At 43.1% G+C, this 57671-nt stretch carries 58 protein-coding genes, 1 pseudogene and 1 riboswitch (2 of these 60 only partly in view); of the genes and pseudogenes, 22 read left to right on the forward strand and 37 right to left on the reverse strand.

The window, feature by feature from the left end; all coding sequences use genetic code 11:
• The 7 genes from NEJAP_RS06505 to NEJAP_RS06535 form a co-directional block, all read right to left on the reverse strand.
• Window positions 1-513, reverse strand: partial view of an EAL domain-containing protein gene (locus NEJAP_RS06505; RefSeq protein WP_201349843.1) — the 5' portion only. Its footprint begins 1431 nt before the window's first position; 513 of the gene's 1944 nt are visible here — the first part of the coding sequence; its start codon is at window positions 511-513; its stop codon lies beyond the left edge, outside the window.
• A gap of 21 nt (window positions 514-534) precedes the next feature.
• Window positions 535-1251, reverse strand: coding sequence for a transglutaminase-like cysteine peptidase (locus NEJAP_RS06510; protein ID WP_329610939.1), 717 nt, complete (start codon window positions 1249-1251; stop codon window positions 535-537).
• A 73-nt stretch (window positions 1252-1324) separates the two neighbouring features.
• Window positions 1325-2308, reverse strand: coding sequence for a DUF3080 family protein (locus NEJAP_RS06515; protein ID WP_201349844.1), 984 nt, complete (start codon window positions 2306-2308; stop codon window positions 1325-1327).
• Between the two features lie 70 nt (window positions 2309-2378).
• Window positions 2379-3728 (reverse strand): MATE family efflux transporter, encoded by a 1350-nt coding sequence (locus NEJAP_RS06520; RefSeq protein ID WP_236591092.1) that lies wholly within the window; start codon window positions 3726-3728, stop codon window positions 2379-2381.
• A 125-nt stretch (window positions 3729-3853) separates the two neighbouring features.
• The gene (locus tag NEJAP_RS06525; RefSeq protein WP_201349845.1) at window positions 3854-5593 is read right to left on the reverse strand and encodes a PHA/PHB synthase family protein; all 1740 of its coding nucleotides are present in this window, start codon (window positions 5591-5593) and stop codon (window positions 3854-3856) included.
• A gap of 166 nt (window positions 5594-5759) precedes the next feature.
• The gene (locus NEJAP_RS06530) at window positions 5760-7262 is read right to left on the reverse strand and encodes a methyl-accepting chemotaxis protein (RefSeq protein WP_201349846.1); all 1503 of its coding nucleotides are present in this window, start codon (window positions 7260-7262) and stop codon (window positions 5760-5762) included.
• The gene (locus NEJAP_RS06535) at window positions 7259-7798 is read right to left on the reverse strand and encodes a PAS domain-containing protein (RefSeq protein WP_201349847.1); all 540 of its coding nucleotides are present in this window, start codon (window positions 7796-7798) and stop codon (window positions 7259-7261) included. The genes NEJAP_RS06530 and NEJAP_RS06535 overlap by 4 nt, the downstream gene beginning before the upstream one ends.
• 146 nt (window positions 7799-7944) lie before the next feature.
• On the opposite strand from NEJAP_RS06535, the gene NEJAP_RS06540 reads away from it, so the two are divergent.
• Window positions 7945-8190, forward strand: a complete 246-nt coding sequence (locus NEJAP_RS06540) for a glutaredoxin family protein (protein ID WP_201349848.1) — start codon at window positions 7945-7947, stop codon at window positions 8188-8190.
• A 28-nt stretch (window positions 8191-8218) separates the two neighbouring features.
• Here the strand turns inward: NEJAP_RS06540 and NEJAP_RS06545 are convergent, their stop codons facing one another.
• The 3 genes from NEJAP_RS06545 to NEJAP_RS06555 form a co-directional block, all read right to left on the reverse strand.
• Window positions 8219-9007 carry a TatD family hydrolase gene (locus tag NEJAP_RS06545; RefSeq protein ID WP_201349849.1) on the reverse strand — a complete coding sequence of 263 codons (789 nt, stop codon included), beginning with the start codon at window positions 9005-9007 and terminating at the stop codon, window positions 8219-8221.
• Window position 9008: 1 nt separating this feature from the next.
• Window positions 9009-10982, reverse strand: coding sequence for a transglycosylase SLT domain-containing protein (locus NEJAP_RS06550; protein WP_201349850.1), 1974 nt, complete (start codon window positions 10980-10982; stop codon window positions 9009-9011).
• 228 nt (window positions 10983-11210) lie between these two features.
• Complete coding sequence (locus tag NEJAP_RS06555; RefSeq protein WP_201349851.1) at window positions 11211-12002, reverse strand: 2OG-Fe dioxygenase family protein; 792 nt, start codon at window positions 12000-12002, stop codon at window positions 11211-11213.
• 200 nt (window positions 12003-12202) lie between these two features.
• On the opposite strand from NEJAP_RS06555, the gene NEJAP_RS06560 reads away from it, so the two are divergent.
• Window positions 12203-13183, forward strand: coding sequence for a hypothetical protein (locus NEJAP_RS06560; RefSeq protein ID WP_201349852.1), 981 nt, complete (start codon window positions 12203-12205; stop codon window positions 13181-13183).
• A gap of 68 nt (window positions 13184-13251) precedes the next feature.
• Entirely contained in the window at window positions 13252-15129 is a 1878-nt protein-coding gene (locus NEJAP_RS06565) for an ATP-binding cassette domain-containing protein (protein WP_201349853.1), read from the forward strand.
• 2 nt (window positions 15130-15131) lie between these two features.
• Here NEJAP_RS06565 and NEJAP_RS06570 read toward each other — a convergent pair whose 3' ends face one another.
• Complete coding sequence (locus NEJAP_RS06570) at window positions 15132-15575, reverse strand: universal stress protein (protein ID WP_201349854.1); 444 nt, start codon at window positions 15573-15575, stop codon at window positions 15132-15134.
• 105 nt (window positions 15576-15680) lie between these two features.
• Between NEJAP_RS06570 and NEJAP_RS06575 the strand changes: the two genes are divergently transcribed.
• From NEJAP_RS06575 to NEJAP_RS06595, 5 genes are all read left to right on the forward strand, one after another.
• Window positions 15681-16187, forward strand: coding sequence for a hypothetical protein (locus NEJAP_RS06575; protein WP_201349855.1), 507 nt, complete (start codon window positions 15681-15683; stop codon window positions 16185-16187).
• Window positions 16184-16417, forward strand: a complete 234-nt coding sequence (locus tag NEJAP_RS06580; RefSeq protein WP_201349856.1) for a DUF1653 domain-containing protein — start codon at window positions 16184-16186, stop codon at window positions 16415-16417. Before NEJAP_RS06575 ends, NEJAP_RS06580 begins: the two co-directional genes overlap by 4 nt.
• Entirely contained in the window at window positions 16417-17355 is a 939-nt protein-coding gene (rlmF, locus tag NEJAP_RS06585) for a 23S rRNA (adenine(1618)-N(6))-methyltransferase RlmF (RefSeq protein WP_201349857.1), read from the forward strand. The genes NEJAP_RS06580 and rlmF overlap by 1 nt, the downstream gene beginning before the upstream one ends.
• Complete coding sequence (locus NEJAP_RS06590; RefSeq protein ID WP_329610940.1) at window positions 17318-19384, forward strand: RecQ family ATP-dependent DNA helicase; 2067 nt, start codon at window positions 17318-17320, stop codon at window positions 19382-19384. The genes rlmF and NEJAP_RS06590 overlap by 38 nt, the downstream gene beginning before the upstream one ends.
• Before the next feature lie 137 nt (window positions 19385-19521).
• Complete coding sequence (locus NEJAP_RS06595) at window positions 19522-20547, forward strand: sensor domain-containing diguanylate cyclase (RefSeq protein ID WP_201349858.1); 1026 nt, start codon at window positions 19522-19524, stop codon at window positions 20545-20547.
• A gap of 404 nt (window positions 20548-20951) precedes the next feature.
• Here NEJAP_RS06595 and NEJAP_RS06600 read toward each other — a convergent pair whose 3' ends face one another.
• The 6 genes from NEJAP_RS06600 to puuE form a co-directional block, all read right to left on the reverse strand.
• Window positions 20952-21176 carry a hypothetical protein gene (locus tag NEJAP_RS06600; protein WP_201349859.1) on the reverse strand — a complete coding sequence of 75 codons (225 nt, stop codon included), beginning with the start codon at window positions 21174-21176 and terminating at the stop codon, window positions 20952-20954.
• Window positions 21177-21302: 126 nt separating this feature from the next.
• Window positions 21303-21914, reverse strand: coding sequence for a TetR/AcrR family transcriptional regulator (locus NEJAP_RS06605; RefSeq protein WP_201349860.1), 612 nt, complete (start codon window positions 21912-21914; stop codon window positions 21303-21305).
• A gap of 110 nt (window positions 21915-22024) precedes the next feature.
• Window positions 22025-22519 (reverse strand): ureidoglycolate lyase, encoded by a 495-nt coding sequence (locus NEJAP_RS06610; protein ID WP_201349861.1) that lies wholly within the window; start codon window positions 22517-22519, stop codon window positions 22025-22027.
• A gap of 42 nt (window positions 22520-22561) precedes the next feature.
• Window positions 22562-23563, reverse strand: coding sequence for an allantoicase (gene alc / locus NEJAP_RS06615; RefSeq protein ID WP_201349862.1), 1002 nt, complete (start codon window positions 23561-23563; stop codon window positions 22562-22564).
• 18 nt (window positions 23564-23581) lie between these two features.
• Window positions 23582-24094 (reverse strand): 2-oxo-4-hydroxy-4-carboxy-5-ureidoimidazoline decarboxylase, encoded by a 513-nt coding sequence (gene uraD, locus NEJAP_RS06620; RefSeq protein ID WP_236591093.1) that lies wholly within the window; start codon window positions 24092-24094, stop codon window positions 23582-23584.
• Entirely contained in the window at window positions 24091-25026 is a 936-nt protein-coding gene (gene puuE / locus NEJAP_RS06625) for an allantoinase PuuE (protein WP_201349863.1), read from the reverse strand. Before puuE ends, uraD begins: the two co-directional genes overlap by 4 nt.
• Window positions 25027-25233: 207 nt before the next feature.
• On the opposite strand from puuE, the gene uraH reads away from it, so the two are divergent.
• The 4 genes from uraH (at window position 25234) to NEJAP_RS06645 (ending at window position 28383) form a co-directional block, all read left to right on the forward strand.
• Window positions 25234-25587, forward strand: coding sequence for a hydroxyisourate hydrolase (gene uraH, locus NEJAP_RS06630; RefSeq protein WP_201349864.1), 354 nt, complete (start codon window positions 25234-25236; stop codon window positions 25585-25587).
• Between the two features lie 112 nt (window positions 25588-25699).
• Window positions 25700-26389 carry a GntR family transcriptional regulator gene (locus NEJAP_RS06635; protein WP_201349865.1) on the forward strand — a complete coding sequence of 230 codons (690 nt, stop codon included), beginning with the start codon at window positions 25700-25702 and terminating at the stop codon, window positions 26387-26389.
• A 96-nt stretch (window positions 26390-26485) separates the two neighbouring features.
• Window positions 26486-26670, forward strand: a riboswitch (FMN riboswitch).
• A 119-nt stretch (window positions 26671-26789) separates the two neighbouring features.
• The gene (locus NEJAP_RS06640; protein WP_201349866.1) at window positions 26790-27293 is read left to right on the forward strand and encodes a 6,7-dimethyl-8-ribityllumazine synthase; all 504 of its coding nucleotides are present in this window, start codon (window positions 26790-26792) and stop codon (window positions 27291-27293) included.
• A 109-nt stretch (window positions 27294-27402) separates the two neighbouring features.
• On the forward strand, window positions 27403-28383 hold the full coding sequence (locus tag NEJAP_RS06645) for a 2-hydroxyacid dehydrogenase (protein WP_201349867.1): 981 nt from the start codon (window positions 27403-27405) through the stop codon (window positions 28381-28383).
• A gap of 1 nt (window position 28384) precedes the next feature.
• Here the strand turns inward: NEJAP_RS06645 and NEJAP_RS06650 are convergent, their stop codons facing one another.
• Window positions 28385-28855 (reverse strand): DUF1294 domain-containing protein, encoded by a 471-nt coding sequence (locus NEJAP_RS06650; RefSeq protein WP_236591094.1) that lies wholly within the window; start codon window positions 28853-28855, stop codon window positions 28385-28387.
• A gap of 16 nt (window positions 28856-28871) precedes the next feature.
• Window positions 28872-29747, reverse strand: coding sequence for a sensor domain-containing diguanylate cyclase (locus tag NEJAP_RS06655; protein ID WP_201349868.1), 876 nt, complete (start codon window positions 29745-29747; stop codon window positions 28872-28874).
• Between the two features lie 188 nt (window positions 29748-29935).
• Between NEJAP_RS06655 and NEJAP_RS06660 the strand changes: the two genes are divergently transcribed.
• The 5 genes from NEJAP_RS06660 (at window position 29936) to NEJAP_RS06680 (ending at window position 33386) form a co-directional block, all read left to right on the forward strand.
• Window positions 29936-30154, forward strand: a complete 219-nt coding sequence (locus NEJAP_RS06660) for a hypothetical protein (protein ID WP_201349869.1) — start codon at window positions 29936-29938, stop codon at window positions 30152-30154.
• Window positions 30155-30323: 169 nt separating this feature from the next.
• Window positions 30324-31559, forward strand: a complete 1236-nt coding sequence (locus NEJAP_RS06665) for a cation:proton antiporter (RefSeq protein ID WP_201349870.1) — start codon at window positions 30324-30326, stop codon at window positions 31557-31559.
• A 131-nt stretch (window positions 31560-31690) separates the two neighbouring features.
• The gene (locus tag NEJAP_RS06670; RefSeq protein ID WP_201349871.1) at window positions 31691-32317 is read left to right on the forward strand and encodes a ferritin-like domain-containing protein; all 627 of its coding nucleotides are present in this window, start codon (window positions 31691-31693) and stop codon (window positions 32315-32317) included.
• Complete coding sequence (locus NEJAP_RS06675) at window positions 32314-32688, forward strand: c-type cytochrome (protein ID WP_201349872.1); 375 nt, start codon at window positions 32314-32316, stop codon at window positions 32686-32688. Before NEJAP_RS06670 ends, NEJAP_RS06675 begins: the two co-directional genes overlap by 4 nt.
• 14 nt (window positions 32689-32702) lie before the next feature.
• Window positions 32703-33386 carry an RNA polymerase sigma factor gene (locus NEJAP_RS06680; RefSeq protein ID WP_201349873.1) on the forward strand — a complete coding sequence of 228 codons (684 nt, stop codon included), beginning with the start codon at window positions 32703-32705 and terminating at the stop codon, window positions 33384-33386.
• Window positions 33387-33413: 27 nt separating this feature from the next.
• Here NEJAP_RS06680 and NEJAP_RS19415 read toward each other — a convergent pair whose 3' ends face one another.
• The 10 genes from NEJAP_RS19415 to NEJAP_RS06730 all read right to left on the reverse strand — a co-directional run bounded on the left by NEJAP_RS19415 (window position 33414) and on the right by NEJAP_RS06730 (window position 44237).
• Complete coding sequence (locus tag NEJAP_RS19415; RefSeq protein WP_201349874.1) at window positions 33414-33695, reverse strand: excalibur calcium-binding domain-containing protein; 282 nt, start codon at window positions 33693-33695, stop codon at window positions 33414-33416.
• 90 nt (window positions 33696-33785) lie between these two features.
• Window positions 33786-34388 carry a DUF2238 domain-containing protein gene (locus tag NEJAP_RS06690; protein WP_201349875.1) on the reverse strand — a complete coding sequence of 201 codons (603 nt, stop codon included), beginning with the start codon at window positions 34386-34388 and terminating at the stop codon, window positions 33786-33788.
• Window positions 34389-34441: 53 nt separating this feature from the next.
• Window positions 34442-34846: a DUF1801 domain-containing protein gene (locus tag NEJAP_RS06695; RefSeq protein WP_201349876.1), complete on the reverse strand. Its 405-nt coding sequence runs from the start codon at window positions 34844-34846 to the stop codon at window positions 34442-34444.
• Window positions 34847-34929: 83 nt separating this feature from the next.
• On the reverse strand, window positions 34930-35697 hold the full coding sequence (locus tag NEJAP_RS06700; RefSeq protein WP_201349877.1) for a nuclear transport factor 2 family protein: 768 nt from the start codon (window positions 35695-35697) through the stop codon (window positions 34930-34932).
• Between the two features lie 118 nt (window positions 35698-35815).
• Entirely contained in the window at window positions 35816-36346 is a 531-nt protein-coding gene (locus tag NEJAP_RS06705; RefSeq protein WP_201349878.1) for an OsmC family protein, read from the reverse strand.
• A 210-nt stretch (window positions 36347-36556) separates the two neighbouring features.
• Complete coding sequence (guaD, locus tag NEJAP_RS06710) at window positions 36557-37882, reverse strand: guanine deaminase (RefSeq protein WP_201349879.1); 1326 nt, start codon at window positions 37880-37882, stop codon at window positions 36557-36559.
• Window positions 37883-37896: 14 nt separating this feature from the next.
• Window positions 37897-38709 (reverse strand): xanthine dehydrogenase accessory protein XdhC, encoded by an 813-nt coding sequence (gene xdhC, locus NEJAP_RS06715; protein ID WP_201349880.1) that lies wholly within the window; start codon window positions 38707-38709, stop codon window positions 37897-37899.
• Window positions 38706-41102 carry a xanthine dehydrogenase molybdopterin binding subunit gene (gene xdhB / locus NEJAP_RS06720; protein ID WP_201349881.1) on the reverse strand — a complete coding sequence of 799 codons (2397 nt, stop codon included), beginning with the start codon at window positions 41100-41102 and terminating at the stop codon, window positions 38706-38708. The genes xdhC and xdhB overlap by 4 nt, the downstream gene beginning before the upstream one ends.
• Complete coding sequence (gene xdhA, locus NEJAP_RS06725; RefSeq protein WP_201349882.1) at window positions 41095-42636, reverse strand: xanthine dehydrogenase small subunit; 1542 nt, start codon at window positions 42634-42636, stop codon at window positions 41095-41097. The genes xdhB and xdhA overlap by 8 nt, the downstream gene beginning before the upstream one ends.
• 152 nt (window positions 42637-42788) lie before the next feature.
• On the reverse strand, window positions 42789-44237 hold the full coding sequence (locus NEJAP_RS06730) for a PLP-dependent aminotransferase family protein (protein ID WP_201349883.1): 1449 nt from the start codon (window positions 44235-44237) through the stop codon (window positions 42789-42791).
• A gap of 193 nt (window positions 44238-44430) precedes the next feature.
• On the opposite strand from NEJAP_RS06730, the gene NEJAP_RS06735 reads away from it, so the two are divergent.
• From NEJAP_RS06735 to NEJAP_RS06755, 5 genes are all read left to right on the forward strand, one after another.
• Window positions 44431-44601 (forward strand): DUF1127 domain-containing protein, encoded by a 171-nt coding sequence (locus NEJAP_RS06735; protein ID WP_201349884.1) that lies wholly within the window; start codon window positions 44431-44433, stop codon window positions 44599-44601.
• Window positions 44602-44682: 81 nt separating this feature from the next.
• Window positions 44683-45588, forward strand: a complete 906-nt coding sequence (locus NEJAP_RS06740) for a PhzF family phenazine biosynthesis protein (RefSeq protein ID WP_201349885.1) — start codon at window positions 44683-44685, stop codon at window positions 45586-45588.
• 152 nt (window positions 45589-45740) lie between these two features.
• The gene (locus tag NEJAP_RS06745) at window positions 45741-46337 is read left to right on the forward strand and encodes a CBS domain-containing protein (protein ID WP_201349886.1); all 597 of its coding nucleotides are present in this window, start codon (window positions 45741-45743) and stop codon (window positions 46335-46337) included.
• A gap of 172 nt (window positions 46338-46509) precedes the next feature.
• Window positions 46510-47667, forward strand: coding sequence for a type III PLP-dependent enzyme (locus tag NEJAP_RS06750; RefSeq protein WP_201349887.1), 1158 nt, complete (start codon window positions 46510-46512; stop codon window positions 47665-47667).
• Window positions 47668-47848: 181 nt separating this feature from the next.
• Entirely contained in the window at window positions 47849-51172 is a 3324-nt protein-coding gene (locus NEJAP_RS06755; RefSeq protein WP_201349888.1) for an EAL domain-containing protein, read from the forward strand.
• 15 nt (window positions 51173-51187) lie between these two features.
• Here the strand turns inward: NEJAP_RS06755 and NEJAP_RS06760 are convergent, their stop codons facing one another.
• From NEJAP_RS06760 to phnL, 8 genes and pseudogenes are all read right to left on the reverse strand, one after another.
• Entirely contained in the window at window positions 51188-51829 is a 642-nt protein-coding gene (locus tag NEJAP_RS06760) for a TatD family nuclease-associated radical SAM protein (protein ID WP_201349889.1), read from the reverse strand.
• Window positions 51830-51908: 79 nt separating this feature from the next.
• Window positions 51909-52751 carry an EAL domain-containing protein gene (locus NEJAP_RS19420; protein WP_329610952.1) on the reverse strand — a complete coding sequence of 281 codons (843 nt, stop codon included), beginning with the start codon at window positions 52749-52751 and terminating at the stop codon, window positions 51909-51911.
• Window positions 52740-53183, reverse strand: a pseudogene (locus tag NEJAP_RS19425) (diguanylate cyclase domain-containing protein); the annotation flags it as partial. The gene NEJAP_RS19420 and the pseudogene NEJAP_RS19425, both read right to left, overlap by 12 nt.
• 20 nt (window positions 53184-53203) lie before the next feature.
• The gene (locus NEJAP_RS06770; protein WP_201349891.1) at window positions 53204-54574 is read right to left on the reverse strand and encodes a PAS domain S-box protein; all 1371 of its coding nucleotides are present in this window, start codon (window positions 54572-54574) and stop codon (window positions 53204-53206) included.
• A gap of 161 nt (window positions 54575-54735) precedes the next feature.
• Window positions 54736-55518 carry a phosphonate metabolism protein PhnP gene (gene phnP / locus NEJAP_RS06775; RefSeq protein ID WP_201349892.1) on the reverse strand — a complete coding sequence of 261 codons (783 nt, stop codon included), beginning with the start codon at window positions 55516-55518 and terminating at the stop codon, window positions 54736-54738.
• Window positions 55511-56080 (reverse strand): ribose 1,5-bisphosphokinase, encoded by a 570-nt coding sequence (gene phnN / locus NEJAP_RS06780; RefSeq protein WP_201349893.1) that lies wholly within the window; start codon window positions 56078-56080, stop codon window positions 55511-55513. Before phnN ends, phnP begins: the two co-directional genes overlap by 8 nt.
• Complete coding sequence (gene phnM, locus NEJAP_RS06785) at window positions 56081-57217, reverse strand: alpha-D-ribose 1-methylphosphonate 5-triphosphate diphosphatase (protein WP_201349894.1); 1137 nt, start codon at window positions 57215-57217, stop codon at window positions 56081-56083.
• Between the two features lie 15 nt (window positions 57218-57232).
• Window positions 57233-57671, reverse strand: partial view of a phosphonate C-P lyase system protein PhnL gene (phnL, locus tag NEJAP_RS06790; protein ID WP_236591095.1) — the 3' portion only. The gene runs 272 nt beyond the window's last position; only the last 439 of its 711 coding nucleotides appear in the window; the start codon falls outside the window, past its right edge; its stop codon occupies window positions 57233-57235.

Below are 57671 nucleotides of genomic sequence, written 5' to 3' on the forward strand. Positions count from 1 at the left end.
GAGGTAGCTGAGAGAGAAGACCGCAATGAGGGATAATGATATAAACCAAAGCAGCGTTTTTTCGGCACCTTTCCACAGTTGTTCGTATGCATAGCCTGCGCGGCCCTGCACTTTTACCTTGCCTACTTTGCGCCATTGGTGGCTAATTTCGCGTTCCATTGACGGTGGCGTAAACTGTACGAGGCGCAAAAACCATCCAGGCACGCTTTCAGGAATAGGTGATGGTGCGTCTGAAACAAAAAGGGCGTTTCCTTGCTCATCGAGCACTTCAATCTTTTGATAGAAGCCGCTGTCAAAAATAGCATTGATAGTGGTCTCTATTGTTGCTGTGTCTTTCTTTGCTATATACGGGGCAAGATATAAGCCTAAGTGTGTAGCGGTATCTTGACCGTGGGACTCAAGCTGGTGAGATAACATCCCTTTTGAGCTGTCGGACATGATGTACAGAGTGCCAGACACCAAGCCAATCAGTACGGCGAAAACCGCAGCAATTAGTTGATTGAGTAATGACATATGGCGCTCCTTGGTTCTAAATTAATTAACATTAACACGGTTATTCTCTAGTCTTGATTTTAACTGTACCCATGGGCCCAAGCGGTCTGATGTACCTACTAGGGTTGTTCTTCGGCCTTTTTTAGATAGCCATAAATTGTCACCATTAAAGCTATATACATGTAAAAGGTCAGTCCTTTGTGAGGCCGGTTTTATTTCTGGGATTAAATTATCGAGTACGACGGGTATAGCGCTAGGGCTTTCGTAGTAAGTAAGCACCATATGCGCTTGGTTTAATTCTAATGCTTTAACGTAGGATATGCTGAGCTTGGTGATATCCACGCCCACTTCTTTGAGGGTGTAATATTTTGCAATAGAGAAGTCTTCACAATCGCCGCCATTACTGATGAGAAACTCAACGGGTGTTGCCCAGTAGTCCTTTTTCCCCCAATGTTTTATATCGTCTAAAAACCGTACTTGGTTAAAAAAATCATTTACTTGCCTTAGCTTTTCTTTTTCCGGCATATCGACTATTTCTGCAATTAAATTCTGCCATGCTTGTAGTCGTAGTTCTGCTTTAGCACCGTATTTATCCCCGAGTTTATGAATATAGGCATTGCTGAGTCGGATACTTATTTCGCTTAAAGCAAACATGGAGGTAGTTAAGCAGACTAAGGTAATGAATGCATAAACAAAACTGTTTGCTTTTGATGATTTGGACCGTCTTTTTTCAGCGATGTAAAAGCGGTTATTAAGCACGGTTAACCTTATGGTGCAGGAGTAATGCATGCAGCATGGTAGAAGAATGTGATTTTTTCAAGGTGAACGCTATTTAGTTAGAACGAGATGGCATTAATTGGCATTGTTTGAGGATGGTTTGCCAAGCATGAGTGTGTTTATCTCGTGCAGCAATATAGCGGTTCCATATACTGCTACTTGAGTCTTTCAAAAATACCTGAGCAACATAAGACTCAATATTGTTGGGGATAGGTAGCTTCTTTAATGTTATCTCATGAAGGGTAAACCATTGCTCACCAATGCGGTGTGTCTTGCTCATATAAGGCTGAATCTGGCGTGCATAATATTCGGTAAATATGTTCTTCAAAATATCCGCTTGTGGGTTTTGCATGCCTGGGAAACAGAGTGGTCTGCGTAATAATCGAGTGTTAATTATTTCGGCTACGTCATTGAGTGTTGCTTCTAGTAACAAGAGCGATTTTAGCAAAGGTGTGCCAAGTGGGGCGTGATAAATGGCAGCGAAACTTTCTTCTATCCTATCTAGAGAGAGTTTATCTGCAGAGGAGTCTTTATTTAATATATTTGTTACTGAATAGAGCTTATTTAAAGCCCTTAAGGCTTCGCTGTGACTAGACTTTTGTAAAGGAAGAGGTGGAAGGTTGAGTGCAAGTGATGCCTCGATTTCTTGTCCTGTGTAAAGCGCATTCCAGATTACTTTGGGTAGGTTTTGAGTTTTTATGGTATATACGGCTTTTATGCGGGCCTTTAATTCGTGGTCTAGTATTGGATCTTTCTCAAGAAGGGGTAAGCACTTTGTAAGTTTACGATAAAACTCTATTTCGTAGATCAATCGTTGGGAGGGTTGTGCAACTATTCCCAGTGAGCTGTTTCTTGATGCAATTAATGGCAACAAACCACAGTAACTAAAATCAAGCACATCGAGCATGCCTTCCCTAATATCTGTGGTGGTTTGATGGCGAAGTTTTTGTGGAGGTAGTGCCGGTAATTGACTTGCAGCAGTGGGAGCCTTTATTTCTTCATTAAGTACATTCGCTACGCGTTTGGTATAAGTCTGCATGAGCTGCCTCTCAGGAGTCTCGTTACCGCAAGCACTTAGTAGCAGTAAACATATGCAGTAAAAGCATGCGCTATATATGCGCATGTTGAGCAACTCTCTTTAGCCTGACGATCAACAGTGCAGCTGACACTGATAACCCTATTACCAATCCGTACCAAAACCCCGCTGCTCCCATTGCCGGCAGAAGTAAATCAGTTAAACCAAGTATATAACCCAGTGGTAAGCCTATTACCCAGTATGCTATGAATACTATTAGCAGCGGAATGCTCGTATCTTTGTAGCCGCGAAGGGCGCCTGCCGCTGTAACCTGCAGTGCATCAGATATTTCAAAGAGTGCGGCTATTAAGAGCAAGCTTGCAGCAAGCTCAATTAAGTAGGGCTCTGATGTAAATATCTGAGCAATTTTAGTGGCAAGGAGCCAGATAGTGATGCTGGTAAATGCGGCAATACTTGTCGTTACTAGTATGGCGGTTTTTGCACTAAACCAGGCATTTTTAGGCTCGTTAGCGCCCGATAGCTGGCCTATTCGAATGGTGCAAGCCATGGCTATGCTTAGGGGGATCATGAATATTAAACCAGAAAATGTCATTGTTATTTGATGGGCAGAAACAACGAGTGTGCCTAGTGGCGCGAGTAATAGTGCGATAACAGAAAACATGCTGGTTTCGATTAGAATAGCAAAACCCATAGGAATACCTAATTTCAGGTAATTAAGCAATTCGTGAGTATCTAGCCAGCGAGGGTTTGTTTCATTTGGTAGTTGCAGTTGAGGGTTTCGCTTAATAGCAGCTAAGCCACAGGCTAGCATTACCCACATTACTAATGCGCTGGCCCAGCCGCATCCCGCAGCGCCTAACTCTGGAAAGCTTAATTTACCAAAAACAAACAAGTAGTTAAGAGGAATGTTGAGAAATAGTGCAAGAAATGCAATCCGCATTGCAGGGCGTGTTTTTCCTAGGCCCTCAAAGTAGCTCCTCAGTAATTGATAAATCAGCAGCGCAGGGAACCCCCAAGAAATTGCTTGAAGATATTCTTGAGTTTTTGCAGCTAAAGATGTTTCAACTCCCATGAAATCAAGTATCCATGTTGTGGAGTTAAGTATAAATACGCTAATTATGCCTAGGGTAATTGCTACCCATATGCCTTGTCTGAATATACTGAGAACACCATGTGTTGTGTTTGAGCCTGAGGCAAAAGCAACTAATGGTGTTGTTGCCATGAGAATGCCAGTAGCTGCGAGGTAAATTGGTAACCAAATACTTGAACCGAGTGCGACAGCTGCTAAGTCGAGAGTGTTGTATTGTCCCGCGATCAATGTATCAACAAAGCCCATAGAGGCTTGGGCGATTTGTGTCAGCATAATGGGAAAGCCAAGAGCAAGAAGGGCTTTAACTTCCATCCAAGTACGGTGAAGTGTCACAGGTTAGTTCTCTTAAGATATAGGATCAGGCTACTAGTTTTAAATGTTGCTGATGACGGTTAGAAAGCAAAAAGCCTCTGCAGGGCAGAGGCTTTTAATGGTACAGACTATTCTACAAAAAAACCTTACTCGATACGCACTGCTACGAAACGCCCTGGAGCGGCTTCAATCACTTTGTTGTCTGCGTTTCCATAATCTGCAGGGGCAGTAACTTTCTTGCCACCACGTTTTTTATGCCATTCAGACCAGTTTGGCCACCAAGAGCCTTCAACACGTTCAGCTGTTTCTAGCCAATGATCAGAGCCCTTGCCTTGTTCACCTTTGACCCAATAGTTGCGGCGGTTTTTGGAAGCAGGGTTAATAACCCCGGCAACATGGCCGCTTCCGCCTAGCACGAACTCGACATTGTTGAAGTTCTCTGCTCCTGTGAAAGTACCTTTCCATGGCGCAATATGGTCGTCAATAGTCGATAGGAAGTAGCATGGGGTTTTAATGCGACCCAAATCAATTGGAGATCCACACATTGTTAGTGCGTCTTTCTCAACTAATTTGTTTTCTAGATACATGTTGTTGATGTAGTAAGTGTACATCTCTGCTGGCAGGTTAGTAGAGTCGCCATTCCAATAAAGGATATCAAATGGAGGCGGAGTCTGTCCTTTCAGGTAGTTGTTCACTACATATGACCAGATCAGATCGTTAGAGCGCAGCATGTTGAACGATGTTGCTAACTCTTTGCCAGATAAATAACCTTGATTATTGACCTTGTCCTCTAGCTTTTTAACTTGCTGTTCATCTAAGAACACGCAAAGGTCACCAGGGTCACGGAAGTCAGTCAATGTAGTCAAGAAAGTTGCTGATGCCACGCTAGTGTCTTTACGGTGTGCTAATACGGCTAATGCTGATGCAAGTAAAGTTCCGCCGATGCACCAAGCCACAGCATTAACTTTAGGCGCTGCGGTTATTTCTTTAACCTTATCAATTGCAGTGATAACACCTTTACCAACATAGTCATCCCAACTGATATCGCCTTGCTCAATACTTGGGTTAATCCAAGAGACTAAGAAAACAGTTTGTCCTTCATCAACACAGTATTTAACGTAAGAATTGTGTGCCTGAAGATCGAGAATATAAAACTTATTGATGCATGGAGGTACAATCAGAGTTGGCTTTTCAAATACTTGCTCAGTCGATGGTTTGTATTGAATAAGCTGGAACATGTCATTCTCAAAAACAACAGCACCTTCAGTCGTTGCGATGTTTTCGCCCAGTACAAAGGCGCTTTCATCGGTCATTGAAATACGACCTTTCTCAATATCGCCTAACAAATTCTGCAGACCGTCTACTAAGCTTTTGCCTTTTGTGTCCAACGCCTGCTGTAATACTTCAGGGTTAGTAATGGCAAAGTTGGTAGGAGACATCGCATCAATATACTGTTGAGTGTAAAACTCAAGCTTACGTTGTTCGCTTTCTGATAGGTTTGCATTGGATGCCATGTTCTGCAGCATGCCCGAACCTAGTAGGTAAGACTGTTTGATATGACTGAAAATAGGGTTTGTTGACCACTCGTCTGCATTGAAGCGACGATCACCCGGTGCTGGTGCAGCCGCTGGTGTTCCAGTCTGGCCAGATAGCATGTTTTTCCACATGTTCATCTGAGCCTGTTGGTAATCAGTGATTGCCTTTATCCAAACAGTTGGGTCTTCAAGAGAGCGTGTTGCTAGCTCGGACCAAGACTGTGTGAACTGGCTAAATACGTCATCCCCACCCGCACTGCTGTAGCTTGCGAGGAGCTTTTGAGTTTCCTGGTTGACGTAGTTGATGAACTCTTGAGGATTCGTAAGCTTGTCGTTACTATTTTTTTCCATGAAACTACCTTTTTGGCTGAAAGTCTGCGTGTTGCCCAGCTATTACCTAGGTGTTGATTCGACGTTATTCAGATTTACAGTTAACTATTTAAACTTTGATCAATTCATAACTGTCGTTCAGCATATCCTTGCCGCTACAAGGCTTGCAAGTAATGATAATAGAACTTTAGCCTTGCCTGTGGTTATGATGTTCATCAATCATACTGTCAATATATTGCAGAATCTTGTCACTCTCATTTTCTGCGCGTGCCATAGCGTTAATAATTTCTTGTCTGATGCGTGAATCACCAGCCCAATTGGAATCTCGAAGAGCAACAGCATTTTGTATTGCTAAGTGAACGGCGGCATGTGGTGCCTCTAGTTTGGAGTAGGCTGTGGTGTTACTGAAGAACTCGGCTCCAGCTCCTTCGTAATACCATTTACCTAAGCGGCAGTTGTGATGAGTAACCGATGTTGCGTCAATCTCATTTTGGCGGTCCATTGAGTGGTCTAAAGCAATGTAACCATTTTGTTTAAATATCACATGATCTGCTTTCACTAGGGAGCCAAATGCTTGGCTTTTCGTATGTGTTATAGCACGTAAGGTCTCATTAGCACTGCTTGCAAATGTATCAAACTGAGTTTTAAAGCCTGACACTATAATGCTGGCTTCTGCTGCCATTTTATTGGAGCTTTCTGCTTGATCAATCATTTCATGAACATGCATGCTGAAATCGGTAATGGTGGATGTAACTTCAACGGCTGCGTCTTTGGTGCGCCGTGAAAGGGCTTTTACTTCGTCAGCAACAACAGCAAAGCCGCGGCCTTGCTCTCCGGCCCTGGCGGCTTCAATCGCAGCGTTAAGTGCTAGTAGGTTAGTTTGATCTGCAATGCCGGTAATCATTGATAGGGAATCAGTGATTTTAGCACTGTCTTCGCCAAGCTTACTCACAACGGAAGCGATAGAGCTGATGGTCGAGGATATATTATCAAGCGCTGTTACCATTTTGCTTACAGCTTGCTGGCTGTGTTGGGCGGCGGTACCATTTTCTTGGACGATAGCCTCTACTTTTTTCATCTCCTCGCTGATCTGTAGTAGATCATTTTGTGTTTGACGCAGGTTAGTAATTAAGTGCCTACCATTTAGAGAATGTAGCTCTGAATGTAATGCATTAGCCGCCACTGTTTCAGTACCTTTTTTCATCTCAAGGAGGGCGAAATTTATATTGTTGAGGGACTGCTTCAGTAGACCGGGTAGGCCTTTATGTAATGCAGGCCTATCATATTCGCCTCGTGAGACATGGGTGAAGCAAGAGTCCACTTCCTTAAAGTAGGATTCTACTTTGTCGAGAAAGTCATTAACTTCCCAGGCTACTTTTCCGACTTCACCTAGTTTTTTTGTACGTGTTATGCGTGCGTGGAACTCACCATTGTTTGCTTGCTCCAGTGTTTGATGGATTTGTTGCAAAGCACTAAAAACATAACCGGTATTTACGAGTAAACGGTAAGCGATGTAGCTAGTAAGGAGAGGAGGAATAAGCCAAATGGCGTTTAATTCATAAGCATAAGTAATATAGAAGGAGCTACAAAGTGATATGGCAATAAAGCTAAAGCAATATGCTTTAACGCGGGCATCTAAGAACGGCGCACCAGAGCTGACACCAGATTGTTGTGGGCTGCGAATACTCATGCCTGCTCCTCTGTATCGTTCAGACTCAGCATTAAATGTGGATAGGTGGTATTAAGTGATGCGAGTTTTTCGTTAAGGTAGGCCAGTGAATTTGCTGCTGCATCCTTGGTGTTACTCTTTTTTTCTATTTCTAACATTTTTTGATATATAGGAATCATAGTGTTGATAGCATGTCGTAAGGGTTTTCTTCTAACGGAGTAGTAACCGCGCAATTGTCCCTTTGCATCATAATCTGGAGTAATGTTCGCAAATACCCAGTAATAGCTACCGTCTTTACATAAATTTTTCACATAACCAAAAAATTCTTCCTCTTTTTGCAAAGTATCCCATAACAGTTTAAATGTACCTCTTGGCATATCGGGATGACGAATGATGTTATGTTGTTTTCCTAGCAAAGCTGACTCAGGGTATCCTGCAGTACTCATAAATGTACGGTTAACGTATGTGACTAAACCTTTCGGGTCAGTTTTACTGACGATAAATTCATTGTCACTAAGTGAAACTTCATGGTCGATAGGTGTGATTTTTGGCTTCATAGACTGCGTCACTATAAAGAGATGGTTAGAGGTTGTTTGAATGTAACGATTCAGGCTTAATTATTCTGAGTGTCATTTATGTTTAATGGTAGCAGAGATGCCATAATCTGCATGGGAAATAACACAGACATTGGTATAAATAATTTATGCAAAATTTTGTTTTTCTGACGACTCAAGGTTGTCATTTATGTGAGGTGGCGGAGGGATTGCTGGTGGTAGGTCTTGATCCAGAGCGTCATCAGGTAGATGTTATCGATATAGCTTATGATGATGCGTTGCTGGAGAGTTATGGGGAGCGTATTCCTGTCCTTAAAAATGAAGGTACACAAGCCGAGCTCAGTTGGCCCTTTGATGCTGAGCAGCTAGAGCGCTTTGTCGTTTTAAAGGTGTAGGTTTTCTAGAAAACGGTAACTTTAAACGCTATATAGAAAAAAGGCGGCGAGTATTTGTCGTGGTTTGCGCAGCTAGTTGCTCTATAGATGTATGCCTTAAAGCGGCTACGCTTGATGCTATATGTTGCAGAAAGGCTGGCTCGTTTCGGCCTTTTTTGGCTTTGAAAGGCAAATCTCGAGGAAGTAGGTAGGGGGCATCGGTTTCAAGGAGTAGCCGATCATTAGGGATTTCTTTTACGAGTGATTTAAGTTCAAGTCCTCTACGCTCGTCACAAACCCACCCCGTAATACCAATATAACAGCCTAAATCTAAATAACTAAACAGGGCGTCTTTATTGCCAGTAAAGCAATGTAAAACTGCGCCTTCTAAATGTGATGCGAAAGGTTTGAGTATGTTGATTTGTGTCGATGTTGCTTCTCTATCATGAAGAAAGAGAGGGAGCTTAGCTGTTTTGGCTAACTCAATTTGATTATTTAGTGCCAGTACTTGCTCGTCAGGTGTTGAAAAATTGCGATTAAAATCGAGGCCTGTTTCACCGATAGCCACAACACAGGGGTGTTGGCTCAGAGCAAACAGTTCGTCAAGTACTTGGTCATTAAGTGAAGATGCATCATGTGGATGAACACCCACAGTAGCATACAAGTATTCGGGGTATTGTTGGCATAATGCCACTGCCTGCTCAGATGATGATAAAGATGTCCCTGTTAGCAGCATAGCTCTGATATGCGCGGCTTTGGCACGTTGAACAACGTCTTCAATATCATTACGAAAACGCTTGTCAGTCAGATTGACACCAATATCTATTAATTCAAACATGTCACAGTGTTGGTTTGCTATTTTTCATATTGATACTCAGAGCCAAGGAGTTAGGTTTAACTGAGCTGAGTAAACTTGCATTTCTGGCAGCCATTACGTCATAAATAACACTAAATGCTAAAACGTTTTGCACATAGTTACGCGTCTCATCAAATGGAATTGTTTCAATCCAAACGTCTAAGGGGACGTTACTACGTGCCTTTAACCATTTTTTAACACGATGCGGGCCAGCATTATAAGCTGCTGTAGCATAAACACGGTTTCCATTAAATGTACCGAGTACTTGTGCTAAATATGCGGTGCCTAATGAAATGTTAGTTCGTGGCGTGAACAGCTGGTTTACGCCGCTATACTTGATATCAAATTTCTTTGCTGTCATTTTTGCTGTAGCGGGCATTAGCTGCATGAGGCCACGTGCCCCTACGCGTGAGCGAGCATACTGATGCCATGCACTTTCTTGTCGAGCAACCGCTACTGCCCATGTCTGGTAGATTCCTCTCTCGTTAGCTAGCTCTTCAAATAGGGATTTGTGAGGGTTTGCAAAACGAATATCGAGGTCATCCCATGCTTTAATGCGAGCAGCCCCACGAATTGCCTGATCATACCAGCCCCAATCATATGCTACGTGAGCCATTGCGAGCTGGTCGTTGGTCGAGAGCTGTTTGCTCAAGCGATTCCACTCAACACGTGCAGCGTATTGATAATCTAATGCTAATAACTCTTTTATGCGTTTAAATGCTGCAAGCTCACTTAGTTTGTTTTTATGTGCAGTGGTAATACCAGAAGGTCGATGGTTCAAGTAAAAAGGGCTGTTGGTAGTTTCTGAAGCAAGGAAGCCGTAAAAGCTTCTTTCTTTAATTACTTCGCCGTAGTTAACCTGGTATTTTTTAGGATTAAGTCTATGTGTTGCTGTCTCTTTCCAGTAAACCCAGCGGCCTTCGTTTTTTAGATTGGTAGGAAGCTTATCTATTAGTGTCAGTGTGTCTTCCCAATCTTGCTTGGCAAGTTCTAAGCGTATGCGCCATTCCGTTAGCTTTTCATATGAATAGTTGGGGTCAAGTTTGGCTAACATTTGCACGGCATTGCTGCGAAACCCTTTGGCGTATCGCATGCCAAAATAACTATTGGTTTTATCAGTAACCTCTTGGCTAAGCGTTAGTCGCTCGCGATCACGAAGCCATAAATTAGCGGCTTTATTAATATCTTTGCGTGCGATTTGGCGGATAGCATAGGCTGCAATTATACCGTGCTGTGGTGTTTTTGCTTTGAGGAGTGTTGCATTTTCAATGAGGCTAGGTTTGTCTTTAACTGCCCAAAAAAGCTCGCTCTCTTTTTTATGAACGGGCTTACTAATAAATCGCGCTAAATATTTGGCTAATGCGAAATTCTTTTTTTGTATGGCTAGCCAAAAACGTTGATAAGCTAGCGAGGAAGTTAGTTTTCCCTGTGCCGTCCACTGCGCAAATAGTGGATCGCAGGCTGAGTGTTGAGAGTAGCCAACTAACCAAAGTCGTTGAGCGCTCACGAATGCTTGTTTTTTATGGCCAAGCTGTAATTGAGCGTTACCTAGTTGGCATTGGAATCGACGACTTTTAATTGGAAACGCTGCATAGGCTTTAGTGAACGCATTCCATTTTTTTTGTCGTAAAAAGTTGTTTAATCTGGCACTTTGCACATCATCAGCGAACGGGGTTGCTTTGTGTTCGTTGATGAAGTCGCTGACGAATGTATCATTAAGCTTGGCAATATCTCGCTTGATCTGTCTGGTGTGTAAGTAAGGAACTAAAGGGTAGTTTTTCAGTTGTGCCGTCAGCTTATCGGCTAAAGGCATATCCTTCTTCTCAAAGGCGGCTTTTGCTTGGGTGTATAGTTGACGTTCTGAGGTGTCTGCATGTACAAAATGAGCGGGTAAAATGGAGCCCAACGAGGCGCTAACGATTGTTACCGCAGATAACAAATTTTTAATTTTTAACATAGTGCTATCAGCCTACGGTTGAGTCATATGTGACTTAAGTGTAAAACAGCTTTTAGGAAAAGGGTAATGTATTGAGAGGTTTTTATCTTAAAGGTTCATTGAGATAAAGGTAGGGCAGTTAGAAGTTATGAATTATATCTGGCAGGTTTATTTTTGTTATATTGGTTTGAAACACAACTGAAATTTTTCGATTGTGTTTCAAACAGTAAAAGTGATGTTAGATTTAATTTAGTGGTTGTTTAATATTGCTTGTGGATAATACTCTTTAAGAATTTTATTTTGGAATTTATCATTAAATCGGCTGTTGATAATAATAATGAACCTTTCAAATGGTGTGTCATTGTTTATAGGGTGTATTTGTGAAACATTATGAAATACTTCGTTATCTCTTACATGAAGAATTTCCCCAGGCTCTAGAGTGACTTCAGCTATTGTGTGTTCTCCTGCTTTGTCTTTATATAAAGCATTATTTCCCCCTACAACGTTGTTGCGATTTAACACTAAAATACTGAGAAATTGACTACCGTCCTGATGAATGCCTTGGCCTTGCAATGGGTCCAGTGCTTGTTGACCTCTGATGCCATTTATTTGCATTAAAATAGGCTCTTGCGGACCTATGTTCCAAAGGCTTGCCCAGTTTTTGACAAACTCTTGAACGTCTTTGCGTTGCAAAAATTCTTGTTGTAATGGTGGGTAATAGCGTAATTTATCTGCCATTGTTGCTGCATCGTTGTACTGTCCCCCTTGTGCCATCGGGCATTCGTGTAACACGTGTAACTTGTTACTATCATCCAAAAAAAGCCAAGACATTCGCTTCCAGCGTGTATCAACATAAGGGTCTTTAGGTAAATCACTGAGGTAGCTTTGCCATTGAGCAAGATCAATATGTTCTTCAATATTGGTTTTACTCCAAGAACCTTGCGAAAGGTCGTGTGTAACACTAGGCTCCCAATAAGGAATTCCCCCCTGAATAGGAAATTCAAAAGGTAGGCGTAAATAAGAAGTGTTAGAGCTTTTCATTGTTGACTCCATTCATATTTAATGAGTTCGATAAGCTGGGTGGCTTATCTACAGATAACAATGAAAGTGTTACAGGGATTGAGTCAATACTATGGTTATTTTTATACGGCTTTTGCTTGAGGCAGCATGAAAAGTAATGAATATAATTGATCAGATACCATCTCGCTGTCATATAGGACTAGCAAATTAAGGGTAATTAAATGAAGTTGTTTATTTGCGAACTTGGCCGGGACATTTATCAAGTTTCGTTTACGCTATTTAAATTGATGATTCCGGTCATTATCGTCGTGAAGATTTTTCAAGAATTCGGTGCTGTTGAATATCTGGGGCTGGTTCTTGGCCCGATAATGTACAGCGTGGGTTTGCCCGAGTCTATGGGATTCGTTTGGGCAACGACAATGCTGACCAACATCTATGGCGGTATGCTGGTGTTTTTTTATACTCAGCAAGGGGAGGTGCTCACGGTAGCGCAAGTGACAATATTGTCTATTCTGATGTTGCTCTCGCATGCATTACCTATTGAAGCGCGAATTGCACAACAAGCGGGTGTTCGTTTACGGGTAACGTTATTACTAAGGGTGGGAGGAGGTTTGCTGCTAGGTTTTATTATGCACCACTTTTATAGCTTCTTTAGTTTATTACAGGAGCCTGTTAACTTAATGTGGCAGCCCGAGGTTCCTGAACCAGGCTTGCAGGCGTGGGTTGTTAGCCAAGTGGAAGGTCTAATTATGATCCAAGTTGTTATTGTGATCTTGCTGACTGCACTAAAGGTTTTGAAAATACTTGGTATAGAAAGCTTAATGGCACTGTTTCTTCGTCCCATTTTACGCTTAGTTGGCATTGGCCGAGAAGCAACAACTATCACCATAGTCGGCGTAACGTTGGGGTTATCGTTTGGTGGTGGGTTGTTAATAAAAGAGGCTCGTGCAGGACATGTAGCTAAACGAGATATATTTGCTTCAATGAGTCTCCTTGCTCTGTGCCATAGCATTATTGAAGATACGTTATTAGTGACGGTGTTGGGCGCTGATCTTTCTGGGGTTTTATGGGCTCGGTTGCTGTTTGCGTTTGTGTTTATCGGTGTGCTTACTCGGGTGTTGAGTAAGTGTCCTGACTCGTTTTGGCGAGCCCATCTTGTTAATAAGCATGTTGAACCATTAGAGCCTGCCGTACGGACCTAAAGAATCCGCTATATTGCTAACACTAAATTCGGTAAAATGCGGGCTCATTTTTTCGTATAGAGAACATCATGCCCCTGATTCGCCTTGATAAAGCCTCCGTTGCGTTTGGCTCACGCCCTTTACTTGCTGATGTAGGTCTTAATATAGAGCCTGGGGAGCGTATTGGTCTGGTCGGACTTAATGGGGCTGGTAAGTCGACCTTATTAAAAGTGATTACTGGACAGGTTCATCTCGATAATGGCGAATTATGGATTGATCCTTCTTGTCGTATCGCTGAGCTAGCGCAGGCCCTACCTGCCGCGGATGAGCGGAGAGTATGGGATGTTGTTGCTTCAGGTCTACAAGAAATAGTTGATATGCGAGCAGAATATGATGAGCTTTCATCTAATTCGGATGCTAAGTCTCTGGCAAAACTTGATCATTTATTGCATGAGATGGAAGCGGTAGATGGTTGGGGGTTAGAGCAGCGTGTTGAGCGTGTACTGACTCGTTTAAAGCTCAATGGCGAAGCGCTGATGTCTTCATTATCCGGTGGTTGGCGCCGCCGTGCAGCACTGGGTACTGCTTTGGTTCAAGAGCCCGATTTGTTATTACTGGATGAGCCTACCAATCATCTGGATATTGACACCATAGAGTGGCTCGAAAAACAGCTGCTAGAGTTTCGTGGCGGTGTGTTATTTATCTCGCATGACCGTGCATTGGTTGATCATCTGGCAACACGTATTATTGAATTAGATCGCGGGATTTTGACCTCATTTATCGGTAACTATTCGTCTTACACTGAGCAAAAGCAGATTTTGTTAGAGCAAGAGGAACGGCATAACGCTCTTTTTGATAAAAAATTAGCACAAGAAGAAGTCTGGATTCGTCAAGGGATTAAGGCTCGTCGTACTCGTAATGAAGGTCGTGTGCGGGCACTTGAGTCATTGCGCCGTGAACGCTCAGATAGACTTAGCCGCCAGGGTAAAGCAAGCTTTAATCTTGAGGCAGCACAGCGTTCAGGGAAACTGGTAGCTGAGCTTGAAAATGTGACTGTTGGTTTTCAAGGGGCTCCCGTTATCGATGGTTTTTCGGCCACGATTCAGCGCGGCGACAGAATTGGTTTGATTGGTCCCAATGGTGCAGGTAAAAGTACGCTGCTTAAGTTAATTTTGGGGCAGCTTAAGCCCGATAGCGGTAGTGTTTCTCATGGTACCAAGCTTGAAGTCGCATACTTTGACCAGCTGCGTGGGCAGTTAGATCCTGAAAAGTCAGTTATTGATAATATTTCTGAAGGGCGTGAAGCGATTGAGATAAATGGTCAACGCCGCCATATTATTAGTTATCTTCAAGATTTTTTGTTTGCTCCTGAACGAGCGCGAACACCATTAAAAGCACTGTCCGGTGGTGAGTGTAACCGTGTGCTGTTGGCGCGTTTGTTTAGTCAGCCGGCTAACTTGTTGGTATTGGATGAGCCGACAAATGATTTAGATGTAGAAACACTAGAGCTTCTAGAAGAAATTCTAATGGACTTTAAAGGCACGGTATTGTTAGTAAGTCATGACAGAGCATTTTTGGATAATGTTGTGACAAGTTCGTTTGTCTTCGAGAATGGTGGTGTATCCAGCTACATTGGTGGGTACCAAGATTGGTTAAGGCAGCGCCCAAGCATTGTTAAAGAGAAGTCGCCTGCTAAAACTGAATTGAGTCAAGCAGGAGCGGTACCCACAGCATCCGTTAAAAAGGCATCAAAGCTTAGTTATAAGCTACAGCGTGAGCTTGAGCAGTTGCCTGCACTATTAGAGTCGGCTGAAGCTGAGCTTGACGTGCTAATGACTGAAACAAGTGCGGCAGGCTTTTATGAAAGCGATCACTCTATCGTTACTGAAAAGCTTGCGCTACTGCAAGAGCAGGAGCGCAAGATTGAATTGCTGATGGAGCGCTGGGTCGAGCTAGAAGCAATGTAGTGTTATGTTTCTGGCTCATAAACGCGAACAGCTAATACATCGCAAGGTGCGCCGTGTAAGACGCTGTTTGCAGTTGAGCCTAGTAGCAACGCTAAACCGTGACGGCCATGGCTGCCCACAATAATTAAATCACACTCTTTATCTTCGGCCATGCGGTGGATTTCTGATTCAGTATGGCCGGTGATGACCTGTTGAGATTCAACAGGGTAATTAAGTTTTTCAGCAAAAGCTGAGAGTTTAATTCGAGCATGTTCGTCGAGTTGGTCCTGAACAGTGGTAAGGTCCATGGGAACATCACCTCCGTAAGCGAAGCTGAGGGGTTCGATAACATGGAGTACTGTTAATTCTGCGTGATTATTTTGTGCAATAGTACGTGTTTTCTCAATGAGCTGGTCGGATTCTTCAGACAGATCTACAGCTAAGAGAATTTTAGAATAAACGGCCATTGGGTTAATCCTCTTTATTGAATTTACTTCAGTCTAGCATACAGAAACATTATAAAATTGTGATAACCATCAATAGAATGTGAGTCGTTCAAAGGAAATTTCAAGATGAAAATCTTTATTATCGTTGTTGTTGTGATGTCCCTATTAGGCTCATTTATGTGGATGATGCCAACACAGCGAGAAAAGTTTCAGGCGAAACTGCGTTTGCGAGCAAAAAAAGAAGGTTTCATGGTGCAGCTCGTCAGGTTAACTGCGCCACGGGCGCAAGGTGAAATGGACGAAAAAGTGCAGAATACCCCTGCTTATCGTTTACCAAGAACGAACCTTGATAAAAGAGAAGTGAGTACCATGCTTCCTTGGCAAGTTTTTAGAGTATCGGCTATTGCTAATGAGGGGTTGCCAGAAGGTTGGTGTTGGAAACTGGGAGAAAGGGTGTTGTCTGATACTCAGTTAAACATATTAAATGAAGTTATCGAGCTTTTACCTTCGGATGTGGTGGCGCTAGAGTCTACTCCCGTTAATGTTACCGCTTTTTGGAGCGAACGAAGCGGTGAAGAGTCGCTCGATATGCTTAAAGTTGCTTTGGGAAAATTGATTGAGGGAAAAGTATGAGTCAGGATCTATCACTTAAGCCTTCTTTTAAGGCAGGAAAGTACCGTCATTATAAAGGAAATGAATACGAGTTAGTTGACCTAGTGAGGCATTCAGAAACAGAAGAATGGATGGTGCTCTATCGCCCTTTATATGGAGACGCGGGTCTGTGGGTACGTCCTTTTGACATGTTTTTCGAGAAGGTTACATTAGATAATGGCCAGCATGTGGAAAGGTTTGAGAAGTTATAATGAGTGGTAAATTGCACCCAAATAATCGTCATCAAGGCCGTTATGATTTAGCAGCATTGAGTGATACTTGCACCGAGCTTGCTACGTTCCTTCGATCAAACCCTAAAGGAGATCAAACGATCGACTTTAGCGACGAAAAGGCGGTGCTTTGTCTAAACAAAGCGCTGTTGATGCATTTCTATAATGTACAGCACTGGCAAATTCCTCCTGGTTACTTATGTCCTCCGATTCCAGGGCGAGCAGATTACATACACTACTTAGCTGACTTATTGGCAATTAGTAATCAAAAACAGTGTCCGACGGGTAAGAAAGTTCATGTGCTGGATATTGGCACGGGTGCTAATTGTATTTACCCAATTATTGGCAGCCAAAGTTATGGCTGGCAGTTTGTAGGGACTGATATTGATCCTGTAGCTGTGAAAACAGCGAGCTTAATTGTTCAATCGAACAATGCCTTAAACAAACTTATTAAAGTTAGGCAGCAAAAAGAGAGTGAGTATATTTTTAAAGGTGTTGTTAAGTCTAAAGATAGATTTGACCTAACACTTTGTAATCCTCCTTTTCATGCGTCAATGCAAGAAGCACAAGCGGCAAGTCAGCGTAAGTGGCAAAACCTTAACGCAGGCGGAAAACAAAATGCATCCAGATTAAACTTTGGAGGCCAGCAGTTCGAGTTATGGTGCCCAGGTGGTGAGTTAGCTTTTTTAGAGCGTATGGCCAAAGAGAGTGTGGATTATGCTGAGCAGGTTTGTTGGTTTACCAGTTTAGTGTCGAAGAAAGACAATGTTAAACCAATGCAGCAACTACTTAAGCGCTTAGGGGCTAAGCAGTGTGAAGTTATTCATATGAGCCAAGGACAGAAAATTAGTCGATTGATTGCCTGGAGCTTTCTGGATAAAGATGACCATCTTCAGTGGGCACAAGCATATTGGTCTTAATGTTTCGGCGTTACACTTTTTTGTGACGCTTCCTCCTTCTAAGTTTTGGGTATCTGAAATGCACTCGGATTTACATGCCTCATTAAAAGAAGTTTTTGGCTTTGATCAGTTTCGTTCAGGACAAGAGCAGACTATTCGACAGTTGTTAAAGGGGAGCTCTTCGCTAGCAATTTTCCCTACAGGCTCTGGAAAATCCTTATGTTACCAGTTAACGGCTATACACCTGCCGCATTTAACACTTGTTGTTTCGCCCTTGCTGGCACTGATGAACGATCAGCTATCCTTTCTTAAGCAACAAGGTATTGCTGCGGCGAGTATCGATTCAACCTTGACTGCAGAACAGAGCAGAGATGTTATGTCTGATGTCCGCTCTGGAAAAATTAAAATACTGATGGTATCTGTCGAGCGCTTTAAAAATGAGCGCTTTCGCAGCTTTATCCAATCCGTATCGGTATCTATGCTGGTGATTGATGAGGCGCACTGTATTTCAGAATGGGGTCACAACTTTCGTCCGGATTACCTAAAGCTTCCTGCTTATCGCGAAGAGTTGAAAATACCGCTGGTGTTGTTGTTGACGGCGACAGCGACCCGTAAAGTTAAGAAGGATATGGCAAAGAAGTTTGCTATTCATGAATCGGATATTGTTCAGACTGGTTTTTATCGCCCTAATTTGGATTTATCTGTTATACCTGTTAGTGCAGAGCATAAAGATGAAATGCTTAACCATGTGGTTAGCCAGCAGCAGGGAGCGGGCATTGTATACGTTACATTGCAGCACAGTGCAGAGCAGGTAGCGGAGTTTCTGCGCTCTAAGCAGGTTAATGCAATGGCGTATCATGCGGGTTTACCGAGTGATCTTCGACAGCAAATACAGTCTGATTTTATGCAGGGTGAAATTCAAGTTGTTGTTGCCACAATTGCCTTTGGTATGGGTATCGATAAATCAGATATTCGTTTTGTAATTCACTATGATCTGCCAAAGTCGATAGAAAATTATAGCCAAGAGATTGGTCGTGCCGGTCGTGATGGTTATCAGTCTAGATGCATAACATTGGCTAATTTGGATGGGTTAAATACAGTTGAAAACTTTGTATATGGTGATACTCCTGAATTGAGCGGTATAGATTATGTAATCAATAGTATTAGAAGTGAGTGCCAAAACAGCCAATGGGAGTTGCAGGTATTAGGTCTATCTAATGATAGTAATATTCGTCAATTGCCGTTAAAAACCTTATTGGTACAACTGGAATTACTCGGTGTGTTACGACCTCTTTATGCTTACTTTGCTGAATTCAAAATTAAGCTGTTGAAGTCTGAAGATGATATTTTGGCCTTGTTTTCAGGGGAGCGGCGAAATTTTGTAGCTGCTATTTTTGCCAATACAACCTTCAAGAAAGTGTGGGGTAACCCCAATTTTGAAGCGCTATTTGAAAGCTATCAATGTGAGCGTTCGCGTGTTGTAGTGGCCTTGGAGTACCTACAAGAACAGGGTTGTATTGCGTTAGAAACTAAACGTATCACTGAAGTATTTGCGGTAAACACTTCAGTGTTGTCTGAACCTGATCTGGCGATGACGCTGTATAATTACTTTATTGAAAAAGAGCAAAAAGAGATAGCCCGCATTGCCACCTTAGTTCGTTTTTTTGAACTACCGAGCTGTTTAAGTCATCATTTAGCGCTATATTTTGATGATGCTAATTCCCCTGAAAACTGTGGTCATTGCTCTGTATGCAAAGGGCAGATTGCTAAGTTGGCATACTCCTCTGCTGTTCAATGGCCTGAGGATATGCAGATAAGCCTTATCATAAATTCAATTGAGCAGCATTTAACTGAGAAAACATCAGGGCTCTCTTTGTTAGAGCGAAGCATTGCACTTTCGCAAGAAAATACTAGCCGGTTTTTAGCGGGTATTAGCGTGCCTATATTTAATCGCTACAAAACGAGGAAATTACAGGGGTTTGGTGTGTGTGTGCATATGCGTTATGAGGATGTGCGTAGCAAGGTACAAGCACTATGTTCGCTTTCATGAATGAGATTTTATCGATAACTCACGAATAATGGGGTATCTTTAAATTGAGTACGTGGATAACCGGTTGGTTATTCTTGTTTAAAACATGAAGCGTGCAAAAGGAAAGCATAGCGCCATATAGCACGGGGGTCGTATTAATGACGAACCCAGAGGATCAAAAGCCATCAAGTCATGATGACTCTATTAGGCTGCATTACATACTCGATATTATCATGGAAGGGGTATGGGAGTGGGACGCAAATACTGGCCAGGTGAAGCGTAGCCCGGGTTGGTATCGAATGCTTAATTATAGTCAGAACCTGTTTCCCGAGAACGTTCTTACTTGGGAAAAAGTGATACATCCTGATGATTTTGAAACAGTTATGCATCATTTTGAAGCATATACATCGGGAAAAACCAGCGTTTATGATATTGAGTATCGATGTATTAAAGGCGACGGTGATTTTCTTTGGATTCGAGATCAAGGAAGGATTGTAGAAAGGTCTTCAGAGGGAGGTGCGACTTTTATGGTAGGCGCTCATTCTGACATTCATGAGCTAAAATTGGCGCAAGCCCAACTGCAGGCGCAAAGTGGATTATTAGATCAGGGAAAGCTGACATTCGAACAAGAAGTTGAAAAGCGTACGGCTGAATTAACGCAGGTTAATTTGGAACTTGCTAAGAACCTTAAGAAAATTGAGCGCTTAAGAGATACCGATTACCTCACTTCTGTGTATAACCGTCATAAGTCAGAAACAGAACTCCTCAACGAAATAGCACGCTCAAAACGTTATCATTCTCCTTTGTCTGTTGCCTTATTTGATATCGATGAATTTAAAATAATAAATGATAGCTTCGGTCATCAAAATGGAGACGTAGTGTTACAAAAGGTTAGTCAGTTGGTCATTAATCATATTCGAGAAACAGACACGCTAGGGCGTTGGGGTGGAGATGAGTTCTTTATTATACTACCGGGTGTCAGCTTACTTGAGGCGGTCACGAGTATTGAAAAAATACGTAGTTTGATTGCATCAGAAAAGTTTGGTGAGAATTTAAGGGTAACGTGTAGCTTTGGAGTGACAGAGTATGGCGTAGGAGATACAGTTAGTACGCTTTATAAGCGAACAGATGTCGCGCTTTATAAGGCTAAGCATGCGGGACGTAATGTTGTGGTGCATTATTAAAAGAACCGACTCCCCTCAATAACTCAATGAGTTACCCCCAGAGGGGGCCGGCTGTGCAGGCTATAGATAAAGATAAAGGCTAAATAAACCTATCTCTCCTATCACGCTTAATAGATTCAAACAGCGCTTTAAAGTTCCCTACATCAAACCCTCGCTTCGCTTTACATCAAATAAGCTCAATGAATACTTGGCAAAGGTTTATACAAGGTATTTTGGATTCAAAGCGCGGTTTTGTTCTACTCCAAAGCAGGTACTGTTTTCCTAAAAGGTATGATCGTCGGCTAAGAGTGAGCATAAGTAGTTGTGATTACTCTTGCTGTTTTTTCGTCAGAATTAACCGCGGGAACAGTCGGTAAGCTATTGTAGAAAATTGCAGTAAGTTATTGGCTAATAATTGAAAAACGTCAGCGACGTGATATCTCGCGCATTAAGCTGCTAAGGTCAAGCCCCATCTGATCAGCCATTTTTTCAACATCGCTGGTCTTGCGTGGAGGAACTTTCATAGCGGCTTTTCGCTTTTCTATTTGACGCTTTTTCTCTTGGACTTTTACTTCGAGGTTTTGTTGAAGCTGATCAAGTTGCTCAAGGCTGAAAGAGCGTAGTATTGAAACAAATTCGTCGTCTGTCATTAGTAATAAAAACGCCTGTGTACAAAATAATGATGGGGCATCATTATGGTATTGGTTACGTTAAATCTGGGGGAATACGGGATGTATTCAATGCAATTCTAGCATAAGTAAATATTTTTACTTGATTTACGCTGAATTTAATCCACAGCCTTTCAATACTAGACGCGTAATTAGGGCTGCGGCTGTTTGATAATCTTGATTGTCTAGCTTCTTTTTTCCGGTAACTTTTCCAATTTGCCAGTCAAAATCAGCGTAAGTTTGGGTGGAAGCCCAGATCATAAAGAGTAGGTGTTGGGCATCAATAGGCTCCATTTTTTCTTCACTGATCCACTGATTAATACGAGCAGTCATTTGTGCTGTTTGTTGCATTAGTTTGTCAGAAATGTCTTTGGTTAGGTGAGGCGCGCCGTACATTATTTCACTGGCAAACACTTTTGATGCGTGTGGGTGCTCTTTTGAGATGCGGATTTTGGTACGAATGTATTCTTCTAAGGCAACAGCAGGGTCATCATATTGATCAAATGGCGCTGAGGCTTCCAGTAATGGTTCGATAATTGATTCAAGTACGCAGCGGTACAGATTTTCTTTACTTTGAAAATAGTAGTAAATATTCGGTTTTGGTAAGTCTGCTTTTTTGGCAATATCAATGATTTTTGTTGCAGCGTAGCCCTTTTCTGCAAACTCTATGCAGGAGGCTTCAAGGATGCGTTCACTGTTTATTTCGCGAATTCTGCTCATATATTCTTCTTATGTGAGATACCTTGGGGCGGTATGTCCATCAGTGCTCGTGAAGAGCATTGTTAGTTTCTCTATATTGAGGGTTATCCTAGCGGGCTTCTTGTGTTTGCTCAAGGAGACAATAAAATTGATTGCTCCTGTGAAAAGTAAAACTCATCACAGTTGTCGCCTGGGCCGGTACGATCGATAACTAAGAAGTCGTCGTTATCATGAAGCGCCAATATAGGGTGGTGCCAGACATTTCGCCGGTAATTAATGCCTTGTTTGCCGTGGCTGATGAAGGCTTTTATTTCTGTAGGGTCAATGGAGTCACTTTTGGGTGCTACAACGATGAGAAATGCCGAGTTCTGCATAGGAATAAATGCTTGGCTACCTAACGGGTGCTTTTCTAGCATAAGTATGGGGAGGGGCATGCTTAGTGATGTTGCTCTAAAAATACTAATAATGGCTGCTCCTTGCTCATCTAGGTCAATATTAGCAAGCTGGTGGTAGCGTTTAGTTGAACCATTATTAATAAGAAAGGAGTCTCGGTCTTTGGTTTCAATAACATCGCCAAAGGGAGCAAACGCTTCTGCCGTTAATGGTTGCGGTGTGAGTGTAATCATTGGTAGCTCTCATACTGTGGTGAGAAATTTATAACGAAATATCTAAGATGATGCTTTATGTAAGTGCCCATGCACGCGTAATCGACTAATGCCCCCGTCGGGGAATATATTGAGTTTGATGTGGCTTACTTTTCCTAAATCATTTAACTCTTTAGAAAATAGGTGCTCACTGTCCATTTGTAATTTTTGTGAGGGTAATAGTTCGCGCCAGAATAAACTCCTTGTTGCTATTTGATCATCAGTGCCACTTTCTACAAAAGCCGCTTGAATCGAACAACTATCAGGGTAATTGCCTTTAAAGTGGCATGTGTCAACTAACACGCGTTTTATATCGCATGGGTGTGCCAAGGCAACAATAACCCAGTCATTTCCTGGTACACGTCGTCTTGCTGTTTCCCAGCCATCACCCATATTTATGCCGCGGCCAGGATTTAGGATATTGCTTTTGTTACCGTAGTGCTCATCACTACATGCCAGAGCCCTAGCGCCGTTGGTTGCGGCCGCAAAATCAATCTCTTCATCACCATTATGATTACCCCAATCTCTATGTGGCACACCATAGAGTCTTAAGCGAGCAATACCTCCATCAGGGAAAATATTAAGACGAATATGGGTCCAAGGGCGTTCGTCATCAATCTGGAATAAATTATGGCTATTACCGCTCAAACTGACAGGGCTTAAAACGCTTTCCCATGTGGTGTGCTCATTAGGGGCTTTATCGGGTGAGAAGCAGGCTTCTAAAGACGCAGAAGGAGGGTAGTTGCCCGTAAAGTAAGAGGTATCAATATCAACACCTTTGAATACACCCGCAACGCCTAAGCGGACAATCGCGTAATCATATCCCTCAAAGCGTTTTCGGCGAGACTCCCATCCATCCATCCATTTTCCGTTGTCATCATAGACATCATCTTTCCATACCGGCGCTTCTGGTTGCAGCATGCGGTTGACTTCAGCAAACCAGTCGTCGGTAACAAAGGTGGCTATGCTTCCTAATCGGCTATCAGCAAGGTTTAGAAAATGGGTGAATTCAGTTGGTAGGCTCATCGGTGTTTCTCAGAAAGGTTATAGGGCTTCAAGTCGAAACAGTGCGATTTTGTTGATCTCTGTTATCGCCTGTTTAAATTCGGTGTCTATATCGTTATGGATACGTATTTCAAAGGCTTTTAGTATCTGTAAGCGATTACTTCCTTTCACTGCCATGATAAATGGAAAGTTAAATTTGTCTTTGTATGCCTTGTTCAGCTCTGTGAAGCGTGCAAACTCTTGAGGGTTACATTGATGTATGCCGGCTCCGGCTTGTTCGTCGGTTGAAGAGGCGGTTAGTTCATTGCGCATAGCCGCTTTACCGGCTAAATCTGGATGAACGTTAATCAATCTGAGTTGCTGCCGTTTAGAGGCGTTTATTAAAATATCAGACATTAATTGGTGCAGTTGCTGTATATCATCAGCATTGATCGATGGTAAGAGCATATAAGTGTGCTCTGCGATCCAAGGCGAGTGTTCGTAAATATCTTTAAAATGCTCTACAAATGAAGCTTTAGCCATTGTGCTGGGGTGTAGGGTGCTGAACTTCATGATACCGCCCTTTTTTGTGTTTTATGAGGCGGTTTGTAAGGGTGGTGCTCATACCAGTGGCGTGCAATGTCAATGCGGCGAGCATACCAGACCTTCTCAAACTGTTGTGTATAGGCAATAAAGCGCTTGAGTGCAGCGATACGTCCAGGACGGCCAATTAAGCGGCAATGAAGGCCTATAGATAGCATTTTGGGTGCGTCCTCACCTTCTTCGTAGAGTGTATCGAAGCTATCTTTCAGGTAATTAAAGAATTGCTCACCGCTGTTAAAGCCTTGGACCGTTGAAAAGCGCATATCGTTTGTATCGAGTGTGTAAGGAATCACTAAGTGCCCTTTGTCTTGATTTGCAACCCAGTAAGGCAGGTCATCATCATAGGCATCTGAGTCGTATAAAAAACCACCTTCTTGCATTACAAGTTTACGAGTATTGATGCTGTTACGGCCGGTGTACCAGCCCAAAGGGCGTTCACCGGTAATAGTAGTGAGAATGCTGATGGCTTTATCAAGGTGTACGCGTTCCTCTTCTGGGCTCATGGTTTGATAGTCGATCCAGCGATAACCATGGCTGCAAATTTCGTGATTAGCCGCGGCCATAGCTTTGATAACATCAGGGTGGCGTTCAGCGGCCATAGCAACCGCAAATATGGTAAGAGGGATTTGATGCCTCTTAAAGAGATCGAGGATTCTCCACACACCTGCACGGCTGCCGTATTCGTAGATAGATTCCATGCTGATGTGGCGTGCGTGGCGAAAAGGCTGAGCAGAAGGTATTTCAGATAGAAACGCTTCAGATTCTTCATCCCCGTGTAGTACGCAGCGCTCGCCACCTTCTTCATAATTTAAAACGAAGGACAGTGCGATTTTTGCATCGTTAGGCCAACGTGGCTGTGGTGGGCGTCCAGCATAGCCAATAAGATTACGGGGGTAGCTCATATCATTTACTCAGAATTATGGCTTTTGATAGATTAGTGAATGAATATTATCTAATTAATTGTATACAATAAAATGTGGAATATATAAAGTTATTAAGCGCTAAAAGTAGATTGTTTCTAGTAATAAATTGATTTTAAGTGAGGTATTTTAAATTTAGTAACTTGATTGTATACAATGTATTCATAAAATTTTTCTATAGGATTTACCATGGGGTATTTAACGACACATGTACTTGATACAGCACAAGGTTGCCCAGGAAGCGCAGTCCGAGTGCAATTATTTCGGCTCAGTGGTATTAGCCGAGTGCTAATAAGTGAAATGCTTACAAATACTGACGGTCGTACTGATTCTCCCATACTGCCAGAAGATGAGTTTTCAGTAGGCAACTATGAACTTGTGTTTGCCGTAGGTGATTACTTTAGGGCAAGAGGTGTTGAGCTTGCTGAACCCGCTTTTATTGATGATGTTTCAATTCATTTTGGGATAGCAGAGAAAGGCTCCCATTACCATGTACCGTTACTGGTATCGCCGTACAGTTATTCGACGTATCGAGGTAGTTAATTCAGTATCGTGCCTATGTATAAAAAAGGATCACGTTCCTTTTTATACTCTAATTAAGATTAAAAACTCGTATTTATACTGAAAAACTACTTTTTTAAGAGATTTTCGCTTTATGGCTTTACAAAATAGAGCTGCGCAAGATGAGGTGATTTATGGCCATATCTTCGATGCTATCTTAGAGCAGAAGCTTGCTCCAGGTACAAAGCTTAGTGAGGAGTCACTAGGAGATATTTTTGGTGTTAGCCGCACAGTGATTCATCGTGCGTTGTCACGTTTAGCGCATGAGAAAGTTATTGTTCTTCGTCCTAATAAAGGCGCAATGGTGGCCAGCCCAACGGTAGATGAGGCTAAGCAGATTCTTTTTGCCCGACGTGTTATAGAAAAAACAGTAATTGAGCTGGCGACAGAAAACGTAATTAATAAGCAGTTAGGTCCGTTGCGTAAACTCGTTAAGGAGGAACAGGATTGCTTTGCACGAGGAGACCGAGGCACAGGTCTCCGCTTATCTGGTGAATTTCATCTTCAACTGGCTGAAGTCTCAGGTAATAAATCGTTACATAGTTTTTTACGTAGTTTGGTGTCGCAGTCCTCATTAATCATTGCGCTATACGAAAGCGATACGCAAACCCATTGCTCTTATGATGAACACTTAGCATTGATTGACGCCGTGGCCGCAAAAGATAAGGAGAGGGCGCTACTGTTAATGGAGCACCACCTAGACCATGTTGAGCAAAAATTAACCTTGCATGATGAAAATACCAAAAGTGATTTAAAAGCTGTATTTTCTAATGTATTGGTATGAAAACGTCAGTTATAAGCCTAGATTTCCGTAATCATCGCTAAGTTTTGACTCCCCTTAATAAAAATCTTATAGTCGCTTGCCGGATGAGTAATCCGGTTTCGTTCTCGGGGCGGGGTGTAATTCCCCACCGGCGGTAAAAATAGAGGGTAGCGCACGTTACCTTATTGTTTAAGCCCGCGAGCGCCTTTTGTTTTAGTGCTTTATAGCCTGTTATAAAAGGGTCAGCAGATCTGGTGAGAACCCAGAGCCGACGGTTATAGTCCGGATGATAGAGAGCGTGTCAGACAAAACCACACTACTGTTAATTCAGTGAGTTGTTTAATGCCCGATAGATTTATATTGCGGGTATTAATTGCCTGTCCGTTCGCCCTGATTCAGCAAATTTTGATGGATTTTATCAATGAATCAGAGCTCAACGAATACACCAATGTTAGATGTAAAAAACCAACGTATCGCATTTATCCATGCTTCTTGGCATACCGATATAGTCTTGAATAGCCTAGAAGGCTTTCGGGCCGAAATGGCCGAGTGTGGTTATGATATCGATAAAATTGATGTTGTGGCCGTTCCAGGCGCTTACGAAATACCGTTGCAAGCTAAGCTATTAGCAAAATCAGGCCAGTATGCCGCTATTGCTTGCAGCGGGTTAGTGGTTGATGGGGGGATTTATCGCCATGAGTTTGTTGCTCAAGCCGTGTGTAGTGGTTTAATGCAGGTACAGCTTGAAACAGAAGTACCGGTATTAACGGCTGTACTAACGCCGCATCACTTTCACGATAATGAAGAACATGTGACGTACTTTTTGCGGCATTTTATAAAAAAAGGCCGTGAACTTGGTAGTGCCTGCGATAGTGCTATACGTTTGACGGCAGCGTCCAAGGCATTAGAGAGTACAAGAATCTAGATAATAAATAAGAGTTATTCATGTCCCGTTTGCTTGATAGAAATGCTATAGGGCATGGTGCTAAACAGTAGTAGTTATTAACCTGTAATACCCATAAGGAATACGATGTATGAATATAACGAAGGTGGAATCTGAGCCAAAATTAATTGCCTTCGTTAGTCGTGTTCCTGCTGCTGAAGTAGAGCAATGGATATTGATCTTAAATAAGCTGCTACCGGACAGCGACGTCTGTTTATTTGATAGTTTAACGCCGTTGCAAAAGCAGCAATGTACATTGGCTGTTGTGGCTAACCCAGACCCAGAAGAATTGCGCCAGTTACCTAATCTTAAATGGGTACACAGTACATGGGCCGGTGTTGAGCGTATGGTCGCTGAGCTTATGGTGGCAGGGAGTGGTGTATCATTTCCCATTGTGCGTTTGGTAGACCCTGCACTTGCGCAAACTATGGCAGAAGCGGTATTGGCTTGGACGCTCTATTTGCATCGTGAGATGCCTACTTATCGTATGCAGCAAGCTAATACTCAATGGGTGCAGCTGCCTTATATCGGGGCAAGTGATCGTACCGTTGCTATATTAGGTTTGGGCAAGTTGGGAGCACATGCTGCTAAGCGCCTGCAAGTTAACGGCTTTAGAGTGTTGGGCTGGAGTCGGCATAAAAAAACGCTTGAGAGCATTCAAACGTTTGCTGCTGAAGATGGGTTAGAAACCGTACTATCACAAAGTGATATCGTGATTAACTTATTGCCGTTAACCAATGAAACACGCGGCTTGCTTAATGCTAAGGTTTTTGGCCAATGTAAATGGGGTGTTTCTATTATCAACTTTGGCCGCGGCGCGACAGTTAATGAGGGGGACTTGATCGCCTCATTAGATGCAGGTCTTATTTCTCATGCTGTTCTTGATGTATTCGAAGAAGAGCCACTGCCGGCTAATCATCTTTATTGGGCACATGAAAAAATTACGGTATTACCGCATATTTCTGCGCCTACAAATATCAGTAGTGCCAGTAAAATTGTGGCTAACAATATACGTGAATATTATAAGTCTGGGTTGATACCTGAAGCAGTGGACCGCGCTTTAGGTTATTAAGTCATGACTTAAAATAGTAATTGATTTTCCAAAGCCATATTTGCACAAAATCTGGAAGCGATATATTGTCCACTAAATGTATAAGCTCTATATTAGCTGTATGCGCATAGCTATTTAAAAAAGAGTTGCCGTCTGCGCTATGTAACCAAATAAAACCACCAACATTTAGTACCACAGTAAACCATAAAACATTAATGAACGATTGCTTAGATGATTTGTGGCGTAAGGTTTGTTGGGCAAGCAGAGCACCAGGCCAGCCTCCTGCTAATGCAAAGAGGTGCAAGGTACTCTCTTTTGTTCTCCAGCGACCGTTGATGGCAGCCGACTTATCCAAAGCATAAGTGATAAAGGTGATGATACTCATTGCCAAGTAAATGGCTAAGACTAAAAAAGGCAAGGTGTATAAGGTAACAGAGGCCGTTACTAAAATAGCAAAAGCAATAAAAGCAGCAAAACTAAGTATTTTCATCATCGTGAGTTATCTGTGTTTATTGAAAGGTACCGGTGCCTTTGTGTTTGGCTTTATACATGGCGTCATCTGCAAAAGAGAGCAATGCATCAGAGGTGGTGCCGTTGTAGGGGTATGTGGCAATGCCTATACAGCAGCTGATATTTACTGTGTCATTATCGAGTTTGAATGTTCTACTGAGCGCTTTAATCAATATTTTTGAAACAGTAATGATATCTTCTCTTTTTCGTGTATTTTCTAGCAATAGTATGAATTCATCACCACCGTAGCGTGCCAATGTGTCTGATTTGCGAATTGATTTCATCATACGGCGAGCCGCCTCTTGTAAGACTTTGTCGCCAAATGCGTGGCCTTTGCTATCATTCACAATCTTAAATTTATCTAAATCAATATAGAGAAGTGTAAAGTTACTTTTGTTTCTTTCACACTGGTCAATTAAGTGCGAAATCCGTTCTAGTAACAAGTAACGGTTTGGAGTCTGAGTTAAGTGGTCATAGTGAGCAAGCTGTGTGAGATGTTCAGACTTTCTGATACGCTCAGTAATGTCTCTATTAATACCAAGTGCACCAATAATCTGATTGTTATCGTCGAGCAAAGGGACACACATAGACTCAATCCAGCCAGTTGATCCATCTTTTCGCCGCATTTTTACTTCGCCCGCCCACTTGCCAAACTCTTCAACAGCCGCAATAACTTCAGCGGTAATGTGTGCAGAGTCTTCGGGTACATGGAGAATAGAAACGGGCTCTCCGATAGCTTCCGCTTGAGAGTAACCGTATAGATCTTCGGAACCTTTGTTCCAGTCGGTGATAATACCTTGCAAGTCAGTAATGACGACAGAGTCAAAGAGGTAGTCGAACGCTTTTGCACGCTGCTCTTTCTTTTTTATATCCATTCTAAACAAACTCATTTAGCCGTGGTGACGCGATAAAAATAGGTAGATAGATAAGTAAACAGCATGATTCTCAATGTGAATATGATTGTAACAGTATAGATAAATATATTCGTAATCCAGCAAAAACGAAATGCCTTCTTTAGGCACTTGTGCCACACTGCGCGCTTTTTAAGCATTCTGAAATTTCTATGGAAACACAAATTGTATATGCCTTTGTGACGGGGCAGCAGGCAAACCGTTTTTTAAACGCGCTCAAAGTCTGGAGTGTTGCCGATGTGCAGGTAAAACTCTATCGCGGTGCCGATAAAGTTAAAGTGTCTTATTATTTTTCTGAAGACGGCTTTGATGCAACTAGCTCACAGCTTGATGAGTTGGCAGAGGTTTACGGTGGCAAGGAGCTGTTGTAATAATTAGCCGCACATCTGGAACGGTAGATTTTTAAGAATATAGCGCTTATTCTGATGATTATCGCCCTTTGAGTCCAGCTAGGGATACGGCGATAGATAAAATGGAATAGTTAGCAATGGAGTGACTGAGTAAAACTAAAACTGGATTAAAACCTCAGAGGGCTAGATTATGAGCGCCCATGATCAACCGCTTTTCTTCATGCTTGTCGGCATTTGTGCATTTCTTTTTTTCGTTGCTTGCCTGCGTCATTATAGTTCCCGTAGTTTTTTGCCGCCAGAATCATGGTTGCTATTGGCAGGTGTGGTTTATGGGTCGGTACAACATAATTACTTGCCTACTCTACCTGTTATCGAGCTCTCGCCTGAGCTGGTGATCTGGTTATTGCTACCCATTATTATCTTTGCTAGTGCTCGCAATACCTCAATCCCCGCACTCAAAAAGGATACGATACCTATCTTCTGCTTTGCAGGTTTAGGCGTTATTTTGACACTGTTTCTGATTGGTATTCCTCTCTCGTGGATCATGTCTATTCCCCTTACTGACAGTCTGTTCTTTGCGGCGGCAGTCGCTGCAACTGACCCTTCTGCCGTAGCGGCTATCTTTCAGCGCTTTCCTATTCCAGAACGATTAAATGTTTTACTCGAAGGTGAGTCTACTTTTAATGATGGAACCGCCATCGTACTGTTTAGTTTAATGGCGGCATTGGTGTTAACTGATGCGCCTCTCTCATTGGGGCAGGCGTTACTGCAATTTTCCTGGTCTATTGCGGGCGCTATTCCTCTTGGGTTAGCACTGGGTTGGTTGGCGGGGAAGCTAGTGCAGCACTGGGGAGAGCAGAACCGTTTTCCCGGTTTAACGCTGACATTGTTATTGGCATACGGCAGTTATTTGTTAGGAGAGGGCGTATTTCATGTCTCGGGTGTTATTACTGTGCTGTGTGCGTCTTTGGCATTTATTCGCAGTCGCCAGGCAGGTGTTCAGCCTAAAGAAGGTGAGTTGTTTACTTCCTTTTGGGAATATTTAGAAGTATTAGCGGGTAGCATTTTGTTTTTCTCACTAGGGACAGCGGCAGGGGCGCATGACTTTCCTATTAATTGGGCGCTTCCGGGTGTCATCATCGTATTGCTAGTGTCACGAGCGGTTATAGTTTATGGGGGTTCGTTATTATTAAGTGCATTACGCAAGCCGCTCCCTTTAGCGTGGCAGCATATAATGATGCTTGGTGGCTTGCGTGGTGCAGTGTCTGCTGCTTTGGTACTGATGATCCCTGCAGACTACATTTATCGGTTTGAGATGTTGTGCTTAGTTTTTGTTTTATGTCTTTATACGTTGGTGGTTCACCCGCCGTTGCTGCGTCTGTATTTGCAAAGAGTCAAGTTAGCTGAGACACAAGAGCAGAATTAGTGAATCTCTAGCACCTGACGCGGTGCCTTAACTTATTAAGAGAAGAAATAATTTCAAAAAACTGTCACCTTTTTCTGTGCGGTGCATCTTTATGGGTATAGATCATAAAGATGGCTAAACGGGAGAAACCTATGTCAGTTCAATTTTCCAAACCAAAAACTCTATTATCAGTCGATGTTTTACCTTCCGCTTCAACTGCTGTGCAAGAAACAACTAACCGTCGAAGTTTTTTACGTTCAGGAGGGCAGCTGACATTGTCAGCAATGGCTATTTCTATGTTGTCAGGCCTTAACGCTAAAGTGGCTAGTGCGTCAGATAAACAAACTATGATGGATATACAAATCTTAAATACAGCGATTGCTGCTGAGCATGAAGCGGTAGCCGCCTATCAAGTAGGTGCAGAAAGTGGCTTGCTGTCATCGGCTATACTCAATGTGGCAGTACAGTTTCAGGGGCATCATAAAGAACATATTGATGCACTTTCTAAAGCGGTAGGTTCTTTAGGTGGGGAGGCCGCAGGTCCATTAGCAATATATCAATTTCCAGTAGAAAAATTGAAAACTGAAACTGATGTATTAACTTTCGCCGCCTCTTTAGAGCGTGGAGCAGTGAGTGCTTATGCCGGTGCTATTCCTTTATTTGAACAACGAGAGTTGTCTAAAGCCGCTGCCAGTATTCTGGCTGATGAAGCCATGCACTGGGCAGTATTGAGACAAGTATTAGGGCTTAATCCGGTGCCGGGAGCTTTCTTTTCATGAGTGCTTGCCGTGCAGTGCTGGTATTTACATGTTGTGTATTTTGCAGCTTTAATATTAGTGCATACGCGGCACCGCCTCATTATGTTATGTGTATGGGGTGCCACTCTCCATCTTATAACCGCACAGGCCCTAAGCATTGTGGTGTATTTGGTCAGTTGGCTGCTCGTCAGGAAGGGTTTCAGTACAGTGAGGCATTAACAATGTCTCGACTGCGCTGGGATCGGCAGACGCTGGATAAGTTTCTTGAAAGCCCTGCGGCTATGGTGCCGGGTACTTCAATGACCTTTGCCGGTATAACTGATGCAAACGTGAGAACCCAGTTAATTGATTACATTGAGCTCCTCACAACTGATCATAATGATTGTCGCTAAGTAAGGTATGAACAATGGATTCTTCAGCACAAGCGTTACCAATGGATACTGCACTTTCAGGTCTACAAGAAGAAACTGATTTTGAGTTAATAATTCGGGTTCGATCAGGTTTTTCAGCGGCTTTTGAGCCATTAATGCGGCGTTATAATCAGCGTTTGTATCGATTGTCGCGTAGTTTATGTAAAAGTGATGCGGATGCTATGGATATTCTACAAGATAGTTACGTGATTGCTTATGAAAAAATAGCACAGTTTAGCGGCCCCGAAGGCTTTGCTGGCTGGCTATCTCGTATTGTACGCAATGAGGCGCTTATGCGAATACGTAGGAACAAGCTTGTTGATATTTGCTCTATCCAAGATCATGAGCCAGTTGAGTTGAATAACGAGGGGCCATCGGCTGTGTTAGCTCAGAGGCAGCTGGCAAAAATCATCGAGCAAGCTATTGACCAGTTACCTGACAGCTATTCGAGCGTATTTGTATTACGAGGTGTACAGCAGTTATCTACACAAGAAACTGCTGACTCGCTGGATCTACACATCGATGTGGTTAAAACACGTTTCTCACGAGCCAAAAAGCTTTTACGTAGCCACTTAGAGCAACACATTCAAGCGGCGGGGCTAGAAGTATTTGAGTTTGCCGGTGAGAACTGTGATGCGGTGGTTAGTAATGTCATGGGGCGGATAATAGAGCGCTCGTAAATTCTAGAAAGTAACTTTTAAGTACCACTACTTATTGAATTGCCTTTCGTAAGGAATACCATCATGGTCTCCATCCATTTTGGTACTTGGGCAATGGCGAATAAAATAGACAGCTTCTTCGTAGGATCTCATTTGTGAGCAATGTTGGCGGCCATCGCATGTATATGATGGCCTAGGAGCTGCCTTAGTTGTGCTTTTAATTGGTGAAAATGACGAAATGCTAGGAAGCGAGTTTGTTCCCATAATATTGTTTGAGTAATACTGCCACCCACCAAAACCAATTAGCCCAATAAACAATAATTTCTTCATTTAGTTACCTTCCTTGATTAATTTTCTAGGGCGCCTACATAGCCCTTAATTATCTGATTGTTCGCTGGCGAGTTGTTACTTATGAGTTTTCTATGAAGCCAGTTGTTTTTTGTCCGGCCGATAAAAGTAAAAAAGTAGCAGTGAGGTAATCGCGCCCAGCGTATCGGATAACATGTCTTTTTGAGCATCCCAGATGTCGCCTTGTGAGCCTAAAAACTCGACGCCTGCATCACCACCTTCGAGCGCTGCATACCACCACTCGATGATTTCGTATGCCGCAGCAACACTCATAATAAAGAATAGGCTAAATGTCATTGCTAATTTAAAACCACAGTAGCCTTTACGTAATAACCACTCAGCCATAGCGAAGGCATAAAAGCCAATAGTAAAATGGCCTATGCGATCAAAATGATTACGCTCGGCTCCTAGCTGCTCTGTTACCCAGCCAAAAGGAACATTCGCGAATGTGTAGTGTCCGCCTACCGTATGCCAAAAAATCCAGATAAAAACTAATCCATAAGCCAGGTTGCTGAAGCGAAACTTATGGAATGTGAAAACCAAAATTAGAAAGATAGCGATGACAGGGATAATCTCTGCGATCCACACCTCGCGGGAAACAGGGCTGATACCCAGTACAATAGAAAAAACCAAGTAGGTTCCAGCAAGTATATGCGGGAAATATTTACTAATCATTTATAGAGATCTCTGTAGTGAATGTTTAGGCATGATAATTAACGTAACTGTAACTACACGCCAAGCAATGGCAAGTGTCTGATTGCTTTATATTTTAAGGAAAGTTCAAGGCAGTGCCGTAGCGCGCTTTGCGGGAAAGGATCATTTACGTGCAACACAATTGCACGGTTGCCTCGAAATTCTAGCGTATCTGAATATAACTCTTTAAATGTGTCTACAAGTTTAGTTTTACAATTAAAAAAGACGAAGTACTGCTCAGGGTATTTTGGCTTCCAATCCAAGCGTACTGTGCTGCCACCTTTCACAAAATAACTAGGCTCTTCCCATTTAAGTGTTTCTTCCACGTCACCTAAATGATTATCGTGAATGATTGCTAGCATTAAAGCGCGAACCTCCATTAAAATTATCCTGATATGCTCAGGGTAGCTATTAAACTTTTCTTGAACCGCTGGCTGCATCTAAGGGTTTCCTATTTATATTCTTTGCTGCGTACGAGCTGTTACAAGCCTTCATCTTTTATAAGTGTTAATAGTTTACCAGCTCAGAATTTACCATTTTCGTTCTTCCACTCGCTGCGTGGGGGAATCGACTCACTGGTGTCCCAGTGTTCCACAATCTTGCTGTTCGCAATGCGATATAGATCATAGAATGATGTATGGACACCATCCCGAAACCCTTCGCAGGCTGCTAAGACAAAATTGCCCTCTGCCAATAGTTTGTGCGGTTTGTCGTATTGAATGAAACCAACGTCTTCTTTAGATTGCCTTGTGAGAGCAGCATGTAATGGGGATAACTCATCCGCGAGGTGAGGGCTATGTTCTATATAGGGCTGAGCATTAACAAAATACGACATTTTGTGGGTTTTATTATTGATTAACACTTCACTTATAAACGCACGAACGAGTTCTCGGTTTGATTCTGTCTTTTCAATATCAGTTAAAAGAGTTCCACCATCAACCATAGAGTGGCCTGATTGATTAGGGCCTTTTCGAAGCTGGATGTTGTCCCAGTGTTCCACGGTTTGATCACCTTCGAATCTAAATACTTCAAACCCAACTCTAGAGGTATCGAATTCATATTCCGTATGAGCAAATACGTATTCGCCATCTGAAAAAATTCGAACAATATTGACCCTCGGAGAGCTCTTGGATAAACGTTTGAATAGTGCTGCGAGACCTTCACTCCCTTCATGGGTCTGGGGGTTATGCTGAATATATTTATCAGGATTCACAACAGCAACTGATGCTTCGTCACCCGTTTCGATGCCTTTCAACAGGGTATGAATTTGTTCCTTTCGTTTTAACGTCATGGGCTGCTCCGGTTACTGACTAGCCGTTTATTTTTAATGAGTTAGATCCAAATTTCTATCTATTTTAGGGGGCAGGTTATCCACTTCTTTAGGGTTAAAGCTGACCCTGTAAAGAGGCTTAAGAAGCATTAAATACTGTTTCAATGGGTGGTGGGTTACGTAAGGTTTGCTGCACTACACAGCATCGTTCTGCGGCTACTTGTAGTTTTTGGAGCATAATAGGATCGGTGCCTTCTTTGGCACGTAGTTGTACTGAGCAGTGTATGTTTTGAAAACCGACAGGTACGTTTTTATCTATGCCCATCGTGCCACGTACATCGACCTTTGCTTCTACGCTTACGTTAAGCTGCTCTAATTCTATGTTCAATAAATTAGCGACCATACGGATGGAAGAGTCTTGGCATGCAGCGAGTGCTGCACATAACATATCACCAGGTGTTGGAGCATCGTGTAAGCCACCCAGCGCATGATGTACACCAATCGGCACATTTACACCGCAGCCTTGCATGGGTTCAACAATGGAGTGGAAAGGGTCGTTAGCATCAGGGCCGCAAGTGCGTGCATGGTCTGTCACTATGGCTGTTTCAGGAGATGTTTTGTATTGAGCACGTAGAGGTTGTTGGGCTTCGTTAACGCTGATTTTTTTCATGATGGATCCCTACTATATCGCTTGTTAAACGGTATTTAGCAGAAAGGACATCTTACACTCTTTCTATCGGCGACTATCTAAAACAGTAGACTAGCTATTATAAAACGCTGTTTTCAACCATAGCGCTGCACTGTTTTGGGTGCAAGACCTTGTGATTAATAGCTATGGTTGAGGTGTTGATAGCTGAAAAGTTAATGGTTAAAAAGGTAATCAGCCTCGAGTGTGTAAGGCTTTACCCATAGCGTATGTGGCTTTAATAGCGCGGTCGTCACCGAGCGTCATTAGCACAAATAAGCGTTCTTCAAGTGATGTTGCTTGTTTCATACGATAAGTCATTAATGGCGTGGAGTGGTAATCCAGTATAACAAAGTCGGCTTCAGTGCCGGGTTGCAATGTGCCAATTTTCTCTTCTAATTTAAGTGCGCGTGCACCACCCAGTGTAGCCAGGTAGAGCGATTTAAATGGGTTGAGTTTCTCCCCCTGCAATTGCATGACTTTATAAGCTTCATTGAGGGTTTGTAACATCGAAAAGCTGGTACCTGCACCAACATCAGTGCCAAGGCCTACTTTAATATTGTGTTGTTCTGTTTTAGCCAAATCAAACAAGCCGCTGCCTAAAAATAGATTGGACGTAGGGCAAAAAGCAAGGGCAGAGTCGGTTTCTGCTAAGCGCTTACATTCGTCATCACACAGGTGTACACCGTGAGCGAACACGGAACGCTCGCCTAGTAAATCAAAATGGTCGTATACATCTAGGTAACCGTTTTGATCAGGGAACAGCGCTTTAACCCATTCTATTTCTTGTTTGTTTTCGCTTAAATGAGTGTGCATATAAAGCTCTGGGTATTCTTTCAGCAGTTTTCCCGCTAACGTGAGCTGCTCGTCGCTGCTGGTGGGCGCAAAGCGAGGTGTAACGGCGTAATGTAGTCTGCCTTTGCCATGCCAACGTTCGATCAGGTTTTTGCTGTCTTGATAGCTGCTTTCTGGGGTGTCGGTAAGCGTGTCTGGCGCATTGCGGTCCATCATCACTTTACCAGCAATCATTCGCACGTTACGGCTTTGTGCTGCTTCAAAAAAAGCATCTACAGATTGTGGGTGTACTGTGCCAAACACCAATGCAGTGGTGGTGCCGTTGCGTAATAGCTCGGTTAAAAAGATCTCAGCTACGTTATCGGCGTAGCTTTTATCAGCAAACTTGTGTTCTTCAGGAAACGTGTAGTTATTAAGCCAATCGAGTAGTTGTTCGCCGTAAGAGGCTATCATGCCGGTTTGCGGGTAGTGAATATGTGTATCGATAAAGCCCGGTGTTATCAGTGCATTATTATAAACAGTGACGGGTGTATCGGCGGCTAATGTGCTGAGTAATGCTTCAGCGTGACCAACGGCCTTTATTAATCCATTTTCTACAACGAGTAGGCCGTCTTCAAAGTATTGATAGCTGGCATCTATGCCTACCTTTGCCGGATCTTCAAGAGTATGAATAATGGCGGCGCGGTATGCGTGAGCGTGCGAAGGGAAAACAGTAGTTTGTGTCATCGGTTTTGTGCCAGTTATGCTGTGTGTTGAGTTAAGTGGTTGGCTTTAGTTTTGCTACTTGTAGCGGCTGCTTGATAATGGGTAATGAATTCAGCAGCAATGGATACGGCAATTTCACCAGGTAGTTTACCGCAGACCTCGGCCAAACCTACAGGGCAATGTAACTGTGCAATGCTGTTCTCATCAAACCCTCTATGGCGCAGGCGATGCTCAAATTTGCGCCGTTTGGTATTTGACCCAATCATACCGATGTAACGATAGTCGTCTCGTTTGAGGATAGCTTCTACTAATGCTTGATCTAGCTGGTGGTTGTGAGTCATTACTAAACAGTAGCTAAAAACGGGTAAGTCAGGTACTTCATCGGCTGGCTCGTCACATAAGCAAAGAGTAGTATTAGGCGGTAGTTCTGCAGGGAATTGTTCTGCGCGGTTATCGATCCATGTGACTTTGCAAGGAAGGTTACCCAGTAAAGGAATCAACGCTTTTGCCACATGGCCTGCACCAAATAGAGCAACATGTAAAATCGGTGGGTTGATGGGTTCAAATAGCAGTTGGATTGCACCGCCGCAGCATTGTCCAAGGCTGGCGCCTAATGCATAACTCTCAAGCTGTGCGCTGCTGCAATGTTCGCTTAATAGCTGGCGGGCTTGTTTTATCGCCTTATGTTCTAGGTGGCCGCCACCAATAGTGTCGTAACTATCATCAGCAGTAACAATCATCTTGGTGCCTGCGTCTCGGGGTGTTGATCCGCGATTTTCAATGACAGTAATCAATATCGCTGCTATGCCTTCGCTGTTTAGGCGGTGGAGCGTATTCAGCCAGCTCATGGTGATTGCTCTGCTGTCATCTGCTTACGTAATGCTTCTACACCCATGAGAACTTTTTCAGGTGTGGCGGGGGCATCTATCTGCGGATGAATTCGATAATCGGAAAGGCTAGATACTGCATCTTTAATTGCCGACCAGACTGAAATCCCCAGCATAAAGGGTGGCTCGCCTACTGCTTTAGAATGAAAAACAGTGTCTTCTGGGTTTTTACGGTTCTCGATCAGTTTGACTCGAAAGTCTAGGGGGGTATCCGCAATCGCTGGAATTTTATAGCTGGCTGGGCTATTGGTGGTAAGCTTTCCTTGTTCGTTCCATACAAGCTCTTCGGTCGTTAACCAGCCCATGCCTTGAATAAAACCGCCTTCAACTTGCCCAATATCGATAGCAGGGTTTAGCGATGCGCCAACATCATGAAGAATATCGGAACGTAGTACTTTGTACTCGCCTGTTAAGGTATCAATAACGACTTCTGAGCACGCGGCTCCGTACGCGAAGTAGTAGAATGGGTGCCCGCTGGCTGTGTCCCGATCGTAGAAGATTTTAGGTGTTTTATAAAACCCCGTGCTCGAAAGTGACACTTGTGCAAAGTAGGCGAGCTGCACCAAATCATTAAAACTGATGAACTGTTCGCCTGCTTGAATCAGGTTGTTGTTGAATTTGACCTCACTAACATCAACGTCAAAATGCTCTGCAGTAAAGTCGATTAGGCGTTGTTTAAGGGTATGAGCAGCCGCTTGAGCCGCTTTCCCGTTAAGATCTGCTCCAGAGGACGCCGCTGTTGGCGAGGTGTTTGGCACTTTGTCGGTATTGGCGGCAGTGATTTGGATACGTTCCAAATCTACCTGAAACTCTTCGGCGACTATTTGAGCAACCTTGGTATTGAGCCCTTGGCCCATCTCTGTACCGCCGTGATTCAGGTGAATACTGCCGTCTGTATAGATATGGATGAGAGCACCCGCTTGATTCAAAAAAGTAGCAGTGAAGGAGATGCCAAATTTAACAGGTGTAAGTGCTATGCCTTTTTTTAATATTTGGCTGGATTGATTAAACAAAATAATCGCTTTGCGACGTTCGCTATAACTGGCGCTTTGCTCTAGATCAGAGGTTATCTCGTCTAGAAAATTGTCTTCTACTGTTTGGTGATAGTGAGTGATATTACGCTCGGTTTTTCCGTAAAAATTACGCTTACGAACGTCTAGTGGGTCTTTACCTAAATGGCGAGCGATATGATCCATCACGTTTTCAATTGCTACCATGCCTTGTGGTCCGCCAAAACCTCTAAAGGCAGTGTTGGAGGCTAGGTTAGTTTTGCAACGGTGGCCGGTAATTAACGCATTTCCTAAATAATAGGCGTTATCAGCGTGGAACATGGCACGATCAATGATGGAGCCAGATAGATCGGGTGAGTAGCCACAGTTACCTGCCAGTTGTATATCGATACCCTGTATCCTGCCGGTATCATCAAAGCCGACATCATATGCGATATAAAAAGGGTGTCGTTTCCCGGTCGCTAGCATGTCGTCAATGCGAGGTAGGCGCATCTTTACGGGCTGCCTTGTGATGTTTGCAACCACCGCAGCCATACACGCAGGGCCTGCGGCTTGAGTCTCTTTTCCACCAAAGCCACCGCCCATGCGACGTATATCAATAATGACTTTATTCATGGGTAGGCCGAGCACACTGGCGACTAGTTTCTGTATTTCAGTGGGGTTTTGTGTGGAGCAATGTACCAGCATGCCACCATCTTCGGTTGGCATCACGGAAGAGACTTGGGTTTCGAGGTAAAAATGCTCTTGCCCACCAATATGCAGTTCACCCTGTAAGTGGTGAGCTGCATCATTAAGTGCTTTGCTCGCATCGCCGCGCGTGTGTTGGTGGCTATCTTGTATAAATTGTTTGTTGTCGAGTGCTTGTTTTACATCTAACACGGCGGTGAGCGGTGTGTATTCAATAATGGCGGCGTTGGCCGCCTCACGAGCGATATCAAGTGAGCTGGCAGCAACCGCAAGTATCGGCTGGCCTAAGTATTCGACTACGCCATCGGCCAGTAATGGGTCCCCGGGAAACACTGCCCCAATATCTAGGTTGCCGGGTATGTCCTTTGCGGTGATGACACAGGATACCCCAGGTATTTGATAACAGGGGGCTGTATCTATTTTGCTAATAGTTGCATGAGCTTGCTCGCTAAGGCGTGCATATAAATGCAGTTGGTTTGGATATTCTAAGTGATCATCGACATACAGGGCTTCACCGCTGACGTGCCTTGTTGCACTTTCATGTGGGATCTTTTTACCTACGCCGGTTTTTAGATCTTGCTTAAACTGTCTCTCCAGTTCTACTTGCGAAGTGTTGTTGACGGCTTCTGTATGATTAGACTTAATATGGTTAGACATAGTCAGTCACCCTCGTTGGCAAGCTATTAGGCTGCGACTCTATCCAGCACTTTAATAGTAAGTTGCGTGCCGCTTGCGAACGGTACTCTGCACTGGCGCGAAAATCAGAGAGAGGTGTGAAGTCTTGGTCTAAGGCATTCATTGCCGTTTCAATACTGGCTTTATTCCATGGCTGGTTGAGTAATGCTTGCTCGCAATAACTGGCCCGTTTAGGAATGGCCGCCATGCCACCGAAGGCGATGCTAGCCTCAGTAACCTGGCCATTTTTAAGTTGGATATGAAAGGCACCACAGACGGCAGAAATATCATCATCGAGGCGTTTGGAAAGCTTATACACCTGATAGATTGAGCCTGCTGGTTTACGAGGAATAATAATTTTCTCGATGTATTCGCCAGCGACTAAATGGGTTTTACGGTAATCGATAAAAAAAGCTTCTAATGGCATGCTGCGTACAGCACCCGCGTGGCGTAGTTGTAAGCTGGCTCCTGCGACAATGAGCGCAGGTGGAGCATCTCCTATGGGAGACGCGTTAGCTATATTTCCCCCGAGTGTTCCTTGGTTACGAATCTGCAATGAAGCGAATCGCTCCAAGAGCTGGCCCAAATCAGGATATTCGTCGCACAGTACTGGATGGCATTGGCTTAGTGGTGTTGTCGCGCCTATTTCAATCGTGTTTTCACTTAGGTTAATACGCTGTAGCTCTTCGATTTCCCCTAGGTAAATGAGGGTGTCGAAAGAGATTTGTTTCTGTGTAATATCAAGTACTAAGTCAGTACCACCCGCTAGCAAATGTGCTTTTGGGTGTTGTTGCAATAACCGGTCGAGCTGGGATAGTTGAGTGGGTGAGTAAGCGTTTTTGACTGCGCTCTTTTTATTTGTGCTTGGGGTGTTGTAACTAAGAGTATCGCACTGGCCGGGTTGAATGCTTTTTAATGTAGCGATGGTTTGTTGCTGCTGGAGGTCAAACTGGTCGAGTTGTTGATTCTTGCTGATCTCTTTTGCCGCATTGATTATGGGCTGGTAACCCGTACAGCGGCACAAGTTCCCTGCGAGTGACTCTAATGCTTTGGCTGGGTTAAACGGCTGCACTGTGCTTTTTTTGTCTATATGACTTTTAAGCGTGTTGTTTTCATGTAGGAGGTTACTATTGTGGTTTTTTTGATAAGCGAAGAGTGACATTACAATGCCAGGTGTGCAAAAACCGCATTGGGAGCCATGATGGTCCACCATTGCTTGCTGTACGGGATGTAGTTGATCACCATGCTTAAGGTCTTCGACGGCGATTAATTGTTTTCCGTTAAGAGTAGGGAGTAAGGTAAGGCAGCTATTGATGGAGGAGTATATGAGTTGGTCATTCTTTACTTCTACCAAAACCACTGTGCATGCGCCACAATCCCCCGACGCGCAACCTTCTTTGGTACCCGTGCGCTTTTTTGTGGAGCGTAGTGTATTGCGCAAGTAATTAAGTACCGTGGTGTTAGGGTCAATGTTGCAAACCGCTTGCAGCGTATTGTTGAGCAAAAAACGAATCACTGATCACTCCTGCTGTTTTATTAAGTGCGTAATCATGTGTTCCTAGTCCGGCGGTGCTACCTAGAAAACTATACCTAGAATAAGAATAATCTCTTTCTGACTTTTGGGTCAAGTTGTTGGCGCTTGAACACTATGTGGAACCTCTTATGTTTTTATATCGTTATCATATGCGGCTGTTGTTTTAGCTCTGAAACCATTTCATGAATGGTGGATGCGATCAGTTTTATGGCGTTTTCATTTTTCTCAGAGGATTTATCGGTAAAGTTTAGGCGCATGCAATTCCGATACTTACCGGAAGCGGAAAACAGCACGCCTGGAGCGATACTCACTCCCTTGGTCATGGTGCGTTCGTTTAAGGTTATTGTGTCTATATCATCAGGTAGTTCTACCCACAGTAAAAAGCCTCCTTGGGGGTAACTAATTTTTGTTCCCTGTGGAAAGTACTTTTCAACCCAGCCAATCATCACATCTCTGCTTTGGTGATATTGCGCGCGTACTTTCCTTATATGTCTCTCGTAACCTCCTTGGGCAATAAACTCGGCAATACCTAGTTGAGTTATTGTTGGCGTGCTGGCCGTGACGACGTATTTCATGTGCATGACTTGGTTGCCATAACGACCAGGGGCAACCCAACCGATTCTAAAACCCGGAGCAAGCGTTTTTGAAAATGAAGAACATAGCAAAACGCGCCCCTCGGTATCAAAAGACTTAATAGTTGGTGGACGAGGCGAGGTATAGGACAAATCGCCATAAATATCGTCTTCAATAATGGGAATATCATAACGAGCAGTTAACGCTAATAAGCGTTTTTTATGTTCAACTGGCATGGTGTAACCCAGTGGATTGTTGCACGTTGGTGTTATTTGAATTGCCTTGATGGGCCATTGCTCTAGCGCTAATTCTAGAGCTTCAATACTAACGCCTGTTTCTGGGTGAGTTGGGATTTCTAATACTTTTAAACCATGTGCTTTGATTGCTTGCATCGAGCCATAAAAGCTTGGCGAATCTACAGCAACGACATCCCCCGGTTTTGTAACGGCTCTAAGGCTTGAGGACAGGGCTTCTTGGCAGCCTGCGGTAATAATGATGTCATCTGGGTGCAATCGACAACCCGAATCAACCATTAAGCGTGCTACTTGCAGGCGCAAGCCGTCGGATCCCCTGAGTGCTTCATACGATAGCATGCTACCGTGGGCATTTTTATTGAGGTCAGACAGGATACGCGTGAGTGGTTTTAGTGTAGGTGCATTAAGATCAGGTATAGCGCGGCTTAGTTGTACTAAGTTTGGTGTAGTACTGGCACTTAGCAAGCTTAATACCTCTTCCCACTGCGATACTTCGATTGGTCTTTGTGTAGGGCGTGACAAGTCAGGAAGTTGCTGTGGGGCTTTTTGGCGGTTAATAACATAAAAGCCGGACTTAGGGCGAGACTCTGCCCAGCCTTGATCTTCGAGTAAGCGGTAGGCTTCTTGTGCTGTAGAAATACTGACTTCATGAGCCAAGCTTAATGCACGAATAGAGGGAAGCTTTTCACCGGCCTGATAAAAAGATTGCTCAATACGCTCTGCAATAGCATGCGCTACTTTCTCATAAAGCTTCATTTTTTTAGCCTTTTTTTATTAGTTAATAGCACTGCGCCTGCAATAAAGCATGCATGACAGATTTTGCTGAAAATAACCAATACAGTTATCTGTGCTCGTTATCTGTGCTGGTAAAAAATAATTAACTCTGAATCTGTAATGGTTTCAGTTTACGGCATAAGATATTTATCAGCAACAACAGGAGGGTGTAGCGATGATTATCATTGAAATATTTAGACGGCTTTTACAACGGTTACGTGAGCTACAGCAGCGCCAGCACTCACGTCGTGAACTGGCCACTTTAGATCGAGATGCCTTGAAAGATATTGGTGTAAACCGTGTCGATGCTTTATTAGAAGCGAATAAGCCTTTTTGGCGCAGTTAACTAATAGCTGCTGCATAGGGTTAAGCGCTTATGATATGCCTGGCACAGTGGTTAATGTTTGTAATGGAGAAGGAGTAAAAAATGAAAGGGTTAGAATACTACACGTTGGATGTTTTCACGGATCGTCCTTTTTGCGGTAATCCTTTAGCGGTTTTTACGGACGCTAGTGGTTTATCAGGTGAACAAATGCAGAGTATTGCACGTGAGTTAAACCTTTCCGAAACTGTTTTTATTACAGAAAAAACAGGCCTGAACCGCTGGGGCATTCGTATCTTTATGCCCCAAGGTGAAATCCCTTTTGCTGGACACCCGACTGTGGGTACCGCTATTTTATTGGAAAAGTTGGGTTGGCTAGAAGCTGTTAATGGTGAATATGAGTTAATCTTGGATGAGGAAGTAGGGCCTGTCCCTGTGAAGTACTCAACAAATAGTCATGGCCAAACGCTGGCTCGTTTTGCAACAGCAGTGTTGCCGCAGGTGAGTAATAGTCATCTATCAGTTGATAATGCAGCAAGTTTGCTTGGCTTGGGGGTAGAGCAGGTCAAGCTATTTCCTTATGTTGCCAGTTGCGGAGTGCCTTATCAGATAATAGAGCTTAAGGATGTTGCTGCTGTATCACAGGCTACATTAGATATGTCGCAGTGGGCTACATTACTCTCGAATGATGATACGCCTGATCTATGCATCTTTAGCTACAGTGGTGACAGTGCAGATATCCGTATGCGCATGTTTGCTCCCATCGCCGGTATAGCAGAAGATCCAGCAACTGGCAGTGCGGCCGCTGCGTTGGTGGGTAGTATCGCATTAATTAAAGAACTCCAGCATGATACTGGCTGGATGATTGAGCAAGGTGTTGAGATGGGACGTTCAAGCCTAATAGGGACTCACGTTAAAGTTGGCCCTCATGGCGTGAATCAGGTTGAAGTGTTTGGTAATGCTGTTTTGATGTCTCAAGGGGTATTTTTTAGCGGTAATGAGCGGGCCTAGCTTATTAGATCGATTGGGTATGGATTGGGTATGAATAGTGAGGGGGGATTTAAGGGTAGCAGAGAAGTCAAAAAGATGACCTTTCTTTAAAAGCTGGCTATGCTGTTACTAATAGACTTCAAATTCTAAAAATAACAGGAAGGAGGTCGGCGATGTTAGAAACCTTTCGTCATATTCGTTTACAGGAGATTGCTGATGTATCGCACCTCCTTTCTCCGGAGCAGATGCAAGCTCCTATCAGTTTAAATAGCGCTGCTGTTGATGTAATGACAGATTTTCAAAGTATAAAACCTGTTTCCATCTCCCAAGAAACACAGATAGATGAAGCGCTTGAGTGGATGAAAAATCAACATGTCAGGTTGCTTTTCGCGACCGCTGACGAGGGCACTTTTAGTGGGGTTGTTACTGCTCGCGATATCATGGGTAGTCGTGTAATGTCTTATATGCAGACTCATGGTTTATCCAGGGAGTTTATGTTGGTAAAGCATGTTATGGCAGCCAAAAGGCAGTTACAGGCATTGACCTATGAGCAGTTACAGCACTCAAAAATTGGTGATGTGATGCTTACTCTGAAAGACTCGGGTGAGCAGCATATTCTGGTGATTGATGTAGGCTTGGCTCAAGTGAAGCGAATTCGCGGTATTATCTCTGCAAGTGATGTCTCTAGAAAACTTAAAATTGGTTTTGAAATAATGTACGAAGCTAAGTCTTTTGCTGAAATTGAGAGAGTAGTAACGCGTGGCGGCTGAATTTTATTTCAACTATTGCTATCACCCGTATTTAATTTATACTCGCGCAAAATGCTAACCATTCGCTTGGTACTGAGCGTAGTAGGCACTAGAAGTTAAGCCCGTAATGGTTACCCATTATGGGCTGTTTTCGTATTAACCCTGAAAAATTGATGGTGAGGTGACGAAAGAAGTGAAACATCCAGAACATTTATCTCCAGAAAACTGGAATAAAATCAAAGCATTTGCTGACAATAAGGAAACCCCTTTTATTGTTGTAGATTTGAATACTGTACGTGAAAAGTATTTAGAGCTTGTGCAGGGATTTGACTATGCGCGTGTATATTATGCGGTGAAGGCTAACCCGGCTGAAGAAGTGATTAAGTTGTTGGGTGAGCTGGGTTCAAATTTCGATATAGCGTCTGTTTTTGAGTTAGACCGTGTTCTTAAATGTAATGTCTCACCTGATCGTTGTAGTTATGGTAATACCATCAAAAAACGTAAAGATATTGCCTATTTTTACGAGAAAGGGGTAAGTTTATTTGCCACTGATTCAGAGGCTGATCTTCGCAATATTGCTGAATATGCGCCTGGCTCACGTGTTTATATTCGCATTCTAACAGAAGGCGCTGAAGGCGCTGACTGGCCCCTCTCGCGTAAGTTTGGTTGTAGTCCTGAGATGGCTATTGAGCTGGCAGCTTTGGCAAAAGAGTTGGGTTTGGATCCTTACGGTGTTTCTTTTCATGTGGGTTCGCAGCAGCGTGAAATTGATACATGGGATGGCGCGATTGCTAAAGTTAAGGTTGTCTTTGAACGACTTTATAGTGAACACGGCATTGCGCTAAAAATGATCAATATGGGAGGAGGGTTCCCAGCGCAGTACATTCAGAAAACCAATGAATTCAGTACTTACGTTGAAGAAATTACACGTTTTCTGACAGAAGATTTTCCGGATCTTGTTCCCGAAGTTATTTTGGAGCCGGGTCGATCATTAGTGGGCGATTCTGGTGTGATTGTTTCTGAAATAGTTTTGATTTCACGAAAATCACAAACCGCACTTGAACGTTGGGTTTATGCTGATGTTGGTAAGTTTAACGGACTCATTGAAACTCTAGATGAGAGTATTAAATACCCTATTCACACAGAACGTGATGGTGAAGAAGAGGCGGTTGTTTTGGCTGGTCCAACATGCGATAGCATGGATATTATGTATGAAAACCACAAGTACGAATTACCGCTTTCTTTGGAGATAGGTGATCGAATGTACTGGATGGCGACCGGTGCTTATACCAGTAGTTATTGCTCAGTAGAGTTTAATGGTTTCCCTCCCTTAAAAACGTATTTCATTTAATATGTGACTAAAGCAGTAGCAACATTGGTGTAAATCTCTTTTGTTACTGCTTCATCTTTATAGAATTTTAACGATCCTCTTCCAAAACCATCGCCATACTGATGATGGGTGTTATAATTCAGCTAGCAGTAAGGCAAAGCCTTATTTTGTGGCTTCTAATAATAATTAAAAAGAGTGATTGATGGGTTCGTCTGAGCATTTGCATGCATCATTGAGTGGGGCTTTGGTTATATCTGGGCTCTTTGACACGAAGCATGAGCAATTCAGTATCGCAAATCGCGACATCGATATGTTTCTTGGAAGTGTGCTTTCTATTTGGGAAAAGCCATCTTTCATATCGTTAATGATGCATTCGGATGATATGCCGTTATGGAAAGAAGCACTGCTCGAGTGGCAAACACATCGCTCTTTTCCTAACGAACTCTCACTACGCTTACTTGATAATACTGGGCACTATCATGATGTATTAGTCTCTTTGGATGACGAGCCGCTCCTTTCAAATGACACCCACATACTGCCTGTTACATTTTCACTACCTGTTATCGAACAGGATTCGTGTCATGTTGAGCCTCTGCCGCAAAGCCACAATGATTATGAGATAGGTTTGATGTCTGATTATACGACTCAAGGTTCAGTTATTGAGGCGTTAAAGCAAGAACACCAAAGGGCAAATCATTATTTAGATATAGCAGGTGTCATCATGGTGACACTTGATCTTGATGGAAACATCACGTTGTTAAATCGCTTTGCTTGCGAGTTGTTAGGCATGGAGCAAGAAGATGCACTAGGGCTTAACTGGTTCGATAATTTTCTACCAATTGGTGGGCGGTGCATCGCTCAGTCAGCATATAACCGCTTAATGAGCTGTTCTAAAATCCCTAATCAGAAAGTTGAAAAACCGGTTATTACACAAACGGGGGATGAGCGACTCATTCTCTGGTACAACCGCGTATTAGAAGATGCGCAGGGAGCTCGCATAGGTATCCTTTCTTCAGGAACGGATATTACTGAGCAGCGGTTATCTGAACAAACGTTACTAATTGAAAAAAGTCGTTTACGCACGTTAATTGATTCTATACCGGATCTAATATTTTTTAAAAATAGCGATGCTGCTTATATAGGCTGCAATAAAGCATTTGAAGTATTTAGTAATGCTTGTGAAGAATCAATTGTTGGCCAAAAAGATGCTGATCTATTTGATGATACGACAGCAAATGGCTTTCAGTTTTTTGATAACGAAATGTTACATAAACAGTCACCCGTTCGTCATGATGAGTGGGTGACTTACCCTGATGGTCGTCGAGTTTTATTAGATACGCTGCGGATTCCGTTAAATCTTCCTGACATAGGTCATGGGGTGCTAGGTGTTAGTCGTGACATAACTGAACACACGATAATGAGCGGTCAGTTATCGCTTGTAAATGCAATGGTCGATCATAGCTTAGATTCGCTGATCTGTTCTTCTCCAAACGAAAACTTTCGAATAATCTATGCGAACTCTGCGGCTATAAAACATTTTGGCGTGAGTGCAAGTGAGCTTTATCAAACGCAGATATCTGATTGGGATCCCGCCTTTACCGCTACTCGATTAAAAAAGCGCTGGAAAAAAGTTCAGGAAAAGACGCTTTCCGTTAAAACAACACACCGCCTCAGAAACGGTGAAGAGGTGCCTGTCGAGGTGTCTTCAAGCCCGTTTGTTCACCAAGATAAAACTTATATGATCACGGTATTTAAAGATATACGTGATCGGCTAGATTATGAAAATGCATTGAAAACAGCAGAGCACCGTTCTCGTTTGCTGTTAGAGCACAGTAATGAAGGTATTTTTGGGTTAGATGTTAATGGGGTTACGACCTTTATAAACCCTGCGGGTGCAATGATGCTCGGCTATGATCCTGATGAACTTATCGGCAAAGATAACCATGGATTGATACATCACTCTCATGCTGATGGTGAGCCGTTATTAAAAGAAAATTGCTATATGTTGATGTCAATTCGTGACGGTGAAAGCTACCGAATTGAAACTGATGTTTTATGGAGGAAAGATAACCAATCTTTCCCTGTTGAATATTGGAGCTCACCGATCTATTTAAACGAGGAGATTGTGGGTGCTGTTGTCACTTTTCATGATATTTCCCACCGAAAAGCCGTTGAAGAGCAAATCAAGTACTTGGCATTTCATGATTCGCTAACGGGCTTGCCGAATCGTAGGCTCTTTCTTGACCGGTTTGAGCATGAGTTGCTTCAAGGGCAGAGGCATCAGCAAACCTGTGCTTTACTGATGATGGATTTGGATCACTTTAAAGAAATCAATGACACCCTAGGCCATCCGGCAGGTGATCAGTTATTGATAGAAGTTGCTAGTCGAATTAAAGGAGTATTGCGAGCGTGTGATACGTTTGCCCGTTTTGGTGGCGATGAGTTTACTATTTTACAAAGTAATGTTCATGACCCTTCTGATGTCGCTATTCTCGCTGAAAAAGTTATTAGCTGCTTTGATGCGGCATTCGATGTGGGAGGACATAAGCTTAAAACCAATACTAGTGTTGGTATAGTGGTGTGTGACTCTGATGATACAGTAGATGAGCTGATTTCACGTGCAGACGTTGCTCTATACCGCGCTAAAGAGCAGGGGCGTGGGCGTTTTGTTTTCTATCAGGCAGAAATGACTGAGCGGGTTCAAAAAGAAGCCGAGTTAGCTCATATGTTGAGCAGTGCGCGTTTTTTACAGCAGCTTTATATGGTTTATCAACCACAGTTTGACTGTGAAAGTGGTCTGTTAGTTGGGTTTGAAGCTTTGTTACGTTGGGAGCACCCTGAGCAAGGTTTGATATCGCCATTAACTTTTATCCCTGTTGCTGAAAAACGCGGCATGATTGATGATATTGGTATCTGGGTAGCGCAGCATGTGTGCCTTGAAGTAGGGCGCTGGCTTGAAGATGGACTTTCGTTCGGTACGGTGTCATTTAATATTTCACCGGTTCAGTTACGTAGCGAGAAAGGAGTTGAATGCCTTTTATCTTTGTTGAAGTCATCAGGTATACCTTTACATCACTTTGAAGTTGAAATTACTGAATCGGCTTGCATGGATGCGTCTGATAATACGATTGAATTGTTGGAAAGTTATGTTAATCAAGGTTTGAAGATAGCGATTGATGACTTTGGCACGGGTTACTCATCAATGGTGACTTTACGAAAGCTCAGTGCTTGTCGTTTGAAAATTGATCGAAGTTTTATTCGTGATATGTTGCACAATACTAATGATGAAATGATAGTAAAAGCGACTATCGCATTAGCACAGTCGCTTGGATTGGAAGTTGTTGCTGAAGGGGTTGAGTCTAAAGAGCAGTTAGCTGTGCTAAAAAACCAGGGCTGTGATTTTGCTCAAGGTTATTATTTAGGCTTTCCGATGAAAAGTGGTGACACTATTAACTTCTTACGCTTACTTGATCGTAAAACAGTTAAACGTTATCGCTCTTATAAATACAGCCCAAAATACGTATAGAAGTAGAAAAATAGTCTAGCCGACAACATCTAGGGCTCGCGCTTTAAATTTTGCTCCTCGCTCTTTCGCAAGTTTTTGGCAAGCAATGATATCCACACCTTCTAAACCGTCTATTGCCGTAGCCGTCACATCAGGAATCATATCAGCAGCGAGCTTGATAAAAGAGAGTGCGGCTGCATGACTGTTGGCTAGGCTTGGTGCGCAATGTTGAGTATATGTCTGCTCATCTTGAGCGTTCAGTGAGATAGACATAGCGTCAATGCAGCTGGCTAAAAGTGGCACTACATTTTTTTTATGAAAAAGGTTCGCTAGTCCGTCGGTATTTAAACGAGTTCTCCCGCCTTTAGTTTTAACCGCTGTTGCTATTGATACGAGAGCTTTAAGACGTAATGTAGGCTCCCCAAATCCACAAAAAACAATCTCTTGATAACGTGAAGGATCGCCTATCTGCTCAATAATATGTTCTTGTTCTGGGCGCTCAGATAGCGTTAGGTTGTAGTCGTGCAATTCTTTGCTACCGTTATGTTTCGGGCAAAAGTTACATGCCAGAGTACAGCGATCTGTTAAGTTAACGTAGAGACGATCTTCTATTACATAAACCAGCGTGTCGGGTTGTTCGTGGCGTACACGTTTGGCAGGGTTGGGTCTTGTTGGCATGTGAGCGGCTCTCATCTTGGCAAGCCGCTCACTTTAGACCTAACTTAAGGTAAGGTAATTGACGGGCATCAAAAAGTTATTAAACGTTTTGTTGTGAATAGTACCAGGTTACAATTTGATCTTCCGGTGCTGGTCTACAGATGAAGTAACCTTGGGCGTGTTCACAGTTTAGCTCTGTTATGGCATCCAGTGTTTCTTTATCCTCAACGCCTTCAGCAACAACGGTTAAGCCAAAGCTGTGAGCAAGGCCTATCGTAGAGCGGACAATCGCAGCGTCTTGCTTATTTAATAGCATGCCACCAACAAAGCTCCTATCAACTTTCAGTGTCTGAATAGGTAATCGTTTCAGATAGCTTAACGATGAGTAGCCCGTACCAAAGTCATCAATAGAAAGTGCGATTCCAAGTCTGCTAATTTCGCGGGTTACCGATTCTGCCCTTTCAGGGTCGCTAATGAAGGCACTTTCGGTGATTTCTATTTCCAGCCATTTAGCATCAACCTGGTAGTCCTGAAGTAACCTTTTTATCACTTCAGGAAGAGACTGGTTAATGAGGTTTCTTGCAGATAGGTTGATTGCAATGGGGAGGTAAATACCTAGCTCGTGCCATTTTTTTAATTGCATAATAGCGTGTTCTAGTACCCATAGACTCAAAGCATGTATGGTGTTGCTCATTTCGGCTAGGTTAATAAACTCTGCCGGTGGAATCATGCCTAGTGTTGGATGCTTCCAGCGAATGAGTGCCTCAAAACCTATGCATTTTTGGGAAGTTAGCTCTATTTTCGGTTGATAGTAGAGAGCCAATTGTTCATCACGAATCGCAACGCCTAATTCTGCCATGAGTTGCAGGCGTCTTGGGCTGTGTGAGTCTTGATGTTGGTTGTAGATAGAAACGCCTGAGGATTGTGATTTTGCATTGTACATAGCGATGTCAGCATAACGGAGCAGATCGTGGCTATTATTTGCATGTTCGGGGTATATGGCGATTCCAATGCTTGCCCCCAACTCTAATGTGACATCATCAATCTCAAAGGGCTGTTTTATGCTGTCATTAATCAGTTCTGCCAGTATATGAGCATGATCCGTTGATGTTAAATTCGGCAACAAGATTGCAAACTCATCCCCTCCTAAACGATAGGGTTGGGCGTGGTATTTAAGAGCAGTGTGGTTTAGTTTTATCGCCAGTTTTTGAAGTAGGCGGTCACCGATATGATGCCCAAGTGTATCGTTTACTTCTTTAAAACGGTCTAAATCTAGTAGCATCAGGGCCAAGCTTTGATTGTTTTCGCTTGCATTAAGTAGCGTCTGTTTTGTTGTTGTGTGTAGTTGTGCCCTGTTAGGTAAACCGGTCAAGGAGTCATGATGTGCTTGATGTTCTAGTTTTTTTGTGAGTTTTCTAAGTCTTTCTCCGCTTTTTTTCGTTGGGTTATATCGTAGGCAATGCCAAGATAGCCAGTTATTTCGTCGTCACTACTGTGCAATGTAGTGACAGATATTAGGACTGGAATTTCACGCCCGCTTTTGTGAATGTAGGTCCATTCTCGTTCTTCTGATTTTGCTTCTTTACATAATGCTATGAATACTTCAAAGCCGGATATGTTGGGTAAACCCAAGAGTTCTGCTAGTTCTTGTGAGCGGCTAATGACTTCTGATTTTTTATGAATACGAGTGGGGGTTTCTATGCCTATCATCTCTTCTGCTGTATACCCCAGCATCTCTTCTGCAGCTTTATTAAAGGTTTGAATTGTGCCCTGGGTATCAGTGGATATGATGCTGTATTTTGCGCCGTCAAAAATAGCTTTTTGTAGTGAGTTGAGTTCGAGAATACGCTTGACTGCTATCTTGTGGGCATCAATGTCATGGATGGTGCAAATTAAATGAGGATGGTTGTTGATTTCAAGTCGGTTGAGTTTAATTTCGGCATAGAAAGGCACCCCGTTCGAGCGAACATGTAACCATTCAATACTTTGTTCTTGCCCTTGAAGTGCTTGTTTTATGAAAATTTTAGATGCTTGTGATGAGTCAGAGCCATTTGGTTGGAATTTAGGCGATAGATGATCAATGGTTCTGCCAATTATATCTGCTTTTGAACTGCCAAAAATGCTGACGGCGGTTTGATTACAGTCCATTATTTGGTTGTTATAAATTATTAATACGCCGTCAGCACACTGATCATAGAGTAAGCGGTAGCGAGCTTCGCTATCTTTTAAAGCATAAAAAATCCTTAAGTTCGAAACGAGCCCAGAAATAGAAACTGCAAAAGTTTGTTCTTCAGTGCTCCAAATGCGAGGAGAGCCGGTATGCTCAAAGCATATGACTCCTTCGGTATGCCCTTCATGGCGGAAAGATGCATCCAGTATTGAGTGAATATTTAAAGGGATTAGGTATTCTTGAGCGAAGGCTTTTGTCCGAGGGTCTTTTTGGGCGTTATGAGCATCTAGAATTTGGTTTTCTTCGATGGCTTCAAAGTACGCAGGGTTTCTTTGAAATAGTAAATGCTGGCCTTTATAAGTACGCTTTTGTAATTTGTCGTAAAGAATTTGGCATTCAAGATGTTGACTATCAACCATATACCATACGCTGGTGCGATTAACGTTTAAAGCAATGGCACATCGCATGGTAATAAGTTTTAGTGCTGATTCAAGGTCTGTATTCCATAGAAGGCGGTTTTGCATTAGCTCTACAATGGTGTTGTGAGCTTTGGCGTTCTGTAGAAAATCAAGTTCACTTGATTCAGGTGTGTGCATTCGCAAACTCCGTTTGGCAAAGGCTTTTACAAATACAACCTTATCCTGATGATTAGAGAGTGATCAGGACAGCTTTGCAAAGTTATTTATCATTAATATTAAATATAAGTAAAGTTTAATAATGCCTTCAGTGCAATAGATAATATGTACTTTGGGTTCTTTTATCTGATGGATAAAACCATTCCGTCTGATGCAACACTCATATTTTTAGGTATTAGCGAAGAGTTTTCTAATAGCCAGCAATCTAGGCGATGGCTGATATGTGTAAGGATCACCTTCTTGGGACATGTTTTTTTATAAATATGCAGAATTTCGTTGAAATCATTATGATTTTTAGGAAGTTTTTTTTGCGGAGGCTCAGAGCAGTCAACTATCAGGTAGTCGATTGAGTCTAGTTGGTCTGATCCAGTACTAAGAAGAAATTCTTCAGTAGACTCAGGTAAACCAATGGTGTCAGTTAAATAAGCAAGCCTGAAGTTATCTTTTTGGAGTAAATAACCTAGCGTTATCTTTGAATGATTTAATGGTAATGCAGTAAGGCTAAAATCTGGCCAGTCAACAGTATTAAAGGGAATAAAAGGTTCTTGGAATTCAAGTACTCCAGGGTGCTTGTAAAGGTCATCCGCGCCTAATGGATCATCAGGTCGGAATACCGGAATTTTTCTGCTTCTTTCCGACCAGCGTAAATGAAACAAACCCTGTACATGGTCCATGTGAAAGTGTGTCAGTATAATTCTATGAATATCATCAAACGCATAGCGTTCTGCTAAATCGGTTCTGCCGGCATCAATCAGAGAGACTCCTAGTGATGTGCGGATAGCCAGGCTGCAAGGGCCGCGCCGATATACAGGGTTAGCAGTGGCACGCAAGCAAGCACGACACTGGCAACCCCACACGGGGACTTGGCCTGCATTGCCGGTGCCGATAAACTCAATCTCAATCATGGGCAGTTGCCGTGGTTAGTTGATCGACTAGCAGAGCAAGCTTGCTCACGGCCCTTTCTAAATTTCCATTATTCTCAATAACATGGCACTGTAGGGTCAAGCTTTGTGCATAAGATCGGGAGCGCAAAATACGTGCTTCTATCTCTGGTGATGATTCTCTGTTTCTCTGAGTTAAACGTTCTCTCAGTGATCGTTCATCAACGTCTATCAATACGGGGACGAGGCGTTCAGCGTAGTGTTCGATTGCATCCGGTAAGTGTTCCCGAGACCCATTGACGATGACTGAGTGGTTAGCCTGCAGCCAAGCATCTACTTCACAACCAATACCGTAGTGATGCCCGTTGGCTTGCCAGCTTAATGAAAACAGCCCTAGTTTTTTTCTTAGCGAAAATTCAGCGTCTGTCAGCTCAATATGATTTTCACCACCGGATTGCCAGTGACGGGTGATATAGCGGTGCGCAATCATCAAACCTGCGTTAGTGTGTAGTTGCTGACGCAGCCCTGAAATGATGGAGTCCTTACCGCTGCCGGAAGGGCCCATCAGATAGATTATTTTTGCCATTTAAAAAGCCCGATTACCATTTTTCCAGACATGCTCAATATGGACATGATCATCCTCCAATGCGCTCCATACCAAATCGGCTTTATAGCCGGATTGGATGCGCCCACGATCTTTAAGGCCGACTGCATCTGCTGGTTTTTGGCTCACCAGGGCGATCGCTTTTGCGAGGCTATATTGATTCGATGCAAGTTGTGCAATCTTAAACGCAGCATCCAGTAAGCTGGCCGGATAATAATCACTGGAAAGGATATCCAATACGCCTTCAGAAGCGAGTGTGTGTGCTGCAATATTGCCGGAATGAGAGCCTCCACGTACCACATTGGGTGCGCCCATCATTACTCCCATCCCTTTTTTATGCGCAGCTACGGCAGCTTCGGCTGTGGTTGGGAACTCGGCAATCACCATGTTAAAGCTATGCGATTCATCAACGTGCGCCTGAGTAGCATCATCATGGCTGGCCAACGGAATACTCAAACGGTTACAGGTGTGGCAGATCTCTTTGCGATATTGGTCGCTATACAGTTGGCTCGTATGAGTCTGACGCTCAACAAAGGCTTTCATTTCAGAGTCTGATAGTTTGTATTTTCCCTGATAGTATTCACGGTATTTTTCCAGACTGGCGAATTGGCGTTGACCCGGTGAATGATCCATCACGGACACTAGTTGTGCGGATGTCCTTTCCAGCAATGTATTAAACATTTCTAAGGTATCTTTGTGGCTGACTTCACAGCGCAGGTGTAACAGGTGATCTGCGCGGGTAAGCTTGCGCTCACGTGATTCATTCAGTGCATCAACCATGCGTGTCAGGTTGTTAAGACGTTCGCTACCTTGAATTACATCACCGATGGAAATGGCATCAAATACTGTGGTAATACCGGAACTGATCATTTGGGCATCATGTACCTTGAAGGCCGATACGGCAGGCCAGGCGACACCTGGACGGGGTGTGAAATGCTTCTCCATGTTGTCGGTATGTAGCTCTACCATTCCAGGAGTAATATAGCCGTCTTGGCAATCAATAGCACCGGGGAGTGTAACATTGCCATGATCGATGCTGTCGATCATGCCATTGTTAACAGTTAATGACCCTTTGATTACTTCGTTGGATAAAACTATTTGTGCGTTTGTTAAAATCACGTCGATCTTCCTCTCTTAAAATCCAACGGCAGTCGGTTCTACTGCTTTATTTACATCAAAAAAGTGATCTGCTACGGCATCTCTGACAGCAGCATCATGGAAAATGCCCGCGATGGCAGTACCACGAGATAATGCTTGTTGAATCAGTTTGATTACGACATCTGAGTTGCGTTGGTCCAACGAAGCGGTCGGTTCATCCAATAGTAGGATCGGGTAATCGACAATAAAACCACGGGCTATGTTGACGCGTTGTTGTTCGCCGCCGGAAAAGGTACTGGGGGCAAGCGACCACAAGCGCTCGGGTATGTTGAGTTGTGTCAGTAGGTCGGTAGCTTTTTCGCGTGCAGTTTCCTCGCTAACGCCGCGTTCACGTAACGGTTGCATTACGACATCAAGCGTTGAAACACGTGGGATAACACGCAAGAACTGACTGACATAGCCCAGTGTATCTTTA

It is taken from the genome of Neptunomonas japonica JAMM 1380, assembly GCF_016592555.1.
GTDB lineage: Bacteria > Pseudomonadota > Gammaproteobacteria > Pseudomonadales > Balneatricaceae > Neptunomonas > Neptunomonas japonica_A.

Coding starts and splice junctions, on each gene's coding strand:
- NEJAP_RS06515 (WP_201349844.1), bottom strand. CDS start 2,308: ATGCAGACTTATACCAAACGCGTAGCGAATGTACTTAATGAAGAAATA.
- NEJAP_RS06525 (WP_201349845.1), bottom strand. CDS start 5,593: ATGGAAAAAAATAGTAACGACAAGCTTACGAATCCTCAAGAGTTCATC.
- NEJAP_RS06530 (WP_201349846.1), bottom strand. CDS start 7,262: ATGAGTATTCGCAGCCCACAACAATCTGGTGTCAGCTCTGGTGCGCCG.
- NEJAP_RS06535 (WP_201349847.1), bottom strand. CDS start 7,798: ATGAAGCCAAAAATCACACCTATCGACCATGAAGTTTCACTTAGTGAC.
- NEJAP_RS06540 (WP_201349848.1), top strand. CDS start 7,945: ATGCAAAATTTTGTTTTTCTGACGACTCAAGGTTGTCATTTATGTGAG.
- NEJAP_RS06545 (WP_201349849.1), bottom strand. CDS start 9,007: ATGTTTGAATTAATAGATATTGGTGTCAATCTGACTGACAAGCGTTTT.
- NEJAP_RS06550 (WP_201349850.1), bottom strand. CDS start 10,982: ATGTTAAAAATTAAAAATTTGTTATCTGCGGTAACAATCGTTAGCGCC.
- NEJAP_RS06555 (WP_201349851.1), bottom strand. CDS start 12,002: ATGAAAAGCTCTAACACTTCTTATTTACGCCTACCTTTTGAATTTCCT.
- NEJAP_RS06560 (WP_201349852.1), top strand. CDS start 12,203: ATGAAGTTGTTTATTTGCGAACTTGGCCGGGACATTTATCAAGTTTCG.
- NEJAP_RS06565 (WP_201349853.1), top strand. CDS start 13,252: ATGCCCCTGATTCGCCTTGATAAAGCCTCCGTTGCGTTTGGCTCACGC.
- NEJAP_RS06570 (WP_201349854.1), bottom strand. CDS start 15,575: ATGGCCGTTTATTCTAAAATTCTCTTAGCTGTAGATCTGTCTGAAGAA.
- NEJAP_RS06575 (WP_201349855.1), top strand. CDS start 15,681: ATGAAAATCTTTATTATCGTTGTTGTTGTGATGTCCCTATTAGGCTCA.
- NEJAP_RS06580 (WP_201349856.1), top strand. CDS start 16,184: ATGAGTCAGGATCTATCACTTAAGCCTTCTTTTAAGGCAGGAAAGTAC.
- rlmF (WP_201349857.1), top strand. CDS start 16,417: ATGAGTGGTAAATTGCACCCAAATAATCGTCATCAAGGCCGTTATGAT.
- NEJAP_RS06590 (WP_329610940.1), top strand. CDS start 17,318: ATGACCATCTTCAGTGGGCACAAGCATATTGGTCTTAATGTTTCGGCG.
- NEJAP_RS06595 (WP_201349858.1), top strand. CDS start 19,522: ATGACGAACCCAGAGGATCAAAAGCCATCAAGTCATGATGACTCTATT.
- NEJAP_RS06600 (WP_201349859.1), bottom strand. CDS start 21,176: ATGACAGACGACGAATTTGTTTCAATACTACGCTCTTTCAGCCTTGAG.
- NEJAP_RS06605 (WP_201349860.1), bottom strand. CDS start 21,914: ATGAGCAGAATTCGCGAAATAAACAGTGAACGCATCCTTGAAGCCTCC.
- NEJAP_RS06610 (WP_201349861.1), bottom strand. CDS start 22,519: ATGATTACACTCACACCGCAACCATTAACGGCAGAAGCGTTTGCTCCC.
- alc (WP_201349862.1), bottom strand. CDS start 23,563: ATGAGCCTACCAACTGAATTCACCCATTTTCTAAACCTTGCTGATAGC.
- uraD (WP_236591093.1), bottom strand. CDS start 24,094: ATGAAGTTCAGCACCCTACACCCCAGCACAATGGCTAAAGCTTCATTT.
- puuE (WP_201349863.1), bottom strand. CDS start 25,026: ATGAGCTACCCCCGTAATCTTATTGGCTATGCTGGACGCCCACCACAG.
- uraH (WP_201349864.1), top strand. CDS start 25,234: ATGGGGTATTTAACGACACATGTACTTGATACAGCACAAGGTTGCCCA.
- NEJAP_RS06635 (WP_201349865.1), top strand. CDS start 25,700: ATGGCTTTACAAAATAGAGCTGCGCAAGATGAGGTGATTTATGGCCAT.
- NEJAP_RS06640 (WP_201349866.1), top strand. CDS start 26,790: ATGAATCAGAGCTCAACGAATACACCAATGTTAGATGTAAAAAACCAA.
- NEJAP_RS06645 (WP_201349867.1), top strand. CDS start 27,403: ATGAATATAACGAAGGTGGAATCTGAGCCAAAATTAATTGCCTTCGTT.
- NEJAP_RS06650 (WP_236591094.1), bottom strand. CDS start 28,855: ATGATGAAAATACTTAGTTTTGCTGCTTTTATTGCTTTTGCTATTTTA.
- NEJAP_RS06655 (WP_201349868.1), bottom strand. CDS start 29,747: ATGGATATAAAAAAGAAAGAGCAGCGTGCAAAAGCGTTCGACTACCTC.
- NEJAP_RS06660 (WP_201349869.1), top strand. CDS start 29,936: ATGGAAACACAAATTGTATATGCCTTTGTGACGGGGCAGCAGGCAAAC.
- NEJAP_RS06665 (WP_201349870.1), top strand. CDS start 30,324: ATGAGCGCCCATGATCAACCGCTTTTCTTCATGCTTGTCGGCATTTGT.
- NEJAP_RS06670 (WP_201349871.1), top strand. CDS start 31,691: ATGTCAGTTCAATTTTCCAAACCAAAAACTCTATTATCAGTCGATGTT.
- NEJAP_RS06675 (WP_201349872.1), top strand. CDS start 32,314: ATGAGTGCTTGCCGTGCAGTGCTGGTATTTACATGTTGTGTATTTTGC.
- NEJAP_RS06680 (WP_201349873.1), top strand. CDS start 32,703: ATGGATTCTTCAGCACAAGCGTTACCAATGGATACTGCACTTTCAGGT.
- NEJAP_RS19415 (WP_201349874.1), bottom strand. CDS start 33,695: ATGAAGAAATTATTGTTTATTGGGCTAATTGGTTTTGGTGGGTGGCAG.
- NEJAP_RS06690 (WP_201349875.1), bottom strand. CDS start 34,388: ATGATTAGTAAATATTTCCCGCATATACTTGCTGGAACCTACTTGGTT.
- NEJAP_RS06695 (WP_201349876.1), bottom strand. CDS start 34,846: ATGCAGCCAGCGGTTCAAGAAAAGTTTAATAGCTACCCTGAGCATATC.
- NEJAP_RS06700 (WP_201349877.1), bottom strand. CDS start 35,697: ATGACGTTAAAACGAAAGGAACAAATTCATACCCTGTTGAAAGGCATC.
- NEJAP_RS06705 (WP_201349878.1), bottom strand. CDS start 36,346: ATGAAAAAAATCAGCGTTAACGAAGCCCAACAACCTCTACGTGCTCAA.
- guaD (WP_201349879.1), bottom strand. CDS start 37,882: ATGACACAAACTACTGTTTTCCCTTCGCACGCTCACGCATACCGCGCC.
- xdhC (WP_201349880.1), bottom strand. CDS start 38,709: ATGAGCTGGCTGAATACGCTCCACCGCCTAAACAGCGAAGGCATAGCA.
- xdhB (WP_201349881.1), bottom strand. CDS start 41,102: ATGTCTAACCATATTAAGTCTAATCATACAGAAGCCGTCAACAACACT.
- NEJAP_RS06730 (WP_201349883.1), bottom strand. CDS start 44,237: ATGAAGCTTTATGAGAAAGTAGCGCATGCTATTGCAGAGCGTATTGAG.
- NEJAP_RS06735 (WP_201349884.1), top strand. CDS start 44,431: ATGATTATCATTGAAATATTTAGACGGCTTTTACAACGGTTACGTGAG.
- NEJAP_RS06740 (WP_201349885.1), top strand. CDS start 44,683: ATGAAAGGGTTAGAATACTACACGTTGGATGTTTTCACGGATCGTCCT.
- NEJAP_RS06745 (WP_201349886.1), top strand. CDS start 45,741: ATGTTAGAAACCTTTCGTCATATTCGTTTACAGGAGATTGCTGATGTA.
- NEJAP_RS06755 (WP_201349888.1), top strand. CDS start 47,849: ATGGGTTCGTCTGAGCATTTGCATGCATCATTGAGTGGGGCTTTGGTT.
- NEJAP_RS06760 (WP_201349889.1), bottom strand. CDS start 51,829: ATGCCAACAAGACCCAACCCTGCCAAACGTGTACGCCACGAACAACCC.
- NEJAP_RS19420 (WP_329610952.1), bottom strand. CDS start 52,751: ATGTACAATGCAAAATCACAATCCTCAGGCGTTTCTATCTACAACCAA.
- NEJAP_RS06770 (WP_201349891.1), bottom strand. CDS start 54,574: ATGCACACACCTGAATCAAGTGAACTTGATTTTCTACAGAACGCCAAA.
- phnP (WP_201349892.1), bottom strand. CDS start 55,518: ATGATTGAGATTGAGTTTATCGGCACCGGCAATGCAGGCCAAGTCCCC.
- phnN (WP_201349893.1), bottom strand. CDS start 56,080: ATGGCAAAAATAATCTATCTGATGGGCCCTTCCGGCAGCGGTAAGGAC.